The 55,038-nt window shown below is 62.8% G+C and carries 53 protein-coding genes and 2 tRNA genes (1 of these 55 running past the window's edge); 29 read left to right on the top strand and 26 right to left on the bottom strand.

Going from position 1 to position 55,038, the window contains the following annotated elements:
- From cbiE to ACIPZ5_RS12875, 15 genes are all read left to right on the top strand, one after another.
- Positions 1 to 954: the 3' portion of a precorrin-6y C5,15-methyltransferase (decarboxylating) subunit CbiE gene (gene cbiE, locus ACIPZ5_RS12945; protein ID WP_400808983.1), read on the top strand. It extends 258 nt beyond the left edge of the window; the window shows 954 of its 1,212 coding nt (coding positions 259–1,212); its start codon lies beyond the left edge, outside the window; the stop codon is at positions 952 to 954.
- The gene (locus ACIPZ5_RS12940) at positions 947 to 2,041 is read left to right on the top strand and encodes a cobalt-precorrin-5B (C(1))-methyltransferase (RefSeq protein ID WP_400808981.1); all 1,095 of its coding nucleotides are present in this window, start codon (positions 947 to 949) and stop codon (positions 2,039 to 2,041) included. The genes cbiE and ACIPZ5_RS12940 overlap by 8 nt, the downstream gene beginning before the upstream one ends.
- Positions 2,038 to 2,772 (top strand): cobalt-precorrin-6A reductase, encoded by a 735-nt coding sequence (locus ACIPZ5_RS12935; protein WP_400808979.1) that lies wholly within the window; start codon positions 2,038 to 2,040, stop codon positions 2,770 to 2,772. The genes ACIPZ5_RS12940 and ACIPZ5_RS12935 overlap by 4 nt, the downstream gene beginning before the upstream one ends.
- 136 nt (positions 2,773 to 2,908) lie before the next feature.
- Positions 2,909 to 3,298, top strand: coding sequence for a DUF2946 domain-containing protein (locus ACIPZ5_RS12930; RefSeq protein ID WP_085676806.1), 390 nt, complete (start codon positions 2,909 to 2,911; stop codon positions 3,296 to 3,298).
- Between the two features lie 45 nt (positions 3,299 to 3,343).
- Positions 3,344 to 3,829: a copper chaperone PCu(A)C gene (locus ACIPZ5_RS12925; RefSeq protein WP_261942514.1), complete on the top strand. Its 486-nt coding sequence runs from the start codon at positions 3,344 to 3,346 to the stop codon at positions 3,827 to 3,829.
- Positions 3,830 to 3,854: 25 nt separating this feature from the next.
- On the top strand, positions 3,855 to 4,292 hold the full coding sequence (locus tag ACIPZ5_RS12920) for a DUF2946 domain-containing protein (protein ID WP_400808975.1): 438 nt from the start codon (positions 3,855 to 3,857) through the stop codon (positions 4,290 to 4,292).
- A gap of 66 nt (positions 4,293 to 4,358) precedes the next feature.
- Positions 4,359 to 6,416: a TonB-dependent copper receptor gene (locus ACIPZ5_RS12915; protein ID WP_400808973.1), complete on the top strand. Its 2,058-nt coding sequence runs from the start codon at positions 4,359 to 4,361 to the stop codon at positions 6,414 to 6,416.
- 58 nt (positions 6,417 to 6,474) lie between these two features.
- Positions 6,475 to 7,842: a PepSY domain-containing protein gene (locus ACIPZ5_RS12910; protein WP_343598264.1), complete on the top strand. Its 1,368-nt coding sequence runs from the start codon at positions 6,475 to 6,477 to the stop codon at positions 7,840 to 7,842.
- Positions 7,843 to 8,057: 215 nt separating this feature from the next.
- On the top strand, positions 8,058 to 9,464 hold the full coding sequence (gene cycA, locus ACIPZ5_RS12905; RefSeq protein WP_400808971.1) for a D-serine/D-alanine/glycine transporter: 1,407 nt from the start codon (positions 8,058 to 8,060) through the stop codon (positions 9,462 to 9,464).
- Positions 9,465 to 9,735: 271 nt separating this feature from the next.
- Entirely contained in the window at positions 9,736 to 11,001 is a 1,266-nt protein-coding gene (urtA, locus tag ACIPZ5_RS12900; RefSeq protein WP_079229882.1) for an urea ABC transporter substrate-binding protein, read from the top strand.
- Positions 11,002 to 11,140: 139 nt separating this feature from the next.
- The gene (gene urtB / locus ACIPZ5_RS12895; protein ID WP_400808969.1) at positions 11,141 to 12,628 is read left to right on the top strand and encodes an urea ABC transporter permease subunit UrtB; all 1,488 of its coding nucleotides are present in this window, start codon (positions 11,141 to 11,143) and stop codon (positions 12,626 to 12,628) included.
- Positions 12,628 to 13,707: an urea ABC transporter permease subunit UrtC gene (gene urtC / locus ACIPZ5_RS12890; RefSeq protein ID WP_343598257.1), complete on the top strand. Its 1,080-nt coding sequence runs from the start codon at positions 12,628 to 12,630 to the stop codon at positions 13,705 to 13,707. The genes urtB and urtC overlap by 1 nt, the downstream gene beginning before the upstream one ends.
- The gene (urtD, locus tag ACIPZ5_RS12885; protein ID WP_261942507.1) at positions 13,704 to 14,561 is read left to right on the top strand and encodes an urea ABC transporter ATP-binding protein UrtD; all 858 of its coding nucleotides are present in this window, start codon (positions 13,704 to 13,706) and stop codon (positions 14,559 to 14,561) included. The genes urtC and urtD overlap by 4 nt, the downstream gene beginning before the upstream one ends.
- Before the next feature lie 145 nt (positions 14,562 to 14,706).
- Positions 14,707 to 15,405, top strand: coding sequence for an urea ABC transporter ATP-binding subunit UrtE (urtE, locus tag ACIPZ5_RS12880; protein WP_261942506.1), 699 nt, complete (start codon positions 14,707 to 14,709; stop codon positions 15,403 to 15,405).
- A gap of 31 nt (positions 15,406 to 15,436) precedes the next feature.
- Positions 15,437 to 15,952, top strand: coding sequence for a GNAT family N-acetyltransferase (locus ACIPZ5_RS12875; protein WP_400808965.1), 516 nt, complete (start codon positions 15,437 to 15,439; stop codon positions 15,950 to 15,952).
- Between the two features lie 157 nt (positions 15,953 to 16,109).
- Here ACIPZ5_RS12875 and ACIPZ5_RS12870 read toward each other — a convergent pair whose 3' ends face one another.
- Both ACIPZ5_RS12870 and cbpA read right to left on the bottom strand, forming a co-directional pair.
- The gene (locus tag ACIPZ5_RS12870) at positions 16,110 to 16,415 is read right to left on the bottom strand and encodes a chaperone modulator CbpM (RefSeq protein WP_343598253.1); all 306 of its coding nucleotides are present in this window, start codon (positions 16,413 to 16,415) and stop codon (positions 16,110 to 16,112) included.
- Positions 16,416 to 16,417: 2 nt separating this feature from the next.
- On the bottom strand, positions 16,418 to 17,377 hold the full coding sequence (gene cbpA, locus ACIPZ5_RS12865) for a curved DNA-binding protein (protein ID WP_313710535.1): 960 nt from the start codon (positions 17,375 to 17,377) through the stop codon (positions 16,418 to 16,420).
- A 163-nt stretch (positions 17,378 to 17,540) separates the two neighbouring features.
- On the opposite strand from cbpA, the gene ACIPZ5_RS12860 reads away from it, so the two are divergent.
- Positions 17,541 to 18,812 (top strand): Hsp70 family protein, encoded by a 1,272-nt coding sequence (locus ACIPZ5_RS12860; protein WP_400808961.1) that lies wholly within the window; start codon positions 17,541 to 17,543, stop codon positions 18,810 to 18,812.
- 122 nt (positions 18,813 to 18,934) lie between these two features.
- Here the strand turns inward: ACIPZ5_RS12860 and ACIPZ5_RS12855 are convergent, their stop codons facing one another.
- Positions 18,935 to 19,942, bottom strand: coding sequence for a hypothetical protein (locus tag ACIPZ5_RS12855; RefSeq protein ID WP_343598248.1), 1,008 nt, complete (start codon positions 19,940 to 19,942; stop codon positions 18,935 to 18,937).
- 70 nt (positions 19,943 to 20,012) lie between these two features.
- On the bottom strand, positions 20,013 to 20,300 hold the full coding sequence (locus ACIPZ5_RS12850) for a PsiF family protein (protein ID WP_343598246.1): 288 nt from the start codon (positions 20,298 to 20,300) through the stop codon (positions 20,013 to 20,015).
- Positions 20,301 to 20,440: 140 nt separating this feature from the next.
- Here ACIPZ5_RS12850 and ACIPZ5_RS12845 point away from each other — a divergent pair, with 140 nt between their 5' ends.
- The gene (locus ACIPZ5_RS12845; protein WP_343598244.1) at positions 20,441 to 21,313 is read left to right on the top strand and encodes a DMT family transporter; all 873 of its coding nucleotides are present in this window, start codon (positions 20,441 to 20,443) and stop codon (positions 21,311 to 21,313) included.
- Here the strand turns inward: ACIPZ5_RS12845 and ACIPZ5_RS12840 are convergent.
- The gene (locus tag ACIPZ5_RS12840) at positions 21,310 to 22,200 is read right to left on the bottom strand and encodes a triacylglycerol lipase (protein WP_261942498.1); all 891 of its coding nucleotides are present in this window, start codon (positions 22,198 to 22,200) and stop codon (positions 21,310 to 21,312) included. The genes ACIPZ5_RS12845 and ACIPZ5_RS12840 overlap by 4 nt on opposite strands.
- A gap of 125 nt (positions 22,201 to 22,325) precedes the next feature.
- Here ACIPZ5_RS12840 and osmE point away from each other — a divergent pair, with 125 nt between their 5' ends.
- Together osmE and ACIPZ5_RS12830 are read left to right on the top strand one after the other, a co-directional pair.
- Positions 22,326 to 22,667 carry an osmotically-inducible lipoprotein OsmE gene (gene osmE / locus ACIPZ5_RS12835; RefSeq protein ID WP_261942497.1) on the top strand — a complete coding sequence of 114 codons (342 nt, stop codon included), beginning with the start codon at positions 22,326 to 22,328 and terminating at the stop codon, positions 22,665 to 22,667.
- 48 nt (positions 22,668 to 22,715) lie between these two features.
- Positions 22,716 to 23,246 carry a bacterioferritin gene (locus tag ACIPZ5_RS12830; protein ID WP_261942496.1) on the top strand — a complete coding sequence of 177 codons (531 nt, stop codon included), beginning with the start codon at positions 22,716 to 22,718 and terminating at the stop codon, positions 23,244 to 23,246.
- 127 nt (positions 23,247 to 23,373) lie between these two features.
- Here ACIPZ5_RS12830 and ACIPZ5_RS12825 read toward each other — a convergent pair whose 3' ends face one another.
- A complete protein-coding gene (locus ACIPZ5_RS12825) occupies positions 23,374 to 25,440 on the bottom strand; it encodes an AsmA family protein (RefSeq protein ID WP_400808957.1) in 2,067 nt (688 codons plus the stop codon).
- 340 nt (positions 25,441 to 25,780) lie between these two features.
- Between ACIPZ5_RS12825 and ACIPZ5_RS12820 the strand changes: the two genes are divergently transcribed.
- From ACIPZ5_RS12820 to ACIPZ5_RS12810, 3 genes are all read left to right on the top strand, one after another.
- Positions 25,781 to 26,323: a phage infection protein gene (locus ACIPZ5_RS12820; RefSeq protein WP_400808955.1), complete on the top strand. Its 543-nt coding sequence runs from the start codon at positions 25,781 to 25,783 to the stop codon at positions 26,321 to 26,323.
- Positions 26,324 to 26,445: 122 nt separating this feature from the next.
- Positions 26,446 to 27,078, top strand: coding sequence for a TetR family transcriptional regulator (locus tag ACIPZ5_RS12815; RefSeq protein ID WP_261942493.1), 633 nt, complete (start codon positions 26,446 to 26,448; stop codon positions 27,076 to 27,078).
- A gap of 98 nt (positions 27,079 to 27,176) precedes the next feature.
- A complete protein-coding gene (locus ACIPZ5_RS12810) occupies positions 27,177 to 28,274 on the top strand; it encodes an AGE family epimerase/isomerase (protein ID WP_400808953.1) in 1,098 nt (365 codons plus the stop codon).
- A 55-nt stretch (positions 28,275 to 28,329) separates the two neighbouring features.
- Here the strand turns inward: ACIPZ5_RS12810 and ACIPZ5_RS12805 are convergent, their stop codons facing one another.
- The 7 genes from ACIPZ5_RS12805 to ACIPZ5_RS12775 all read right to left on the bottom strand — a co-directional run bounded on the left by ACIPZ5_RS12805 (position 28,330) and on the right by ACIPZ5_RS12775 (position 35,112).
- Positions 28,330 to 28,644, bottom strand: coding sequence for a hypothetical protein (locus ACIPZ5_RS12805; RefSeq protein ID WP_400808951.1), 315 nt, complete (start codon positions 28,642 to 28,644; stop codon positions 28,330 to 28,332).
- A gap of 11 nt (positions 28,645 to 28,655) precedes the next feature.
- The gene (locus ACIPZ5_RS12800) at positions 28,656 to 29,423 is read right to left on the bottom strand and encodes an SDR family oxidoreductase (RefSeq protein WP_343598235.1); all 768 of its coding nucleotides are present in this window, start codon (positions 29,421 to 29,423) and stop codon (positions 28,656 to 28,658) included.
- 594 nt (positions 29,424 to 30,017) lie between these two features.
- Positions 30,018 to 30,734: an ABC transporter ATP-binding protein gene (locus ACIPZ5_RS12795; RefSeq protein ID WP_261942489.1), complete on the bottom strand. Its 717-nt coding sequence runs from the start codon at positions 30,732 to 30,734 to the stop codon at positions 30,018 to 30,020.
- Positions 30,731 to 31,606: an ATP-binding cassette domain-containing protein gene (locus ACIPZ5_RS12790; protein WP_085676784.1), complete on the bottom strand. Its 876-nt coding sequence runs from the start codon at positions 31,604 to 31,606 to the stop codon at positions 30,731 to 30,733. Before ACIPZ5_RS12790 ends, ACIPZ5_RS12795 begins: the two co-directional genes overlap by 4 nt.
- A complete protein-coding gene (livM, locus tag ACIPZ5_RS12785) occupies positions 31,603 to 32,904 on the bottom strand; it encodes a high-affinity branched-chain amino acid ABC transporter permease LivM (RefSeq protein WP_261942488.1) in 1,302 nt (433 codons plus the stop codon). The genes ACIPZ5_RS12790 and livM overlap by 4 nt, the downstream gene beginning before the upstream one ends.
- 2 nt (positions 32,905 to 32,906) lie before the next feature.
- The gene (locus ACIPZ5_RS12780; RefSeq protein WP_261942487.1) at positions 32,907 to 33,821 is read right to left on the bottom strand and encodes an ABC transporter permease subunit; all 915 of its coding nucleotides are present in this window, start codon (positions 33,819 to 33,821) and stop codon (positions 32,907 to 32,909) included.
- Positions 33,822 to 33,975: 154 nt separating this feature from the next.
- Entirely contained in the window at positions 33,976 to 35,112 is a 1,137-nt protein-coding gene (locus ACIPZ5_RS12775) for a branched-chain amino acid ABC transporter substrate-binding protein (protein WP_343598229.1), read from the bottom strand.
- Positions 35,113 to 35,581: 469 nt separating this feature from the next.
- Here ACIPZ5_RS12775 and pncB point away from each other — a divergent pair, with 469 nt between their 5' ends.
- Together pncB and nadE are read left to right on the top strand one after the other, a co-directional pair.
- A complete protein-coding gene (pncB, locus tag ACIPZ5_RS12770; RefSeq protein ID WP_400808948.1) occupies positions 35,582 to 36,787 on the top strand; it encodes a nicotinate phosphoribosyltransferase in 1,206 nt (401 codons plus the stop codon).
- Positions 36,788 to 36,790: 3 nt separating this feature from the next.
- Positions 36,791 to 37,618 (top strand): ammonia-dependent NAD(+) synthetase, encoded by an 828-nt coding sequence (gene nadE / locus ACIPZ5_RS12765; RefSeq protein ID WP_261942485.1) that lies wholly within the window; start codon positions 36,791 to 36,793, stop codon positions 37,616 to 37,618.
- 43 nt (positions 37,619 to 37,661) lie between these two features.
- On the opposite strand, the gene azu is transcribed toward nadE, so the two are convergent.
- Entirely contained in the window at positions 37,662 to 38,108 is a 447-nt protein-coding gene (gene azu, locus ACIPZ5_RS12760) for an azurin (RefSeq protein ID WP_313710521.1), read from the bottom strand.
- Positions 38,109 to 38,456: 348 nt separating this feature from the next.
- Between azu and ACIPZ5_RS12755 the strand changes: the two genes are divergently transcribed.
- Positions 38,457 to 39,044, top strand: coding sequence for a TIGR00730 family Rossman fold protein (locus ACIPZ5_RS12755; protein WP_313710520.1), 588 nt, complete (start codon positions 38,457 to 38,459; stop codon positions 39,042 to 39,044).
- Positions 39,045 to 39,163: 119 nt separating this feature from the next.
- Here the strand turns inward: ACIPZ5_RS12755 and ACIPZ5_RS12750 are convergent, their stop codons facing one another.
- The 8 genes from ACIPZ5_RS12750 to rnr form a co-directional block, all read right to left on the bottom strand.
- Positions 39,164 to 41,467, bottom strand: a complete 2,304-nt coding sequence (locus ACIPZ5_RS12750; protein ID WP_343598223.1) for a YgiQ family radical SAM protein — start codon at positions 41,465 to 41,467, stop codon at positions 39,164 to 39,166.
- A 215-nt stretch (positions 41,468 to 41,682) separates the two neighbouring features.
- On the bottom strand, positions 41,683 to 43,080 hold the full coding sequence (gene dnaB / locus ACIPZ5_RS12745) for a replicative DNA helicase (RefSeq protein ID WP_027920759.1): 1,398 nt from the start codon (positions 43,078 to 43,080) through the stop codon (positions 41,683 to 41,685).
- Positions 43,081 to 43,191: 111 nt separating this feature from the next.
- Positions 43,192 to 43,638, bottom strand: coding sequence for a 50S ribosomal protein L9 (gene rplI, locus ACIPZ5_RS12740; RefSeq protein WP_008101037.1), 447 nt, complete (start codon positions 43,636 to 43,638; stop codon positions 43,192 to 43,194).
- Positions 43,639 to 43,658: 20 nt separating this feature from the next.
- Complete coding sequence (locus tag ACIPZ5_RS12735; protein WP_060485666.1) at positions 43,659 to 44,522, bottom strand: hypothetical protein; 864 nt, start codon at positions 44,520 to 44,522, stop codon at positions 43,659 to 43,661.
- A gap of 33 nt (positions 44,523 to 44,555) precedes the next feature.
- A complete protein-coding gene (rpsR, locus tag ACIPZ5_RS12730; protein WP_003249563.1) occupies positions 44,556 to 44,786 on the bottom strand; it encodes a 30S ribosomal protein S18 in 231 nt (76 codons plus the stop codon).
- Positions 44,787 to 44,814: 28 nt separating this feature from the next.
- Entirely contained in the window at positions 44,815 to 45,240 is a 426-nt protein-coding gene (rpsF, locus tag ACIPZ5_RS12725; RefSeq protein ID WP_013974420.1) for a 30S ribosomal protein S6, read from the bottom strand.
- Positions 45,241 to 45,545: 305 nt separating this feature from the next.
- Positions 45,546 to 46,292: a 23S rRNA (guanosine(2251)-2'-O)-methyltransferase RlmB gene (gene rlmB, locus ACIPZ5_RS12720; RefSeq protein WP_027920757.1), complete on the bottom strand. Its 747-nt coding sequence runs from the start codon at positions 46,290 to 46,292 to the stop codon at positions 45,546 to 45,548.
- Positions 46,289 to 48,865 (bottom strand): ribonuclease R, encoded by a 2,577-nt coding sequence (rnr, locus tag ACIPZ5_RS12715; protein WP_400808944.1) that lies wholly within the window; start codon positions 48,863 to 48,865, stop codon positions 46,289 to 46,291. Before rnr ends, rlmB begins: the two co-directional genes overlap by 4 nt.
- Positions 48,866 to 49,137: 272 nt before the next feature.
- Between rnr and ACIPZ5_RS12710 the strand changes: the two genes are divergently transcribed.
- From ACIPZ5_RS12710 to ACIPZ5_RS12695, 4 genes are all read left to right on the top strand, one after another.
- Positions 49,138 to 49,224, top strand: a tRNA-Leu gene (locus ACIPZ5_RS12710).
- Between the two features lie 88 nt (positions 49,225 to 49,312).
- Positions 49,313 to 49,399 (top strand) — tRNA-Leu (locus ACIPZ5_RS12705).
- 242 nt (positions 49,400 to 49,641) lie between these two features.
- On the top strand, positions 49,642 to 50,655 hold the full coding sequence (locus tag ACIPZ5_RS12700; RefSeq protein WP_261942481.1) for an extracellular solute-binding protein: 1,014 nt from the start codon (positions 49,642 to 49,644) through the stop codon (positions 50,653 to 50,655).
- Positions 50,655 to 52,220 carry an iron ABC transporter permease gene (locus ACIPZ5_RS12695; protein WP_261942480.1) on the top strand — a complete coding sequence of 522 codons (1,566 nt, stop codon included), beginning with the start codon at positions 50,655 to 50,657 and terminating at the stop codon, positions 52,218 to 52,220. The genes ACIPZ5_RS12700 and ACIPZ5_RS12695 overlap by 1 nt, the downstream gene beginning before the upstream one ends.
- Positions 52,221 to 52,272: 52 nt before the next feature.
- On the opposite strand, the gene ACIPZ5_RS12690 is transcribed toward ACIPZ5_RS12695, so the two are convergent.
- The 4 genes from ACIPZ5_RS12690 to ACIPZ5_RS12675 form a co-directional block, all read right to left on the bottom strand.
- Positions 52,273 to 52,647, bottom strand: coding sequence for a hypothetical protein (locus ACIPZ5_RS12690; protein WP_400808941.1), 375 nt, complete (start codon positions 52,645 to 52,647; stop codon positions 52,273 to 52,275).
- Between the two features lie 54 nt (positions 52,648 to 52,701).
- Positions 52,702 to 53,613 carry a hypothetical protein gene (locus ACIPZ5_RS12685; protein ID WP_400808938.1) on the bottom strand — a complete coding sequence of 304 codons (912 nt, stop codon included), beginning with the start codon at positions 53,611 to 53,613 and terminating at the stop codon, positions 52,702 to 52,704.
- Between the two features lie 9 nt (positions 53,614 to 53,622).
- Positions 53,623 to 54,111 carry a type VI secretion system tube protein Hcp gene (locus ACIPZ5_RS12680; protein ID WP_343598211.1) on the bottom strand — a complete coding sequence of 163 codons (489 nt, stop codon included), beginning with the start codon at positions 54,109 to 54,111 and terminating at the stop codon, positions 53,623 to 53,625.
- A 232-nt stretch (positions 54,112 to 54,343) separates the two neighbouring features.
- Entirely contained in the window at positions 54,344 to 54,835 is a 492-nt protein-coding gene (locus ACIPZ5_RS12675; RefSeq protein WP_400809056.1) for a DUF2867 domain-containing protein, read from the bottom strand.
- Between the last annotated feature and the right edge of the window lie 203 nt (positions 54,836 to 55,038).

Genomic DNA, 55,038 nt, shown 5'->3' with positions numbered 1-55,038 from the left:
CTGGCGCGGCAGGTGCCTGCCGCAGAAATGCAGGTGCTGTCGATGCCTTCTTCCTGCGCCCTGGCCGCCGCCCGCCTGGGCTGGCCGCTGCAGGACGTGCAGGTGCTATCGGTAGTCGCACGCCCCCTGGCGGCGCTCAATGCCCACCTGTACAGCGGTCAACGCCTGCTGGTGCTGAGCAACGATGGCGATAGCCCTGCGGCCATCGCCGAGCTGCTGAACGAGCGCGGTTTCGGGCCAAGTCGCCTGCAGGTGTTTGAACACCTCGGCGGTAGCACTGAGCGCCAACTGACAGGCACCGCCGAAGACTGGCCCGACACCGAAGTCGCCGCCCTCAACCTGGTGGCCATCGAATGCCTGGCCAGCCCGGATACCATGCGCCTGCCACGTGTGCCTGGGCTGCCGGACAGCGCCTTCCGCCATGACGGCCAGCTGACCAAGCGCGACGTGCGCGCCATTACCCTGGCGCGCCTGGCACCGCACCCCGGCGAATTGCTCTGGGACGTGGGCGCCGGTTGCGGCTCGATCGGCATCGAGTGGATGCGCGCCCACCCGGCTTGCCGCACCCTGGCCATCGAAGCCGACGAAGGCCGCCAGGGCTTTATCGAGTACAACCGCGATGCCTTGGGTGTCCCCGGCTTGCAGCTGATTCGTGGCAAGGCGCCCGAAGCCCTCGCCGAGCTGGAACGCCCGGATGCCATTTTCATTGGCGGCGGCGTCACCCGCGAAGGCGTGCTGCCCTTGTGCTGGGAACGCTTGCGCCCCGGCGGGCGGCTGGTGGCCAATGCGGTGACCCTGCAAAGCGAACTGGCCCTGGCGCATTTCCGCGAGCAGCATGGCGGCGAGCTGACCCGTATCCATGTCGCCCAGGCCCAGCCATTGGGTGCCTTCGACACCTGGCGCCAGGCGTTGCCGATCACTCTGCTCGACGTGGTGAAACCCCTCGATGCGTGAAGAAACCCGCGAACAGCCCGCGCCCCTGCGCTGCGGCCTGACCACCGGCAGCTGCGCCACCGCCACCAGCCTCGCGGCTGCCCGGCTGCTGCTGACCGGCCAGTGTGACGACGCAGTGAGCATCACCCTGCCCAAGGGCAAGGTGGTGCAGATGCGCCTGGAGTTCTGCCGCCTAGTCGGCGAGCGCGCCGAAGCGGGAACGCTCAAGGATGCCGGCGATGACCCGGACGTCACCCACGGCGCCCTGCTCTACAGCCAGATCCGCTTGCAGGAGCAACCCGGCATACGCTTCGTCGCAGGCCTTGGCGTCGGTACCGTCACCCGCCCAGGCCTGGTGCTGGCCGTAGGTGAGCCGGCCATCAATCCCGTGCCACGGCGGATGATCAGCGAGCATTTGCAGCAGTTGGCCGACGACTGCGGTTATCCAGGCGGCTTCGAGGTCACGGTCAATGTGCAAGGGGGTGAGGCGCTGGCGCTGAAAACCATGAACCCGCGCCTGGGCATTCTCGGCGGTTTGTCGATCCTCGGCACCAGCGGCATCGTCCGGCCCTTCTCTTGCGCGGCCTACATCGCCTCGATCCACCAGGGCATCGACGTCGCCCACACCAACGGCTACACCCATATCGCCGCCTGCACCGGCAACGCCAGCGAAGACACCATGCGCCGGGTCTACAACCTGCCCGAGATCGCCCTGATCGAGATGGGTGATTTCGTTGGCGCAGTGCTCAAGCACGTGCGCAAAGTGCCAGTGCCACGTCTGACCCTGTGCGGTGGCTTCGGCAAGATCAGCAAACTGGCTGCCGGGCACATGGACCTGCATAGCCGCCACTCGAGCATCGACCTGCCGCAGCTGGCCGGCTGGGCAGCAGACCTCGGCGCCGACGCCGAGCTGCAAGCGGCCATCATTGCCGCCAACACCAGCCAGCAAGCCCTGGCCCTGGCACACGCCGCCGGCATTGCCCTGGGCGACGCGGTATGCGCCCATGCCCTGGCCTTTGCCCGCAGCGTGGTGCCGGCTCAGGTGCAGGTCGAAGTGTTCGCCATCGACCGCCAGGGCGGCATCGTCGGCAAGGCGGGTGTGCAATGAGCCACCGCATCCTGCTGCTCGGTGGGGTCAGCGAAGCGTTGGCCATCGCTCGCCAGCTCGGCCCCGAGCATGTCTACAGCCTGGCCGGCATCGGCCGTGTGCCGCAGGACCTGACCTGCCAGGTGCGGGTCGGTGGCTATGGCGGCGCACACGGCCTGGCCGCTTACCTGCGCGAAGCCGGCATCACCCTGCTGATCGACGCCACCCACCCCTATGCCGCGCAGATCAGCCGCAACGCTGCCACTGCCGCGCAGGCAGCCGGCATTCCCTGCTGGGCCCTGCGTCGCCCGGCCTGGCAAGCACAGCCGGGGGACGACTGGCGCGAGGTGGAGGACTGGGCTGGGCTGATCGAAGCGCTCAAGCCGTTTCGGCGGCCATTGTTCACCCTGGGGCGCGAACCGCTGCAACACCTTGAGGAGATTCCGCCGGAGCAGTTCTGGACCTTGCGCGCACTTGAAGCCTGCGCTGGCAATGAGCGCTGTGAAGTAATCGGTGCCCGTGGGCCGTTTCAGCTCGAGGACGAAAGGGTTCTTTTCGAACGGCGACGCATCGATGTGCTGGTCAGCAAGAACAGCGGCAGCGTGGCGACCGAGCCGAAACTCGATGTGGCGCGGGAACGCGGCGTGCCGGTGCTGATATTGAAACGCCCTGGATTACCTGCGGTGGATCGGGAGTTCACATCCTCAGCTCAATTGACTTCAGCACTTTCAGACTTTTCTTGCTGCCCATGAAGTGGCCTGGGCGTGACCATGCGCCCGGTGGAGAACCAGGAGATCAACAGCCACCTGCGTCACTTCACCGCACCCCGCCATTTTTTCCTATACTCCGCCGTACAATACTACCCACGATTCCTGACCGGATCTCTCCATGCCCCCACGTCGGCACATTGCCTGGATAGCCTGCCTTGCGGTGCTGTTCAACCTGCTGGCCATGCCGCTGTCTTCTGCCGCGCCCAAGGGCCCGGCCGAGCAGCTGCTGTGGGGGGCTTTCTGTTCCAGCCTGGCCGGCAAGGCCAAGGCCGATGTCCAGGCCCTGGCCAAGATCGACCTCGGCACGCAAAGCGATCAGCACTCCAACATGCAGCACTGCTGGTGCTGTTCGGGCGCCGCACCGCTACTGGCCCTCCCGGGGTATCCGCCGCAGTTGCACAACCCGCCCACGCTGCTGGCCGGGCATGCACCGCCGTTAATCGACTACCAGCCCACGCCGCGCCAGCTATGGCCTGCGCTCAATCCCCGTGCCTCTCCCCTGGTCTGAGTTCATCACGCTGTCTGCCTGAACCTGAACCGATGGAGACTCACCATGCTCAAGCAAGCTCTTGTACTGGCTGCCCTGCTGCTGCCTGGCGCCTACGCCAATGCCCACGAATACACCGTGGGCGACCTGCACATCGCCCACCCGTGGTCGTTGCAACTACCGCCCAACGCACCCAACGTCGCCGCCTATTTCGTCGTGCATAACAACGGCAAGGCCGATGACCGTCTGCTCAGCGTCGACAGCCCGATCAGCGATGACGCGCAACTGCACGAACATGCCATGAGCGCCAGCGGTGCCATGAAGATGCAGCAAGTGCAGAGCGTGGCGGTCCCCGCCGGCAAGGACCTGATCTTTGCCCCCAGCGCCTACCACGTGATGCTGATGCAGCCCAAGGACCGCAGCCTGCTGGCCGACGGCAAGCGCTTCCCGCTGACCCTGCACTTCGAGAAGGCCGGCGACATCACCGTCGATGTGGCCGTACAGAAGCAGGCGCCGGCGGACCAGCCCCAGGCCCACGAACACGCGCACTGACGCCCGCTGACAGGCGCTCGCCAACATGAGCCTGCCGCGCAACAGCCTCAGCCGTACCTCCCGCCCTGAACGCAGGCGCGTCGGGGGCGGCTGGCTGAGCCTGTTCGCCATGTGGATGATCTTCATCGGCCCGCTGATTTCCCAGTCGATGCCGATGGACCACCACGCCGGCATGAGCATGCCGATGGACATGTCAATGTCCATGCCAGCGGCTCACGCCCATGGCAGCGATGCCCATCACGGCCACGGTAACGATGGCCAGCTGCATGTGATGTGGGAAAAGTGTGGCTACTGCAGCCTGCTGTTCAACTGCCCCGCCTTGCCGCAAACCCTCAGCCCGCTCAGCGTCGCCAGCGCAGTTCCCCCTACCGTCATCCCGGCAGCCACGCGCCAGGGCCATGCCCGGCAGGCCGTGTTCCCCGGTGCGCGCAGCCGCGCGCCACCTCTTTCGATCAGCGTCTGACAGCACCGATATCGCACGGAGCCTGGAGGCTTCGCGCACACTCATGACTGATCGACTGGAATCACTATGTCCGGCTGCACCCCTGTTTTAGCTCCGTCCCTGCGAGGGACCTTCGCCGCGCTGTGCGGCTCGCTGCTCGCCCCCATGGCCCTGGCCGCCGACCCTGGCCATGAAGGCCCGGAGGCCGAGCTGGGCCCTACGGTGATCACCGCGCTTGCGCCAAGCTCGCCGCTGACCGTGGTCACCAACCCCAAGGACCCGCGCCAGCCGGTACCGGCCAGCGATGGTGCCGACTATCTGAAAACCATCCCCGGTTTCTCGGCGATCCGCGCCGGCGGCACCAATGGCGACCCGGTGCTGCGCGGCATGTTCGGCTCGCGCCTGAACATTCTCACCAACGGCGGCGTGATGCTCGGCGCCTGCCCCAACCGCATGGACGCCCCGACCTCCTACATCGCACCGGAAACCTACGACCGCCTGACCGTGATCAAAGGCCCGCAAAGCGTGATCTGGGGGCCAGGCGGCTCGGCGGGCACCATCCTCTTCGAGCGTGAGCCGGAGCATTTCGGCACCCTTGGCAGCCGGGTCAACGCCAGCCTGCTGGCCGGCTCCAATGGTCGCTTCGACAAAGTGCTCGATGCTGCCGCTGGCAACAGCCAGGGCTATGCGCGCTTCGTCGGCAACCAGTCGCACTCGGACGATTACGACGATGGCAACGGCGACACCGTGCCTTCGCGCTGGGAGAAATGGAATGGTGACGTGGCCCTGGGCTGGACGCCCGACCAGGACACGCTGCTCGAACTCACCGCTGGCAAGGGGGACGGCGAGGCACGCTATGCCGGCCGTGGCATGGATGGCGCGCAGTTCAAGCGCGAAAGCCTGGGCCTGCGCTTTGAAAAGTCCAACCTCGGCGAAGTGCTCGACAAGGTCGAGGCGCAGGTCTACTACAACTACGCCGACCACGTGATGGACAACTACAGCCTGCGTACCCCCTCGGGCACCGGCATGATGGCCGGCCCCATGGCCGCCGCCGTCGATCGTCGCACCTTGGGAGCACGCATCAAGGCCACCTGGCGTTGGGCCGATGTACAACTGATCAGCGGCATCGACGCGCAGACCAACGAACACCGCGCACGCAGCGCCATGGGCATCGATACCTACAAGGACAAACCCTGGGAAAAGGATGCCGATTTCCACAACTACGGCGCATTCAGCGAACTGACCTGGTACGCCACCGGTGAAGATCGCCTGATCACCGGCGCCCGCCTGGACCGCGCCTCGGCCCGGGATTTTCGCGACGACAGCGCCACCAACGGCAACACCCGCGCCGACACGCTGCCCAGCGGTTTCATCCGTTACGAGCACGACCTGGCAGCACTGCCGGCTACCACCTACATCGGCCTCGGCCACGCCCAGCGTTTCCCGGACTACTGGGAGCTGTTCTCTGCGGACAAGGGGCCGGCCGGCTCGGTCAATGCCTTCGACAGCATCAAGCCCGAGAAGACCACCCAGCTCGACTTCGGCATCCAGTACCGCGACGAGCGCCTGGAAGCCTGGGCCTCGGGCTACCTCGGCCAGATTCGCGACTACATACTGTTCGACTACCGCAGCGCAATGATGGGCATGAGCACTTCCCAGGCGCAGAACATCGACGCCCGCATCATGGGCGGCGAACTGGGCGCGGCCTACAAGCTCAGCGAGCGCTGGAAGGCCGATGCCACCCTCGCCTACGCCTGGGGCAAGAACAGCAGCGATGGCAAGGCACTGCCGCAGATGCCGCCGCTGGAAAGCCGCCTGGGCCTTACCTACAGCCGCGACAGCTGGAGCGCCGGTGCCCTGTGGCGCTTGGTAGCGGCGCAGAACCGCGTCGCCGAGAACCAGGGCAACGTGGTCGGCAAGGACTTCGACAAGAGCGCCGGTTTCGGCGTGTTCTCGCTCAACGGCGCCTACAAGGTGAACCACAACCTCAAGCTCAGCGCAGGGGCCGACAACCTGTTCGACAAGACCTACGCCGAGCACCTGAACCTGGCCGGGAATGCCGGGTTCGGCTACCCGGCCACAGACCCACAGCCGGTGAACGAGCCAGGCAGGACCTTCTGGACCAAGGTCGATTTCAGCTTCTGACAACAACAACGGGCGCGGCTTCGGCCGCGCCCATCAGCTGGTCAAACAGGAGGTTCCCATGAGCGGAACGCGCATCTCTTTCTACAACCTGGCCTGGCGCTGGCACTTCTATGCGGGGCTGTTCGTGGCCCCGTTCATGATCCTGCTGGCGATCACCGGGATCATCTACCTGTTCAAGCCGCAGCTCGACCCGCTGCTGTACCGTGACCTGATGGTGGTCGAGGCCGGCCACCATCGACAGAGCGCCGACACCCTGCTGGCCGAAGTGCGCCAGGCCTACCCCAAGGGTCATGTCGGCCAGTACCTGCCGCCGATCGACGCCGAGCGCAGCGCGCAGTTCGTGGTGCACGACGGCGGCCGCGAGCTGAATGTGTTCGTCGACCCGTACAGCGGCAAGGTCCTTGGCGAGCAGGACGGCAAGCAGAACCTGCAGGCCATCGCCCGCGCCCTGCACGGCGAACTGATGGTCGGCACGGTTGGTGACCGTTTGGTGGAACTGGCCGCAGGCTGGGGCATCGTGCTGGTGGTGTCTGGCCTGTACCTGTGGTGGCCACGCGGGCGCAATGGCGCCGGTGTGTTGTGGCCGCGGCTGTCGGCACGCGGTCGGCTGTTCTGGCGCGACCTGCATGCGGTGACCGGGTTCTGGGGTTCTGCCCTGCTGTTGCTGATGCTGGTCAGTGGCATGACCTGGACCGGCATGTGGGGCAAACAGTACGCCGATCTGTGGAACCGCTTTCCGGCGGCCATGTGGAATGACGTGCCCAAGTCGGACCAGGAGGCCCGCGAGCTGAACAGCGCGCACCGCCAGACCGTACCGTGGGCGATGGAGAACACGCCAATGCCGCAGTCCGGTGCGCATGCCGAGCATGCCGGGCATCACATGATGGACAGCGCTCCGGCCGCGCCGCAGGTGAGCCTGCAGCAGGTGGAAGACATCGCCACTGCACGCCAGGTGCAAGCGGGCTACAGCATCACTGCGCCGACCACGGCAGAAGGCGTGTACACAATCGCCGTGTTCGCCGACGACCCACGCAACGACGCGACCCTGCATGTCGACCAGTACACCGGCAAGGTGCTGGCCGATGTGCGCTGGCAGGACTACAGCCCGGTGGCCCGCGCTACCGAACTGGGCGTGATGCTGCACGAGGGCAAGATGTTCGGGCCGCTGAACCAGATCATCATTCTGCTGGTGTGCCTGATGATCCTGCTGGGCTCGGTCAGCGGCCTGGTGATGTGGTGGAAACGCCGGCCCGAGGGTGGCCTTGGCGTGCCGCCGCTGCGCCATGACCTGCCGCGCTGGAAGGCGGCGGTGGGGGTGATGCTGGTGCTGGGCGCGATGTTCCCGCTGGTGGGTGTGTCGATGGTGGTGATGTGGGTGGTCGATAGCCTGGTGGTGCGGCGGCGCCGGGTGCTGGCCAGCGCCTGAGTGTCAGCCTGTACCGGCCACTTCGCGGGTAAACCCGCTCCCACAGGGATAGCACAGTACCTGTAGGAGCGGCTTTAGCCGCGAAGAGGCCGGCACAGGAGAATGCTGCACCCCAAAAGTCGAGTCGATCTGTCGCGCCCCGATCTGGCACGAGCGTGTTAGCCTAACCGGCTACCTCTGACAAGAAGACTGACCTTTCAACGGAATGCAGCTTGATGACGCAAACTTCTCCCAACGCGCCAGATGAACAACATCTGCAGCGCAACCTGACCAACCGCCACATCCAGCTGATCGCCATCGGCGGCGCCATCGGCACCGGCCTGTTCATGGGCTCGGGCAAGACCATCAGCCTGGCGGGGCCATCGATCATCTTCGTCTACATGATCATCGGCTTCATGCTGTTCTTCGTCATGCGCGCCATGGGCGAACTGCTGCTGTCGAACCTCAACTACAAGTCGTTCATCGACTTCTCCGCCGACCTGCTCGGCCCCTGGGCCGGCTATTTCACCGGCTGGACCTACTGGTTCTGCTGGGTGGTGACCGGCATCGCCGACGTGGTAGCCATTGCCGCCTACACGCAGTTCTGGTTCCCGGACCTGCCGCAGTGGATACCGGCACTGGCCTGTGTGGCCGTGCTGCTGTCGCTGAACCTGGTGACGGTGAAGATGTTCGGTGAACTGGAGTTCTGGTTCGCCCTGATCAAGATCGTCGCCATCCTCGGCCTGGTCGCCACTGGCCTGTACATGGTCATCACCGGCTTCACCTCGCCCAGCGGGCGCACCGCGCAACTGGCCAACCTGTGGAACGACGGCGGCATGTTCCCCAATGGCCTGATGGGCTTCTTCGCCGGCTTCCAGATCGCCGTGTTCGCCTTCGTCGGCATCGAGCTGGTGGGCACTACCGCTGCTGAAGCGAAGAACCCCGAGCGCACCCTGCCGCGGGCGATCAACTCTATCCCGGTGCGGATCATCGTGTTCTACGTGCTGGCCCTGATCGCGATCATGGCAGTAACCCCTTGGCGCGACGTGGTACCGGGCAAGAGCCCGTTCGTGGAACTGTTCGTGCTGGCCGGCCTGCCGGCGGCGGCGAGCATCATCAACTTCGTGGTGCTGACCTCGGCGGCATCGTCGGCCAACAGCGGCGTGTTCTCCACCAGCCGCATGCTCTACGGCCTGTCCCAGGAAGGTGACGCGCCACGCGCATTCGAGAAACTGTCGAGCCGTTCGGTGCCGGCCAACGGCCTGTTCTTCTCTTGTACCTGCCTGCTGCTGGGGGCGGTGCTGATCTACCTGGTGCCGAACGTGATTGAAGCGTTCACCCTGGTGACCACGGTGTCGGCGGTGCTGTTCATGTTCGTCTGGACACTGATCCTGCTGTCGTACCTGAAGTACCGCAAGCACCGCGCCGCGCTGCACCAGGCGTCGAACTACAAGATGCCGGGCGGGCGCTTCATGTGCTACGTGTGCCTGGCCTTCTTTGCCTTCATCCTGGTGTTGCTGAGCCTGGAAGCGGATACACGCTCGGCGCTGGTGGTGACGCCGATCTGGTTCCTGCTGCTGGCGGTGACCTATCAGGGCGTGCGTAGCCGTCGTCATCCTCGTTCGGCTGTGCGTGACGGCTGATTCTGCTGGGGCTGCTTTGCAGCCCATCGCCGGCAAGCGCGGCTCCCACCGGGGAACGCAATTTCCTGTGGGAGCCGCGCTTGCCGGCGATGGGCCGCACAGCGGCCCCAATCCTGTGCACACCAATCTCCCAGGCACCAAGCTGGACCTGCAAAACGCCCCAACACCTCGCACACCCCGTCTATTACGCACCTTCTGCCGTTAGGCACACCCCTTGCAATGCCCCTCCCCGCTTGGCCAACACCATAAAAGTACTCAGCGGAGAGAGCACATGAAGCGACGCAGTCTGATCAAGGCCTTTACCCTTAGCGCATCGATTGCCGCAATGGGCCTGAGCTGGAGCATCCAGGCCGCCGAGACCATCAAGGTCGGCATCCTGCATTCGCTGTCCGGGACCATGGCCATTTCCGAGACCTCGCTCAAGGACATGGCGCTGATGACCATCGACGAGATCAACGCCAAGGGCGGTGTGAACGGCAAGCTGCTCGAACCGGTGGTGGTCGACCCGGCCTCCAACTGGCCGCTGTTCGCCGAAAAGAGCCGCCAGCTGCTGACCCAGGACAAGGTCGCGGTGGTGTTCGGCTGCTGGACATCGGTATCGCGCAAATCGGTGCTGCCGGTGTTCGAGGAACTCAACGGCCTGCTGTTCTACCCGGTGCAGTATGAGGGTGAAGAGATGTCGCCGAACGTGTTCTACACCGGCGCCGCGCCCAACCAGCAGGCCATCCCGGCCGTGGAATACCTGATGAGCGAAGATGGCGGCAGCGCCAAGCGCTTCTTCCTGCTGGGCACCGACTACGTCTACCCACGCACCACCAACAAGATCCTGCGCGCCTTCCTGCACAGCAAGGGCGTGGCCGACAAGGACATCGAAGAGGTCTACACACCGTTCGGTCACGCCGATTACCAGACCATCGTCGCCAACATCAAGAAGTTCTCCGCCGGCGGCAAGACTGCCGTCATCTCCACCGTCAACGGCGACTCCAACGTGCCGTTCTACAAGGAACTGGCCAACCAGGGCCTGAAGGCCACGGACGTGCCGGTGGTAGCGTTCTCGGTAGGCGAAGAAGAACTGCGCGGCATCGACACCAAGCCGCTGGTGGGCCACCTGGCGGCGTGGAACTACTTCGAGTCGGTGGATAACCCGGTCAACCAGAAGTTCGTCGCCGACTGGAAGGCATACGCCAAGGCCAAGGGTCTGCCGGGTGCCGACAAGGCGGTGACCAACGACCCGATGGAAGCCACCTACGTCGGTATCCACATGTGGGCCCAGGCCGCCGAGAAGGCCAAGTCCACCGATGTCGACAAGGTCCGCGAAGCCTTGGCCGGGCAGACCTTCAAGGCACCGTCGGGCTTTACCCTGACCATGGACAAGACCAACCACCACCTGCACAAGCCGGTGATGATCGGCGAGATCCAGGATGACGGGCAGTTCAGCGTCGTGTGGGAAACCGAGCAACCGCTGCGGGCACAGCCGTGGAGCCCGTTCATTCCGGGCAATGACAAGCGCCCTGATTACGCAGTGAAAGGTAACTGAGTGCATTGGGGCCGCCTTGCGGCCCATTCGCGGGCAAGCCCGCTCCCACAGGGACCGCGCATGCTTCAAACCTTTCCCCGTACCTGTGGGAGCGGGCTTGCCCGCGAAGAATCCACCACTGTATTCCAGGACTGCCCGAATGCTCAGACTCCTGCTCACCCTGCTGCTGCTCCTACCCCTGGCCAGCCAGGCCAGCGAGGGCGAATTCTTCCTCAGCGCCAAGCCCGCCGAGCAGGCCCAACTGCTCGAAAGCTGGGCGGCGCAACCCGATGCCGCGCGCCTGCCACTGCTGGACAACCTGCGCCAGGGCCGCATCGCCGCCGATGACTCGCGCAAGGTGCGCCTGAACAACCGCCTGCGTGGCCTGATCGACAACGCCCTGGCCAGCCACCAGTTGCTCAGCGACAACAGCGCGACCCGCCTGGCCGCGGCCCAACAGCTGCAAAAGAGCGCGCAACCGGCACAGATGGCCTTCCTCGACCGGTGCTTCACCCGCGAACCGGACGCCGCCGTGCACGCCGCCCTTGGCCTGGCCCTGGCCAACCTGCAACTGGGCGCCAGCGAGCCGGCTGTGCGCCTGGCCGCTGTGCGCCTGCTCGGTGAAACCGGTGACCCGCTGGCCCGCACCCGCCTCGAAACCCTGCTGCAACCAGGCGCCGAGAGCGACCCGGGCGTGCGCACCGCCGCCGAAACCAGCCTGGCCCAGGTCAAGCGCAAGCTGCTGGTCGGCGAGCTGCTCGGCCAGGCCTTCAGCGGCCTGTCGCTGGGCTCGATCCTGCTGCTGGCCGCGCTCGGCCTGGCGATCACCTTCGGCCTGCTCGGGGTGATCAACATGGCTCATGGCGAGATGCTCATGCTCGGCGCCTATAGCACCTACATGGTCCAGGTGCTGATGCAGCGTTACGCCCCCGGCGCCATCGAGTTCTACCCGCTGATCGCGCTGCCAGTGGCCTTCATGGTCAGCGCCGGGGTCGGCATGGCGTTGGAGCGCACGGTGATCCGCCACCTCTACGGGCGCCCGCTGGAAACCCTGCTGGCAACCTGGGGCATCAGCCTGATCCTGATCCAGGCCATCCGCCTGCTGTTCGGCGCGCAGAACGTCGAAGTCAGCAACCCGGCCTGGCTGTCCGGCGGCATCCAGCTGCTGCCGAACCTGGTGCTGCCGTACAACCGCCTGGTGATCATCGGCTTCGCCCTGGCGGTGGTGCTGCTCACCTGGTTGCTGCTCAACCGCACACGGCTGGGCCTGAACGTGCGCGCCGTCACCCAGAACCGCAACATGGCCGCCTGCTGCGGCGTCTCCACCGGGCGTGTCGACATGCTCGCCTTCGGCCTCGGCTCGGGCATCGCCGGCCTTGGCGGCGTGGCCCTGAGCCAGGTCGGCAACGTCGGCCCGGACCTGGGCCAGAGCTACATCATCGACTCGTTCCTGGTGGTGGTGCTCGGCGGTGTCGGGCAACTGGCCGGCAGCCTCTGGGCAGCATTCGGCCTCGGCATCGCCAACAAGTTGCTGGAGCCACAGATCGGTGCGGTACTCGGCAAGATCCTCATCCTTGCGTTGATCATTCTGTTCATCCAGAAGCGCCCGCAAGGCCTGTTCGCCCTCAAGGGACGGGTAATCGACTGATGAACCAGCCACTGCTTGTCACCGCTACGCAAAAGGCCGGGCCACGGCTGTCGCTGGCCATTGGCGCGGTCGTCGTACTGCTGCTGGTGGCCCTGCCGCTGTTGTCGCTGCTGCCGGCGGATCACGCGCTGCACGTTTCGGCCTACATCCTGACCTTGGTCGGCAAGATCCTCTGCTACGCCATCGTCGCCCTGGCGCTGGACCTGGTCTGGGGCTATGCCGGCTTGCTGTCGCTGGGCCACGGCCTGTTCTTCGCCCTCGGCGGCTACGCCATGGGCATGTACCTGATGCGCCAGGCGGCCGGTGATGGCCTGCCGGGCTTCATGACCTTCCTGTCGTGGAGCGAACTGCCCTGGTACTGGGCCGGTACCCAGCACTTCGCCTGGGCCCTGTGCCTGGTAGTGCTGGCGCCTGGGTTGCTGGCGCTGGTGTTCGGCTGGTTCGCCTTCCGCTCGCGGATCAAGGGCGTGTACTTCTCGATCATGACCCAGGCCCTGACCTTCGCCGGCATGCTGCTGTTCTTCCGTAACGAAACGGGCTTCGGCGGCAACAACGGTTTCACCAGCTTCCGCACCATCCTCGGCTTCGACATCGCCGCGCAGGGCACCCGCGCGGTGTTGTTCCTGCTCACCGTCGGCCTGCTGCTGGCCAGCCTGTACCTGTGCTGGCGCCTGACCCAGAGCAAGTTCGGGCGCCTGCTCACCGCCGTGCGCGACGCCGAGAACCGCCTGATGTTCTGCGGCTACGACCCCCGCGGTTTCAAGCTGCTGGTGTGGGTGCTCAGCGCCGTGCTGTGCGGCCTGGCCGGCGCGCTGTACGTGCCGCAGGTGGGCATCATCAACCCCAGCGAAATGTCGCCGACCAACTCCATCGAAGCCGCCGTGTGGGTGGCCCTGGGCGGGCGCGGCACGCTGATCGGCCCGCTGCTCGGTGCCGGCCTGGTCAATGGCATGAAGAGCTGGTTCACCGTGGCCTTCCCGGAGTTCTGGCTGTTCTTCCTCGGTGCGCTGTTCATCCTCGTCACCCTGTACCTGCCCAAGGGCGTGGTCGGCCTGTTGAAGAAAAGGAGCCAGTCATGAGAGGCGTGCCCCCGGTACACCCGGAGTTCATGCTCGAACCGGTGTTCGACACCCTCGGCGCCGGCCGCGACGCCATTGGCCTGGGCCAGAGCCGCAAGGCCGGCCTCGACACCCGCCACGGTACGGTGCTGAGCCTTGAGGACATCAGCGTCAGCTTCGATGGCTTCAAGGCCCTCAACGCGCTGAACCTGTACATCGGCGTCGGCGAACTGCGCTGCATCATCGGCCCCAACGGCGCCGGCAAGACCACCATGATGGACGTGATCACCGGCAAGACTCGCCCCGACACGGGCAGCGCCTTCTTCGGCGACACCCTCGACCTGACCCGCATGAGCGAATACCAGATCGCCCAGGCCGGCATCGGTCGCAAGTTCCAGAAGCCCACGGTGTTCGAGGCGTTGACGGTGTTCGAGAACCTGGAGCTGGCGCTGAAGACCGACAAGTCGGTGTGGGCCAGCCTGGCCGCGCGCCTGAGCGGCGAGCAGCGCCAGCGCATCGAGGAAGTACTGAGCACCCTGCGCCTGCTGCCACTGGCCCAGCGCCAGGCCGGCCTGCTGTCGCACGGGCAGAAGCAGTTCCTCGAGATCGGCATGCTGCTGGTGCAGGAGCCACAACTGCTGTTGCTCGACGAGCCGGTGGCGGGCATGACCGATGCCGAGACCGAGTTCACCGCCGAGCTGTTCAAGGGCCTGGCCGGCAAGCACTCGCTGATGGTGGTGGAGCATGACATGGGTTTCGTCGGCAGCATTGCCGACCATGTGACCGTGCTGCACCAGGGCAGCGTGCTGGCGGAAGGTTCGCTGGAACAGGTGCAGGCGGATGAGCGGGTGGTCGAGGTGTATCTGGGCCGTTAGATATGGATACCTGTGCCGGCCTCTTCGCGGGTAAACCCGCTCCCACAGGTTTGGTGCAGGTCTCGAGAACTGCGCGGTCCCTGTGGGAGCGGGTTCACCCGCGAAAGGGCCGGCACAGGCAATGAAGAACCCCCAGGAACTCAACATGCTCAAGATCGACACCCTGCACCAGTACTACGGCGGCAGCCACATCCTCCGGGGCCTGTCCTTCGAAGCCAAGGTCGGCGAAGTCACCTGCCTGTTGGGCCGCAACGGGGTGGGCAAGACCACCCTGCTGCGCTGCCTGATGGGCCTGGTGCCATCTCGCGAGGGCACTATCGAGTGGGAAGGCAAGCCGATCACCGCACTCAAGCCCCAGCAGCGAGTCCACGCCGGCATTGCCTACGTGCCTCAAGGTCGCGAGATTTTCCCGCGCCTGACCGTCGAGGAAAACCTGCTGATGGGCCTGTCGCGCTTCCCGGCCCGCGAGGCACGTGAAGTACCCGCGTTCATCTACGAACTGTTCCCTGTGCTGGAGCAGATGAAACAGCGCCGTGGCGGCGACTTGTCCGGCGGCCAGCAGCAACAGCTGGCCATCGGCCGAGCCCTGGCCAGCCGCCCGCGGTTGCTGATCCTCGACGAGCCGACCGAAGGCATCCAGCCCTCGGTGATCAAGGAAATCGGTGCGGTGATCCGGCGCCTGGCCGAGCGGGGCGACATGGCAATCCTGCTGGTGGAACAGTTCTACGACTTCGCCGAAGAGCTGGCCGATCAGTACCTGGTGATGGCCCGTGGCGAAATCATCCAGCGTGGCCGCGGCGAAAACATGCAAGCCGAAGGTGTGCGCGGGCTGGTAACCATTTAACCTGCAAGCAATCACCCTGCGAGACGTTGTCATGAGTTACCAAATCCGCGATGCGCTGCCTACCGACGTGCCGGGCATCCTCGACATCTACAACGACGCCGTGCGCAATACCACGGCGATCTGGAATGAAACCCCGGTGGACCTGGGCAACCGCCAGGCCTGGTTCGAAGCACGGGCGCAGCAGGGCTATCCGGTCCTGGTGGCCATGGATGACACCGGCGTACTGGGCTATGCGTCGTTTGGCGACTGGCGGCCGTTCGAAGGTTTTCGCCTGACCGTGGAACATTCTGTGTATGTGCGTGGTGACCAGCGTGGCAAGGGCCTGGGCCCGGTGCTGATGGCGGCACTGATCGAGCGGGCGCGCGGGTGCGGCAAGCATGTGATGGTCGCGGCCATCGAGAGCGGCAATGCCGCGTCGGTGCGCCTGCATGAGCGACTGGGCTTCGTGGTGACCGGGCAGATGCCGCAAGTGGGGGTGAAGTTTGGCCGCTGGCTGGACCTGACCTTCATGCAGCTGGTGCTGAACCCAGGTGCCGAACCGAACTGAAATTGATGTTGGCTGTACTGGCCTCTTCGCGGCGGTTCGACGCCTCGATAAACCCGCGCCCACAGTGATCGCACAGTACTTGCGTGCCTGTGCAATACCTGTTGGAGCGGGTTTATCGAGGCGTCGAACCGCCGCGAAGAGGCCGGGCCTGTAACCCTCACATCTGGGTAAACCTGCCCAGCCGCTGCCTGAGCATGCTGTTCTCACTGCGCAGCTGCTGCACCTCCTGCAGCAGCTCAAGCGCCAGTGCCACGCCTTCCCACTCCAGTTCCAGATCCTGATGCAGCTTTGCCGCGCGCTTGGCCAGCAGCGGCGCCTGATCGTCGAACAACCAGTCCTCCGGCGTTCGCCCCGAAGGTTCGACAATGCCGTGTTCGACGATTTCGATCACGCAGTCAGCCGTGATATCGGCTTCCTGACACAGGGTACGCATGTCCAGTTGAACGATCAGGGTGCTGCTCATGATCACTTACTCCATTGTGTCCTCGGGTCGAACGCCGCTTTCTCGGAAAGCTGGGTCCACAGTTCACGGGTAGCAGCGTCGGAGGCCGGCGGCATCACCACTTTCAGCTGCGCGTAGAGGTTGCCGCGCTCGCCGCTCTTGTTGGCCAGGCCCATGCCCGGCACACGCAGGCGCTGGCCGCTCTGGCTGTCGGGGCGGATGGTCAGGTTGATCTTGCCGGTCAGGGTCGGCACCGCCACCTTGGTGCCCAGGGCTGCCTCCCACGGCGCCAGCGGCACTGTGATGATCAGGTCATGACCTTCGACATCGAACAGCGGGTGCGGTGCCATGCGCACGGTCAGGAACAGGTCGCCATTGGCACCACCGCCAACGCCTGGGGCGCCCTGGCCCTTGAGGCGGATGCGCTCGCCGTCGGTGACCCCGGCGGGGATCTTCACGTTCAGGGTCTTGGTGGTGAACCCGGTACGCTGGCCAGCCGCGTTGGTCTGCGGCACCTGGAAGCTGATCTGCTTGGATTCCTTGCTCAGGGTTTCTTCCAGGAAGATCGCCAGTTCCAGTTCCACGTCCTGCCCTCGTCTGCCGGCGCTGCGTTGTTGTTGCCGGGCACCACCACCGAACGGGTTGCCGCCGCGGGCACCGAAGATCGAGCTGAAGAAGTCGGAGAAGTCGCCGCCCTCGAAGCCACCGCCCGCGCCGCCGCGGCTCTGCCAGCCCGGTGGTGCCTGGAACGGCCGGCCGTGCTGGCCGCCGTACTTGCGGATTTCGTCGAACTCGGCGCGCTTCTGCGCGTCACCCAGCACCTCGTAGGCCTCGTTGGCCTCCTTGAATTTGTCCTCGGCGTCGCGCTCCTTGCTGACGTCAGGGTGATACTTGCGCGCCAGCTTGCGGTACGCGGCCTTGATCGCCTTCTCGTCCGCCGTGGGCTCTACGCCGAGTATCTTGTAATAGTCTTTGAAGTCCATCTATGGATCACCAGTGTGAATTTACGTGTTGCAACTGAAGATAGGGGTCAAGCATAGCCTTTCAAGGCGAGCTTGGGGTTGCCTCAAGGCAGACGATCGGTCTTGATTCTGTAGCCAACTGGCATAAACTGCGCGGCCGTTTTGCCTCCGGAAGCCTTTTCCCATGTCTGACGTATCGCCGGCCCGCGCCCTGGGCATCGACTTCGGCACCTCGAACTCCACGGTCGGCTGGCACCGCCCGGGCGTCGAATCGCTGATCGCCCTGGAAGACGGCAAGATCACCCTGCCGTCGGTGGTGTTCTTCAACATCGAGGAGCGTCGCCCGGTGTATGGCCGTCTGGCGCTGCACGAGTACCTGGAAGGCTACGAAGGCCGCCTGATGCGCTCGCTCAAGAGCCTGCTGGGTTCCAAGCTGATCAAGCATGACACCAGCGTGCTGGGCAGCGCCCTGCCGTTCAAGGACCTGCTGGGCATGTTCATCGGCGAGCTGAAAAAGCGCGCCGAGGCTGCCGCCGGTCGTGAATTCGAGCAAGTGGTGCTGGGCCGCCCGGTGTTCTTCGTCGACGAAGACCCGGCAGCCGACCAGGAGGCCGAGGACACCCTGGCCGAGGTGGCGCGCAAGATCGGTTTCAAGGACGTGTCGTTCCAGTACGAGCCGATTGCCGCGGCGTTCGACTACGAGTCGAGCATCAGCCGTGAAGAGCTGGTGCTCATCGTCGATATTGGCGGTGGTACTTCGGACTTTACCCTGATCCGCCTGTCGCCCGAGCGCCACCAGGTGGCCGAACGCCAGGAAGACATCCTCGCCACCGGCGGCGTGCACATCGGCGGTACCGACTTCGACAAGCAGCTGAGCCTGCAGGGCGTGATGCCGCTGTTCGGCTACGGCAGCCGGATGAAGAGCGGCGCGCTGATGCCCACCAGCTACCACCTGAACCTGGCGACCTGGCACACCATCAACGCCCTGTACTCGCAGAAGTCGCAGCTGGCCCTGGGCAGCATGCGCTACGACATCGAGGACACGCTGGGCATCGATCGCCTGTTCAAGCTGATCGAAGAGCGCGCCGGGCACTGGCTGGCGATGGAAGTGGAGGCCAGCAAGATCGAGCTGACCGAGCAGGTCAGCCGCCGCGTCGACCTCAGCCGCGTCGAGCGCGAGCTGGGTGTGGACCTGACCCGGGTACTGTTCGAGGAAGCCATCGAAGGGCTGCTGGAGCGGGTGCGCGGCAGCGTGACCGAGTTGCTGGCCAAGGCTGGGGTGAGCGCGGGCCAGGTCGACACGGTGTTCTTCACCGGCGGTTCGAGCGGGATTCCGGCATTGCGCAACAGTGTTTCGGCAATGCTGCCGAATGCGCGGCATGTGGAAGGCAACATCTTTGGCAGCATCGGCAGCGGCCTGGCCATTGAGGCGCGCAAGCGCTACGGCGCAGCCTGATCGTTTTCCGATTACCTGAACCGGCCTCTTCGCGGGTAAACCCGCTCCCACAGGGACCTCACAGTTTTGCAGAGCTGTGAGCTTCCTGTGGAAGCGGGTTTACCCGCGAAAGGGCCGGCAAGTCAGACCAGCTCGGCCCGCTTCAGCTCACTCTTCAGGTAGGCGTAATAGATCGGCCCGGCCACCACACCCGGCAAGCCGAACGCCGCCTCGAACACCAGCATCGCCAACAACAGCTCCCAGGCCTTGGCACTGATCTGCCCGCCGACGATCTTCGCGTTGAGGAAGTACTCGACCTTGTGGATCACGATCAGGTAACCCAGCGCCGCCGCCGCCACCCAGATCGACAACGACATGCCGACGATGGTGATCAGGGTGTTGGACATCAGGTTGCCGATCACCGGCAGCAGGCCGAGCAGGAAGGTCAGCACGATCAGTGTCTTGGTCAGCGGCAGGTGCACACCGAACGACGGCAGCACCACGGCGAGGAAAATGCCGGTGAACGTCGTGTTCAGCAGTGAAATCTTGATCTGCGCGAAGACGATGTTGCGAAACGCCTGCACCAGCAGGTTCAGCCGTTCGAACAGGGCTGCTGCCAGCGGCTTGCGCCGGGAAACGTCCGGGATGCGCTGCAAGGCGATGATCGCGCCGAGGATCATGCCGATCAACAGCGTCACGAACATGTGCGCCATGCCCTTGCCCACCAGTTGCAGGTCGCTCAGGTGGCTCTTGATCCAGTCGCCGATGGCTACCTTGAATTCCGCCGCGCTGGCCGGCAGGTAGGCCTCGATGAACGGTGGCAACTGGCTGCGGGCGCGTTCGACCAGGCCCATGAACTTGTCCAGCGAAGCGCCGGGGTTCTCGGCCTCGTGCAGCAGGAAGCTGAAGGCACCGGCTATCAACAGGGTCAGAACACTGACCACCAGCGTGCCGAGCAGCGCCACCGCCAGCCAGCGCGCACGCTGCCCGGCAATCAGCGGTTGCAGGCGCGGGGTGAGCATGTTCACCAGCTCGAATACCAGCAAACCGGCCAACAGGCTGGGCAGCAATTTCAGCGGCAAGGCCAGCAGCAGACCGGCCATGACGATGATCAGGCTGGCCAGGGTGATCTGACGGGGGGTGAAAGTCATACAGCCTCGACGGCAGACGGCGGGAATGCCCGCAGTCTGCCAGCCTTCAGGACACAGGCATAGGCGCAGGTCACTTCTTCTTCAGGCAGTCGCTCATGAACGCCTTGCGTTCGTCGCCCTTGAGCGCCTTGGTGCTGGCGTCGGCGTTGCAGGTCTTCATCTTGTCCTGCTGCGACTGGGGCACATCTTTCTTCAGGCAGGTGCTCATGAACGCCTTGCGCTCATCGCCCTTGAGGGCCTTGGCCGTGGCGTCGGCGTTGCAGGTCTTCATCTTTTCCTGTTGCGCCGTGTTGGCGGCAAACCCTTGCGCGCTGAACAACACGGCCAACACCAGCAGGGGGATGTGCAGCATTTTCATGGAGTGGTCTCCTTGACTCCGCGCCCGATGCACGGACATGCGCCTGAGTGTAGACAAGATTTTTTACATTTTGCCCGGGCATGGGCCTTCATAATGGCCAGCCAAGGCGTCACCGCCAAAACGAAAGAGTCTGTTGCTGCATGAATTACGCGTTTCCCCTTTTCGCCATCCTCATCTGGGCCGGCAACACCGTGGTCACCAAGATGTCGGCCGGCGCCATCTACCCTGCCGAAATCGGCTTCTACCGCTGGCTGCTGGCCGGCGCACTGTTCACCCCGTTCCTGCTGCCCGCCGTGTGGCGCAATCGCGCGGCCATCCGCCCACACCTGGGCAAGGTGGCCATTCTCGGCGTGCTGGGCATGGCCGTGTACCAGAGCCTGGCGTACTTCGCCGCCGGCATCACCAGTGCCACCAACATGGGCATCATCCTCTCGCTGATGCCGCTGATGTCGCTGGCCCTGTCCATCGCCTGGCTGGGCCAGCGCCTGAGCTACGGGGCCCTGGCGGGCGCGGTGGTGTCGTTCGTTGGTGTGCTCGAAGTGGTGTCCGCCGGGCAGCCAGGCATCTTGCTGGAACACGGTTTGAACAGCGGCGACCTGCTGATGCTGGTGGCGACCCTGGCCTACGCGCTGTACAGCTTCCTGCTGAAGAAGTGGCAGCTGCGCCTGCCGCCGTTGCAGCTGCTGTACCTGCAAGTACTGGTGGCCATCCTGGTGCTGCTGCCGTTGTTCCTGCTCTCGGACAAGACCGGCCTGAACGGCCACAACATCGGCCTGGTGCTTTATGCCTGTGTGCTTGCCTCGATGATCGCCCCGCTGGTGTGGATGCAGGCCGTGCATCGCCTGGGGCCAAGCCGCACCACGCTGTTTTTCAACCTGCTGCCGGTGGTGACCGCGCTGATCGCCGCCCTGGTCCTCGATGAACAGCTGGCCGGCTATCACCTGATCGGTGGCGTGCTGACCTTGGCCGGGGTGATTCTGGCCGAGCGCTGGACCACACCCGTACGCCGCTAGAGCCCGGCTGCCTTGAGCCGCGCCGCATGTTCGGTGAACAGCCGCAGCGGCTCGGCGCCCTTGCCCACGGCGCCCAGCGACTGGTTGACGATATCCAGGTGATCAAGCGGGAAGTCATCGCCAATCACCTGCCCCAGATGCGAGCTGAACCGCCCGACCATGCCGTCGCAATGGCCCTTTTCCCTGACGAAACTACGCGCAAACAGCCGGCAGAAGCGGCTGCTGCCGTCGAAGCGGTTGCGCCCCTGATCGGTCAACCCGGGCTGCAAGGTGCCGGACCAGGAGTAGTAGCGCACGCCTTTCACCTCATACGCACCCTCCCCGCCCCAGGTTTCCGGTAACCCTTGTGGATAAGCCTGGTTGAACAGCGCCACGCCAGCGCTGGTCAGGGCATGGTGCGAAGCGTGCACGTCGACCGGCAGCGGGTCGCGGCGCCAGCCGGTTTCCAGCCACACCAGCAGCACCGCCAGGCCATGCAGGATGGCTCTGAGCATACGCCCCTGAGGTGAGTCCCCTGGCGCCGTGCGCGCCAGGTGATCGGCCAGTTCCGACCCATGGTTGGGCCCCGCCACCGAAGTGACCGAGGCGACCCGATCCGGCCGTTTTGCCGCCGCATAGCGTGCGTTCAGCGCCCCTTGGCTGTGGCCGATGAGGTTGACCTTTGCCGCGCCTGTGCGCTGGCAGATGTCTTCGATGATCGCCAGTAGCTGCTCACCGCGCACCTCGTTGGAATGCAGGGGCGAGACCTGTACCGGGAATACCTGCGCGCCGCCCTTGCGCAACGCCGGCACGATGCCGAACCAGTACGGATAGAGCAGCACACGCACGAAGCCAAGCATGCCTGGCACCAGCACCAACGGGTATCGCGTGGTCAACGCCTGCTGCATGGCTTGAGCCCCTTTTCCGTGGAGGATTGGCCAACACTAGCGCCGCTTCGATGACTATCGCAATCGAACTCCCGACGTGCCACGCGGTTCCAATCCAGAACAGACCCTTTGCAAGGAGCGGGACCATGTACAAGCAGACCCTGGCAATCCTTCTGGCAAGCGCGGCCCTGGCCGGCTGCAGCAACCGCCCGGAAAACCCGGCGGACTACGTCACCTACCGTGACGAGCCGCTGGTCAAGCAGGTGGAAAACGGCATGACCATGCAGAAAGTCATCGCCATCGGCGGCAGCCCGTCGAACGTGATCGACCTGCCGCACGGCGGCACCTGCAACGACTACATCCTCAACCGCGACGGCCACCAGCAGCCGTACTACGTGCGCTTCGATGCCACCGGCCATGTCGATGCCAAGGGCTTCAAGACCTGCAAGCAACGCGAAGCGGACAGCAAAGCCGCCCTCGGCGCGTGAGCTTCCCGCCAACCTTGACCACCCGTGCTGATCCATCTGGAGACAATCATGAGCAACGTTGAACTGACCGATGTGCAAACCCTGCGCGCGCGTGCCCGTCAGCATGTCGAGCAAGGCGCGGTGACCGAGGGCTACCATGCCGACCGCAAGGAAATCCTGCGCCTGCTCAACGAGTCGCTGGCCACCGAGCTGGTCTGCGTGCTGCGCTACAAGCGCCATTACTTCATGGCCAGCGGAATCAAGGCCAGCGTGGCAGCCAGCGAATTCCTCGAACATGCGAACCAGGAAGCCGAGCACGCCGACAAACTGGCAGAGCGCATCGTGCAGCTGGGCGGTGAGCCGGACTTCAACCCGGACAACCTCACCAAGAATTCCCATGCGCAGTATGTGGCGGGCAGTTCGCTGAAGGAGATGGTGCTGGAGGACCTGGTGGCTGAGCGGATCGCCATCGACAGCTATCGCGAGATCATTCAGTACATTGGCGATAAAGACCCGACTACCCGGCGGATCTTCGAAGACATCCTCGCCCAGGAAGAAGAGCACGCGGACGACATGTCCGATCTGCTTCAGGGGCTTTAATCGCAGGGGCCGCTTTGCGGCCCATCGCCGGCAAGCGCGGCTCCCACAGGGACTGCACAACCCTCAGGTCTGTGGAAATCTTGTGGCAGCCGCGCTTGCCGGCGATGGGCTGCAAAGCAGCCCCCTGCTATTTCTGCTTTTTCACCGCAGCCGGCGCCTTGCCGGCTTTCATCTGCTGCAGCAACGGCGTGCACTGGTTGGGCTCATCACCACTGCTGGGCGCCACCAGCGCCAGCAACCCGGCAGCCGGCCCGGCCACCACCCCCAATGCCACCATCCCCGCCCCACGCAACGCCAGCGGCACCGCCTGCACCCCGGCACTGGGTTTGGCAAACGGCCCCCGTACGTACAGTGGTGAACGCAACGAGAACAACCGCAGGCCTTTGGATTCCGGGTTGATCTTGAGGTCCAGCTGCTCACTGGCAAAGTTGGCCGTGCCGTTGATGTAGATGATCGCGTTCTCGGTGTCGAAGATGAACAGCCGCGTGGTCGCCAGCCCGTCCTTGATCCCCACGTCCGCCGCCGCGCAGTTGATTTTCACGTCCTCGTCGCCGAACAGCTTGCCAACCACATAATTACCCACGTTAAGCCCCGCGATCTCCATCAGGCTGCGGCTGATGGCGCCATCATTGATCAGGAGCCGCAGGTTGCCATTGGCTGTGCCCAGCAACGCCGCCACCGAGTTGCCACGGCCACTGATGTCGGCATCGCCGTTGAGTTCGCCGAAACTGGTCTGCATCGGCGCAAAACCTGGGAACAGCTGCTTGAGCTTGAAGCCACGCGCGGTCAGCTGGGCGCTGCCCTGCAGCGGCACGTTGCGGCCATCGAGGCGGATGTTGGACGCCAGGCTGCCACCGGCCACGCCAAATCGCAGCGGCTCAAGACGCAACAGGCCGTCATCGAGGATCACGTGGGCGGACAGGTCGTTGAATGGCAGCTTTTCGCTGTGCACGATGCGCTTGCCGGCAAAGCTGACGTCGGCATCCATCGCGCGCCAGCGTTCGGTGCGAAACTCCTCCACCGGCAGCACCTTGTCGGCCGGCTGCTTGCTGGCACCGCCGCGGGCTTTCTGCTCGGCATTGGAGTCGGCGCCGATCAGCGGCGCCAGGTCCTTGAACAGCAGCTGGTTGGACACCAGGTTGCCGGACAGCTTGGGGCGTGGCTGGCTGGCGACGAAGGCCAGGTCACCATGGATGTCGCTGTCGCCGATCTTGCCGTTGAAGCCCTGGTAATTGAAGGTGGCGCCTTCGGCTGCATGCAGGTTGGCGCTGAGCCGGCCATCGGTGGAATAGGCCGGGGTGTCTGGCAGCGTCACACCGGTCAGCGGGTAGAGGTTGCCCAGACTGGCACCGGACAGGCGCAAGCGCAGGTCCAGCGCGCCGAGGTTGCGCGGGTCGGTCAGGGTCCCGGCGAGCCGCACATGGGTATCGGCGATGCGTACGTCTGCCTGCAACGGGAACGGCTGGCTGGCGTCCTGCAACGCCAGCAGGCCGCCGATCTTGCCAGTGCCGGATACCGGCTGGCCTTTGTAACGACCCTGAGCCTTGAGCCCGAACGCATAATCCTGGGCACCTCCAGCCTTTTCGGCACTGGCCTTGCCGACGATTTCGCTGAACGGGATCGGTTTGCCGAGCGGGTCGATCTGCACCTTCATGCTGGTTTTCAGCGTCTGGTCGTCGAAGCTGACATTGCCCTGGTCGAAACCGATGGCACCGATGTCCAGCTGCCACTTGGACGGTTGCTCGTTCTCGTCCTTAGGCCCGAAGTCGAAAGTCCAGTTGGCACGGCCATCGGCCAGCCGCGTCAGGCTGGCGGTGGGCCTGGTCAGGTCGATGCGCGGGATGCTGATCTGCTGGAATACCAGTGGCAGTGGAGCCAGGCGGAACTCCACCCGCTCAAGGCCGACCATCTGCGGCTCCTTCAGCCAGTCGGGGTTGCCCAGGGTCAGGTCTTCGGCAATGAAGTGCGGCCACGGCACCCAGGCGCGCCAGCCGCCTTCTTCCGGCTCGGTGCGCCAGTGCACGGCGAGGTTGCCATTGATCGCGAACGGCCGGTGCAAGGCCTCGGACACTTTCTCGTTGAGCAACGGCTTGACGCGGTTCCAGTCGAAAGTGGCGATTATCACGACCAGGATCGCCAGGAGGGTCAACAAGGTGGTTAAGGTCCAGACGAGGATTCTGGCGGGACGCGTCATTGCGTGGTTCTCCTGGCGGTATGGCATGAAGCGGGCGTAACGATGGCACTCAATATCTCGGACTGACGAAAACCCGCTGGGTTTTATCGGAGAGCGCCATGATAGCGAGTTTTGTCTGCCTTCTTGCTCAGGTTGGGCACTTGCGTCGCTGCCGGTGTTACCGGGACCGATTACCGGCAAAAAGCCATATATCGCGACAAAACACTTGAAATAGAGCCTTCGCATGGCGCTATCAATACCGTCGATTGTTACCATTACCCGTATGAACTTCTCTCTGGCGTCACCGGGCGTAGCATTGGCTTCGTACCCACTTTCCAGCCCCCGAGAGGAGCACCGAACCATGAAACGCACTCTGCTGTCCCTGACCCTGTCCATTCTTGCTGCCAATGCCTTCGCCCTGCCAGCGGCCGACCAGCACCTGACTGCCGAATCGCGCTCCAGCGCAGCTGAAGTCGCCCAACCCCTGAAAACTGTTGCCGAAGGTGGTTCGGACCGCTTGATCGAACGCAGTGGCCGTGTCGCAGAAGGTGGCTCTGATCGCCTGATCGAACGCAGTGGCCGTGTTGCCGAAGGTGTCTCCGACCGCCTGATCGAACGCAGTGGCCGTGTTGCCGAAGGTGGCTCCGACCGCCTGATCGAACGCAGTGGCCGTGTCGCCGAAGGTGGCTCCGACCGCCTGATCGAACGCAGTGGCCGTGTCGCAGAAGGTGGCTCCGACCGCCTGATCGAACGCAGTGGCCGTGTTGCCGAAGGTGGCTCCGACCGCCTGATCGAACGCAGTGGCCGTGTTGCCGAAGGTGGCTCCGACCGCCTGATCGAACGCAGTGGCCGCGTAGCCGAAGGTGGCTCTGATCGCCTGGTTGCAATCAGTCATGTGAGCTGATCGCCATGGCCGAAAAGAACAACCTCTGTCACACGGCTTGCTCCCCTCCCAGCCCGGTCCATTGACCGGGCTTTGTTTTTTTATCTAGAGTGCCCAGCCTCACCGTCACAGAAGCCAGCCCCATGCTGCCGCGCGCCGAACAGAAGCTACAGACCCGCCAAGCCCTGCTGGACGCCGCCTGCCAGCTCATGGAGAGTGGCCGTGGCTTTGGCAGCATCAGCCTGCGCGAAGTGGCCAAGGCAGCAGGCATCGTACCGACCGGCTTCTATCGCCACTTTTCCGACATGGATGCCCTGGGCCTGGCGCTGGTGGCCGAAGTCGACGCCACGTTCCGCCAGACCATCCGCCTGGTGCGGCATAACGAATTCGAGCTCGGTGGCATCACCGATGCTTCCGTGCGCATCTTCCTCGACGTGGTCGCCGCCAACCGCGCCCAGTTCCTGTTCCTCGCCCGCGAGCAGTACGGCGGCTCTCAAGCCGTGCGCCAGGCCATCGCCCGCCTGCGCCAGGACATCAGCGACGACCTGGCCACCGACCTTGCGCGGATGAAGCGTTGGCAGCACCTGGACGGTGCGGCACTGGCGGTAATGGCCGACCTGGTGGTGAAGACCGTGTTCGCCACCCTGCCGGAACTGATCGACAGCCCGGAGCCGGGTTATCCACAGGTGCTGAGCGCCCGGGAAAAGATCACCCAGCAGCTGCGCTTCATCTTCGTCGGCGCGCGGCACTGGCAGGGGCTGGGTAACCCGAGCTGAACGCTCTCCTGCTCTTGCCCGCGAAGAGGCCGACACAGCCAACCCGCAACCCTAGTTCTGCTACCATGGCGCCCTGCCCGAAAGCGACGAGCGCCCACATGCCCAACCCCCGCCCCGCACTGCCCGAACTGGCCCGCTTCAACCAGCACTTCGCCGATTGCATCGTGCCGCTGTGGCAAGGCCCGGGCTGGAACGCCGACATGGCCCTGCCCTACGAGGCCCTGGACGCCCAGCACCGCCCATTGCCGGTGCAGCGCTACCGGGCCATGGCCTGTGCTCGCCAGCTTTACCTGTTCAGCAGCCGCATCGAACAGCCGGGTGCGGCCGAACGGGCGGCGGCGCTGTTCCGCTCGTTGCAGAAGCACTTCCACGATGCCGAGCATGGCGGCTGGTTCTACAGCATCGACGCCGACGGCAAGCCGCTGGACCGTCGCAAGGACCTCTACACCCACGCCTTCATCGTGTTCGCTTGCGCTCATTACTGGGGCAAGGTCGGCGAAGGGTTGGTGGAAGCCACCCTCAATGCCGCCCTGAAAGTGGTCGACGAGCAGTTCGCCCGCAATGACGGCCTGTATGAAGCCAGCCTCGGCGAAGACTGGGCAGACCTCGGCAGCGGCCCGCTGCAGAACCCGCAAATGCACCTGGCCGAGGCCTTCCTGCACGTGCTGGCGGTACGCAAGGACGAGCACGTGCAGCAATCGCTGCTCAAGCTTTGCGAATCGTTGCAGGCACACTTCATTGAACCGCAGCATGGGCTGATGCTGGAAAAGCCACGGGGCGCTGTGGATAACTGGTTCGAGCCGGGTCACCAGTTCGAATGGTTCTACCTGCTGGAAACCTCGCCGCTGCTGCGGGGGACCGCGCTGCATGCATCCATCGACCGGGCCTTCGGCTATGCCGAGCTGTGTGGGGTAAACAATGCGGCAGTGCTGGCCATGCTCGATGTGGATGGCAAGGTGCTCGATGCGACCCAGCGGATCTGGGCACAGGCGGAATACCTGCGGGCACTGGTTTTGCGCCCGGGGAATGAGGCGAAGCTACTGGTGCAGCTGAAGGCAATGGAACAGCAGTTCCTGCATGCAGGTGGCTGGTATGAATGCCGCGATGGCGAAGGGGCGGTAAGCCGGCACGACATGCCCTCTACAACCCCTTATCATTTGGCTACTTGCCTCGAAGCGATGGCGCGTTGCGACTAATGGTGTGATTTCCTGCTGCAGCTGAAATGCACTGCCTTTTACCCTCCACATTCCTTCATGTAACGGGTTCAAGCCAGTGAACAAGCAGACATTTGCAGACTATCTCCAGCAGGAAATCAACAAAGCAGCGCAAGACATCGTCAACCGGTCCGACAATGTCGACTACTTCGCTCATGGCAAGCTGAGCTATCTGCTCAGCCTCCGCCGTATCACCAGTGGCAACGCAGTGCGTGAGGATTTCGGTCGGCATGACGGAATCAATGATGTCTTGCAGCTGCTCGAGATCATCCCGCAAGACCGTACCTACCTTTCTTACATCCCGAAGTGATCCAAGCACCATGGGCGAACCGGTAATCATCGGTTCGCCCATGTCAGCTCCAGTTATTGCTTGGCGGACCGATCAATCGAGAAGCCTGCCCAGTCCTGGCTCACCGGCATCAGCTCAAGGCTGTTGATGTTGATGTGTGCTGGCTGGTTGAGAATCCAGAAAATGGTCTCGGCGATGTCCTGCGGCTGGATCGGCTCAGCGCCAGCATAGGTGGCGTCGTACTTGGCCTGGTCACCGCCGAAGCGCACCAGCGAAAACTCGCTCTCGCACAGGCCCGGTTCGATGTTGCTCACCCGCACGCCGGTACCACGCAGGTCGCAGCGCAGGCTCAGCGAAAACTGGCCGACGAAGGCCTTGGTGCCGCCATACACGTTGCTGCCGGGGTACGGGTAATTGCCCGCCACCGAACCTACGTTGAGGATCGACGCACCGCGGCCATGGGCGATCAGGCGCGGCAGCAGCAGGCGGGTGGTGTACATCAGGCCTTTGATGTTGGTATCGACCATGGTTTCCCAATCGTCCAGGCTGCAGTTCTGCGCCGCATCCACACCCAACGCCAGGCCCGCGTTGTTCACCAGGCCACGCAACTTGTCGAAGCCGGCCGGCAGACTGGCGATGGCCTGCTCCATGGCCTTGCGGTCACGCACATCGAGCACCAGGCCGTGAACTTCGGTCTTGGCCGACAATTCGGCACACAGAGCATCCAGGCGCTCCTTGCGACGACCAGTGAGCACCAGCTTCCAGCCAGCTTCGGCGAAGCGGCGGGCAGTGGCCTCGCCAAAACCGGAAGTCGCGCCAGTGATGAATACGGTGGACGTCATGCTCTGTTCCTCACGGTAGGTTGTAATCGGCAGCTTTGCAGCATGCCCGCGACGGGCGCTGGCAGCAAGCCGTTCAGGCCACTGTTCATTTTTTGATCACATACTTCAAACCCTTGTGGCAGAGGGCTCGACGCCAGCTATGCGCATGTTATCCACAAGGCTTTCCCCACGGATTGGGGGCAACTTGTCCACTGCGCGGAACCCTTTCAGCATATCGTGGTCGGTGGATATCTTTTCGGTGATGGCGCAACGCTTTCAAGCATGCCGCCTGCAGCGGTCTGTCCAAGGCTTTCCCACAGACTTATCCACAGGATTTGAAACCCCTTCGCAGGGCTTGGCCTGTGCAGAAAATGCCTGTGAAATCATCCACAAAGGGCAACTGATCAAAATATGACCGCCACCTTGCAGGCCTTGAAAACAAAGGGATAGAGCGAGGTGCCACCATGTTTTCCACAGGCGGTTCCACATTAATCGTGGAAAACATTCAACCTGTGGAAACAAGGGCTTGCGAGGGGATCGTAGCGTGGCTCGAGAAAGATATGCGACAAGTTGTCCACATTGAGACCGGGGCTGCTTTGCAGCCCCAGATTCGACTTAGTGCCCGCCCAAGTACGCGTTCCTCACCTCTTCGTTGACCAGCAGCTCCTGCCCCGTCCCGCTCATGCGGATCTGCCCGTTGACCATCACATAAGCCCGGTCCGACAACTTCAGCGCATGGTTGGCGTTCTGCTCCACCAGGAAGATGGTCATGCCGGTCTTGGCCAGTTCGCGCAGGGTCGCAAAGATCTGCTTGACCACGATCGGCGCCAGCCCAAGCGAGGGCTCGTCCAGCAGCAACAGTTTTGGCCGGCTCATCAGCGCACGGGCAATGGCCAGCATCTGCTGCTCGCCACCGGACATGGTCATGGCCCGCTGGTTGCGCCGCTCCTTCAGGCGCGGGAACAACTCGAACATACGCTGCATGTCTTCAGCGGCATATTTGTCGCCGATGGGGATGGTCCCCATCATCAGATTCTCCTCGACGGTCATGTCGGGGAACACCCGACGCCCCTCCGGCGACTGGGCGATGCCGTTGGAGGCGATATAGTGCGACGACTTGCGAGTGATGTCGGTGCCACGGTAGACGATATGCCCGGACGCCGCCCGCGGCTGGCCGAAGATCGACATCAGCAGGGTCGACTTGCCGGCACCGTTGGCACCGATCAGGCTCACCGTCTCGCCTTCGTTGATGTGCATCGAAACCTTTTTCAGCGCCTGGATCGGCCCGTAGAAGACGTCCAGTTCCTTCAGTTCGAGAATGGGTGCAGTCATACCAGTTCCTCTTCGTCGGCACCCAGGTAGGCGGCGATCACCGTCGGGTTGTGGCGAATTTCCTGTGGCGCGCCTTCGGCGATCACGTTGCCGTGGTCGAGCACGACGATATGGTCGGAAATGCTCATGACCATGCCCATGTCGTGTTCGATCAGCACCACGGTGATGTCGTGCTCGTCACGCAGCACACGGATCATGCGGCTCAGGGCCTCGGTTTCCTGCGGGTTGAGGCCGGCGGCCGGCTCGTCCAGGCAGATGATCTTCGGCCGTGTGCACATGGCCCGGGCGATTTCCAGGCGCCGCTGCTGGCCGTACGACAGCTCACCGGCCAGGCGGTTGGCGCAGTCGACCAGGTCGACCACTTCCAGCCAGTAGAACGCGTGGTCCAGGGCATCACTCTCAGCCTTGCGGTAGGCCTTGGTGTTGAGCACCCCGGCCAGCAGGTTGCGGTTGACCCACATGTGCTGGGCCACCAGCAGGTTTTCCACCACCGACATTTCCTTGAACAGGCGAATGTTCTGGAAGGTCCGCGCCAGGCCAGCGCGGTTGACCAGGTGGGTACCGCCGAACATCTTGTAGTACAGACGGTTGGCAAAGCGCGCAGGCGATACGAAATCCGCCGCCTGGAAGCGCTCGCCCAGCAGCTGGATGACATTGGTGTGGCTGCCGCGCACGTTCAGCTCGATGCGCCCGCCACTGGCCTTGTAGAAGCCGGTCAGGCAGTTGAACACGGTGGTCTTGCCAGCACCGTTGGGGCCGATCAGGGCAAAGATCTGGTTGCGTTTGACCTTCAGGCTGACGTCGCTGAGCGCCTTGATGCCACCGAACTGCATCATCAGGTTGTCGACCGAGAGAATGATTTCGTCGCTCATGGCGCCACTCCTTTACGCGGGGTCACACCGGTACGGCTGATGCGGATCAGCCCACGCGGTCGCCAGATCATCATCAGCACCATCAGCACGCCGAACAGCAACACGCGGTATTCCGAGAAGCTGCGCAGCAGCTCCGGTGCCACGGTCAGGACGAACGCCGCGATCACCACGCCAACAGTGGAGCCCATGCCGCCGAGCACGACGATGGCGAGGATGAGCGCCGACTCGAAGAAGGTGAACGACGACGGGTTGACAAAGCCCTGGTAGGTGGCGAAGAACACCCCGGCCAGGCCTGCGGTGGAAGCACCGAGGGTGAAGGCAGAAAGCTTGACCAGCACATGGTTCAGGCCCATCGAGCGGCAGGCGATCTCGTCTTCGCGCAGCGCCTCCCAGGCGCGGCCGACGGGCATGCGGGTCAGGCGGTGCTTGATGTACAGCACCGCCAGCACGACGATGAACAGCACGACGTAGATGAACACGAACTTGAGGTTGGCGTTGTAGTCGATGCCGAGGAACTCGTGGATCGGTACCCCGCCGTCCTTGGCCCTGCGGCCGAACTCCAGGCCGAAGAAGGTCGGCGACGGCGCTGGCATGCCGTTCGGGCCGCCGGTGAAGGACAGCCAGTTGTTCAGCACCAGGCGGATGATCTCGCCGAACCCCAGGGTCACGATCGCCAGGTAGTCACCGTGCATCCGTAGTACCGGGAAGCCGAGGATGCACCCCGCCAGCGCCGCAGCGATGGCCGCCAGCGGCAGTACGCTCCAGAAGCCAAGGCCCAGGTACTGGTAACCCAGCGCCAGGCCGTAGGCACCAATGGCGTAGAACGCCACATAACCCAGGTCGAGCAGCCCGGCGAGGCCGACCACGATGTTCAGGCCCAGGCCCAGCAACACGTAGATGAGGCCGAGGATGACCACCGTCAGCAGGTACTTGTTGGCGAACACCGGGAAGATGATGGCGATCACCACCAGCGCCGGGATGATGTAGCGCAACCGCGACTTGTAGTCCGGCGAGTTGACATGCACGCCCGACCCGCCGCTGTCGAAGCCTTCGAGCATGCGCCGCCCGGCGGCGGTCTGCACGTACAGGCTGAGCAGGAAGCGCCCGAGCATCACCCCACCGACCAGCCACGCCACCCGACGAGGTTCGGCGTTGAAGGTGTAGCCGTCGAGTACCACGCCGACGATCGGGCCGAACACGATGAGCGCCAGCAGGCCGGCGACGATGGTCTCGAGCAAGCTGCGCTTGAGATCGAAACCTTTGGTTTCAGAGGCAGAAGCAATCTTGGCAATCGACATGTTCACACCTTAGCCACGAGCGGGCGACCCAGCAGGCCTTGTGGGCGGAAGATAAGGATCATCACCAGCAGCGAGAAGCTGAACACGTCCTTGTAGTCGGAGTTGATCAGGCCAGAGAACAGCGACTCGGAAATACCCAGGATGATCCCGCCGAGCATGGCGCCTGGCAGCGAACCGATGCCGCCCAGTACCGCGGCGGTGAACGCCTTGATACCGATGATGAAGCCGGCGTAGAAGTCGAAGGTGCCGTAGTTCAGGGTGATCAGCACGCCGGCCAGCGCGGCCATCACCGCACCGATGACGAACACGTAGGAAATCACCCGGTCGGTGTTGATCCCGAGGATCGAGGCCATCTTGCGGTCTTGCTGGGTAGCGCGGCACATGCGGCCGAGCTTGGTGTACTTGATCACGTAGGTGAGCAGGGCCATGCCGACGAACGCCGCCACCAGGATGAAGATCTTGGTGTAGGTCAGTTGCACGAAGCCGGTGCCGACTTCGATGCGCATGGCGCCTTCCAGCAGGGTCGGCACGCCTTGCTGGCGGGCGCCCTGGCTGATCTGTGCGTAGTTCTGCAGGATCAGCGAGATGCCGATGGCACTGATCAGCGGTGCCAGGCGAGTGGAGTTGCGCAGGGGTTTATAGGCGATGCGCTCGATGGTGAAGCCATACACGCCCGTGACGACGATGGTGAACAACAGCGTGCCCAGCATCAGCAGGGGGAACGACTCGATACCGAAGTAAGCCAGCAATGCCAGGCTGATCGCCGCGAGGTACGCGGAGATCATGTACACCTCGCCGTGCGCGAAGTTGATCATGCCGATGATGCCATAGACCATTGTGTAGCCGATGGCGATCAGGCCATAGACCGACCCGAGGGTCAGGCCGTTGACCAGTTGCTGCAGGAAAATACCATCCATAACGCAATCTCACCTGAGCGAGACTGCACGAGCGCTGACCACGACAAGCCACGCATGAAGCGGCCCTAGCAGCGCAGAACCGTGCACGTCTCCGAATAAGGACAGGTACCGCAGGGGCAATGGCCCGGACGGGCGTCCGGGCCAGGTGCCGTTATTATTTTTGTTTTTCCAGCTGGTGGTACTTGCCGTCCTTGTCCCACTGGTAGACCACGTAGTCGGAGACGGTCAGGTCGCCCTTGCTGTCCCACTTCTTCTCGCCCATGACGGTCTTGACCGGGTTGGCCTTGAGCCATTTGGCGGCGTCTTCGCCCTTGTTCGACTTGGAGCCGTTGAACGCGGCAGCCAGTGCCTGAAGCGACGCGTAGGCGTACAAGGTGTAGCCTTCCGGCTCGGTACCGGCCTTGCGGAATTCTTCCACCACGGCTTTGCTGTCTGGCAGCAGGCGTGGGTCGGCACCGAAGGTCATGTACACGCCATCGACGTATTGCGCACCACCTGCGGTGGACACCAGTTCGTCGGTGACGATGCCGTCATCAGACATGAACTTGACGTCTTTCAGGCCCTGCTCGCGCAACTGACGTACCAGCGGGCCGGCTTCCGGGTGCAGGCCACCGAAGTAGACCACGTCGGCACCGGCGGCGCGGATCTTGGTGACCACGGCGCTGAAGTCTTTCTCGCCGCGGGTCAGGCCTTCGTACAGCACCGGCTTGACACCACGCTTCTCCAGCTGCGCCTTGGTCGCATCGGCCAGGCCCTGGCCGTAGGTGTCCTTGTCGTGCAGCACCGCAACCTTCTTGCCCTTGAGCACGTCGACGATGTAGTCGCCGGCGACGATGCCTTGCTGGTCGTCACGACCGCACATGCGGAACATCGCGGAAAGGCCACGCTCGGTAACCTGCGGGTTGGTGGAGCCTGGGGTAATGGCGATCACGCCAGCCTCGTCATACACCTCGGAAGCCGGAATGGTGTTGGAGGAGCAGAAGTGCCCGACCACGCCGATCACCTTGTCCTGATCGACCAGGCGGTTGGCCACGGCCACGGCCTGCTTCGGCTCGCAGGCGTCATCGCCTTTCACCAGGACGATCTTCTCGCCATTCACGCCACCGGCGGCGTTGATCTTGTCGGCCGCTGCCTGCGCACCTTTCATGTACTGCTCGCCAAACGCTGCGTTAGCCCCGGTCATGGGGCCCGCGACGCCGATCTTGACGTCGGCCTGAACATACGAAGAAACACCCAGTGCCGTAGCTACGGCCAGAGCCAGGAAACCTTTCTTGTAAAACGTCTGCGACATGAGGTGGTGCTCCTAGAGTTTTTTTTTGGTTGGCACTACAACTTCTCAGCCCTGTGCTCAGAGCAAGGGCCGTGCCATCGGTTTTGTCTTCCGGGAAAACACACTGTAAAGGTCACCCCCAGGCGACCGACGGCCTTTTCTTTATTGAGCGTGCAACCGTCTGCCCCGCGGCAGGCGCCACCACACGTACAGACAAGGAGCAACCGTCGAGTGCCATCATTGCAACCCTGGCAAGTGTTTACGTGCAACCGCCCTGTAACAGTGGACGTCACCGAAGTGCACACCGCTGGTGCGCGACTGCTACAGGCAGCACTGTTTCAAGGCTAGCTGGTGCACGGAAAAACACCTGATTTGGCCATTACGCGGCCTGCGGGGCAGCCGCCTTGCCGGCGAAGAGGCCGGCCCAGACACAACAACGGCAAAAAGACTGGCACAATGTCCACCATTCGCCGTTTCCGGAGCCCCCTTGATGAGCGAGAGCGCATTCGCCGAGCGCATCGTGCACAACCTGCTCGACACCGACTTCTACAAGCTCACCATGATGCAGGGCGTGCTACACAACTACCCAGACGCCGACGTCGAATGGGAATTTCGCTGCCGCAACGGCGAGGACCTGCGCCCCTACCTTGGCGAGATCCGCCATCAACTCGAACTGCTCAGCGACCTGACCCTCGATGATGGCCAGCCAGCCTTCCTCGAACGCATCAGCTTCCTCAAGCCCGACTTCCTGCGCTTTCTGCGCCTGTTCCGCTTCAACTTGCGCTATGTGCGCATCGGCATCGAGAACGACCAGCTGTTCCTGCGCCTGAAAGGCCCATGGCTGCACGTGATCCTGTTCGAAGTGCCGTTGCTGGCCATCATCAGCGAAGTGCGCAACCGCCACCTGCACCCGCGCATGCGACTGGCCGAGGCCCGTGATCAGCTGTACCGCAAGTTCGATTGGCTGTGCGCCCACGCCAGCGACGACGAACTGGCCGACCTGCAGGTTGCCGATTTCGGCACCCGCCGGCGTTTTTCAAGCCGTGTGCAGGAAGACGTGGTGCGCGTGCTGCGCGACGACTTCCCGGGCCGCTTCGTCGGCACCAGCAACGTCGACCTGGCATGGAAACTGGATATCAAACCACTGGGCACCATGGCCCACGAGTGGATCATGGCCCACCAGCAGCTCGGCCCGCGGCTGATCGACAGCCAGATCGCCGCGCTGGACTGCTGGGTCCGCGAGTACCGCGGCCTGCTCGGTATCGCCCTGACCGACTGCATCACCATGGATGCTTTCCTCAACGATTTCGACTTGTACTTCGCCAAGCTGTTCGACGGCCTGCGCCATGACTCGGGCGAGCCGGTGGCCTGGGCGGAAAAGGCCATCGCCCATTACCAGAAGCTGGGTATCGACCCGATGACCAAGACCCTGGTGTTCTCCGACGGCCTCAACCTGACCCGCTCGCTGGACATCTTCCGTGCCTTGCGCGGGCGCATCAACGTCAGTTTCGGCATCGGCACCAACCTCACCTGCGACATCCCCGGTGTGGCGCCGATGAACATCGTGCTTAAAATGACCGACTGCAACGGCTCGCCGGTGGCGAAGATCTCGGACGAAGCCGCCAAGACCCAGTGCCGCGACGAGAACTTCGTCGCCTACATGCGTCACGTTTTCAAAGTCCCCAGCAAGGAGTAACCCATGCAAGCGGTTCAGCAAGAGATTGCCCAGGCGCTGAAGGTACAGCCGCCGTTCGCCGACGCCGCTGCGCTCGAGGCCGAAGTCGCCCGGCGCGTGGCGTTCATCAAGGACTGCCTGGCCAATGCCCGGCTCAAGACCCTGGTGCTGGGCATCAGCGGCGGCGTCGATTCGCTGACCGCCGCCCTGCTCGCCCAGCGCGCCATCAACGAGCTGCGCGCCGAAACCGGCGACAAGGCCTACACCTTCATCGCCGTGCGCCTGCCCTATCACGTGCAGCATGACGAACATGACGCCCAGGCGTGCCTGGAGGTGATCAAGGCCGATGAAGTGCACACCGTCGACATCGCTCCGGCGGTCAAGGCGCTGGCAGCAGAAGTGGTGGAGTTGAAGAATGGTTCACCGACCCTGGTGGACTTCGTCGTCGGCAACGTCAAGGCACGTACCCGCATGGTTGCCCAGTACACCATCGCCGGTGCCCGCGCGGGCCTGGTGATCGGCACCGACCATGCCGCCGAGGCGGTGATGGGTTTCTTTACCAAGTTCGGTGATGGTGCCTGCGACCTGGCGCCGCTGAGCGGGCTGGTGAAAAACCAGGTGCGAGCGATCGCGCGCAGCTTTGGCGCGCCGGAGTCGCTGGTGGAAAAGGTGCCGACTGCGGACCTTGAAGACCTGGAGCCTGGCAAGCCAGACGAGGCATCCCATGGCGTGACCTATCAGCAGATCGATGCTTTCCTGCACGGGCTGCCGGTGGATCAGCAGGCGTTCGACATCATCGTCGCCACCTACCGCAAGACCCAGCACAAGCGCGAACTGCCGTTTGCACCGTGAAAACAACCGGGGCCGCCAAGCGGCCCCGGTTTTCACTGCATGCTTACTTGAGCGTGACAGTGCCTTTCATCATCGAGATGTGGCCAGGGAACGAGCAGAAGAAGCCGTACTTCTGATCAGCCGCCAGCTTGGACACATCAAAGGTCAGCTTGTCAGTCTCGCCAGCACCAATGATCTTGGTATGCGCGATTACGCGCTCATCGCCGGCCTTCAGGTAATTCTTCTCAATCCCTGCGGCCAAGCCGTCGGTAGCGATCGGCTGCATGTCAGCTTCCTTGCTGATGACCACGTTGTGGCCCATGACGTTCTTCGGCAGATTGCCGGAGTGGGTCAGGTTGACGGTGAATTCCTTGCAGCTCTTGTCGACAACGATTTCCTTGGTGTTGAAGGACATCTGATCGGTCGAGTCGACGGTCACCGAGCATTCGGCTGCGAAGACAGAGGCGCTGGCGAGGGTCAGCAGGGATACCGCTACAGCTTTCGCAAACATCATGAATCTCCTTGGCAGGGTTTTATCAATTGCGAGACTGCCTGAAACCGTTCAGCCCCCTGCTGATATGGGTCAAGGGGGTGTCAAGTGGCCAGCCAGTAGAATTGTTCAATCGATTGTATACAACCAATCTAAGGGCACATCATGCCCTTTTAATAGACGATGGGACAACCTCTCATTTAGGAGCAATCGTAATGTCCCTTTCAAGTTTCATGAACAGCCTGCTCGCCGCCTACGCCCACGGGGCCACTGGCGCCAGCTGCGAATTCGCCCGCCCGGAGTGAAACCGGCATTGGAGACGCCAGATAATTAGCTTTACCCTGTCAGCGATATGACTGGAGAAGCACGATGTCTGTACGTTCCGTTTGTGTGTTCTGTGGCGCCAGCATCGGCGCCAACCCTGCCTACCGTGAAGCGGCCATTGCGCTTGGTCAGGCCATTGCCCGTCGCGGCCTGACCCTGGTCTACGGCGGAGGCGCGGTGGGCCTGATGGGCACTGTCGCCGATGCGGCAATGGCCGCAGGTGGCGAAGTGATCGGGATCATCCCGCAAAGCCTGATGAATGCCGAGATCGGCCACAAGGGCCTGAGCCGCCTGGAGGTGGTCGACGGCATGCATGCGCGCAAGGCGCGCATGGCTGAGCTGAGCGACGCCTTCATCGCCCTGCCGGGTGGCCTGGGTACGCTGGAGGAGCTGTTCGAGGTGTGGACCTGGGGCCAACTGGGTTATCACGCCAAGCCGCTGGGGCTGCTCGATGTGAATGGCTTCTATGAAAGGCTCGGCGGGTTCCTCGACCATATTGTCGAGGAAGGCTTCGTGCGGCCACAGCATCGGGCCATGTTGCTGCTGGCGCAGCAGGCGGATGAGCTGCTGGATGGGATGGAGCGCTTCGAGTCGCCGGTGTTGCCGAAGTGGGTCGACAAGCAGCCTGACTGATATTTGAGACTTATGCAGGAACCTGTGGGAGCGGGCTTGCCCGCGAATGAATGGGTGGATCCACCATCGCATTCGCGGGCAAGCCCGCTACCACAGGGTTCTCTATTGCGACTGCATGCTCAGCGCGGGATTACCGGCTGGCGCGGCTTCTTGCCCTTGCCGCCGCCGCCCTTGGCCGCTTCCTTGCGCTCCTTGGCCGCCTGCTGGTTGCGGGCAAACGCCTCGGCCTTGGCCTTCTCGCGCTTGTCCCACGGCTTGCTGCCATCGCTGCCACGCGGTGGCAGGCCAGTGTGCTGGGTGAGGATCTTCTGATCCTTGCCCACCTTGTGGCTGCCAGCCGGGGTCGAGTTCTTGCGGCGCGCGCTCTGGTAGGTGTCGGTCTGCGGTTGGTGCAGCGGGATCAGCTGGTGCTTGCCCGGCCCGATCAGGTCGGCACGACCCATACGCTGCAGCGCTTCACGCAGCATCGGCCAGCCCTTCGGATCGTGATAGCGCAGGAACGCCTTGTGCAACCGGCGCTGCTCCTCGCTCTTGACGATCTCAACCCCTTCGCTCTTGTACGTGACCTTGCGCAGCGGGTTCTTGCCCGAGTGGTACATGGCCGTGGCCGAAGCCATCGGCGACGGGTAGAACGCCTGCACCTGGTCGGCGCGGAAGCCGTTGCCCTTGAGCCACAGGGCCAGGTTCATCATGTCTTCGTCGGTGGTGCCCGGGTGCGCGGCGATGAAGTACGGGATCAGGTACTGCTCCTTGCCCGCCTCTTTCGAGAACTTCTCGAACATGCGCTTGAAGCGGTCGTAGGTGCCGATACCCGGCTTCATCATCTTGTCCAGCGGGCCACGCTCGGTGTGCTCCGGGGCAATCTTCAGGTAGCCGCCAACGTGGTGGGTGACCAGCTCCTTGACGTACTCCGGCGATTCCACTGCCAGGTCGTAGCGCAGGCCCGAGGCGATCAGGATCTTCTTCACCCCCGGCAAGGCACGGGCCTTGCGGTACAACTCGATCAGCGAGCTGTGGTCGGTGTTGAGATTCTCGCAGATGCCCGGGAACACGCACGACGGCTTGCGGCAGTGCTTCTCGATGTCGTGGCTCTTGCAGGCAATGCGGTACATGTTGGCGGTGGGCCCGCCAAGGTCGGAGACCACGCCGGTGAAGCCCGGCACCTTGTCACGCATCTCCTCGATTTCGTTGAGGATCGACTCGTGGGAGCGGTTCTGGATGATGCGGCCTTCGTGTTCGGTGATCGAGCAGAAGGTGCAGCCGCCGAAGCAGCCACGCATGATGTTCACCGAGAAACGAATCATCTCGTAGGCCGGTATGCGCTCCTTGCCATAGGCCGGGTGCGGCACACGGGCGTAGGGCATGCCGAACACGTAGTCCATTTCCTCGGTGCTCATCGGAATGGGTGGCGGGTTGAACCACACATCCACTTCACCGTGCTTCTGCACCAGCGCGCGGGCGTTGCCCGGGTTGGTCTCCAGGTGCAGCACGCGGTTGGCATGGGCATAGAGCACCGGGTCGTTACGCACTTTCTCGAACGAGGGCAGGCGGATCACCGACTTCTCCCGGGTCACGCTCGGGCTGTCGAGGATCTGCACCACCTTGGCTTCGTTCGGGTCTTCCTGGTCGCCCTTGGCCTGCTCGATGGCGCAGGCCTGGGTGTCCTGGGTGTTCACGTACGGGTTGATGATCTTGTCGACGCGGCCCGGGCGGTCGATGCGGGTAGAGTCGATCTCGTACCAGCCTTGCGGCGTGTCACGGCGCACGAACGCGGTGCCGCGCACGTCGGTGATGGTTTCGATCTTCTCGCCGTTGGACAGGCGCTGGGCGACCTCGACGACCGCGCGTTCGGCGTTGCCAAACAGCAGGATGTCGGCGCTGGCATCGATCAGGATCGAATGGCGGACCTTGTCCTGCCAGTAATCGTAGTGGGCGATGCGGCGCAGCGAAGCCTCGATGCCGCCGAGCACGATCGGCACGTGCTTGTAGGCTTCCTTGCAGCGTTGGCTGTATACCAGGCTGGCGCGGTCAGGGCGGCTGCCGGCCAGGCCACCAGGAGTGTAGGCGTCGTCGGAACGGATCTTCTTGTCCGCGGTGTAGCGGTTGATCATCGAGTCCATGTTGCCGGCGGCCACGCCGAAGAACAGGTTCGGCTCGCCAAGCTTCATGAAGTCGTCTTTCGACTGCCAGTTCGGCTGGGCGATGATGCCCACGCGGAAGCCCTGGGCCTCCAGCAGGCGGCCGATGATGGCCATGCCGAACGAGGGGTGGTCGACGTAGGCATCACCGGTCACGATGATGATGTCGCAGGAATCCCAGCCGAGCAGATCCATCTCCTCCCTGCTCATCGGCAGGAAAGGTGCTGGCCCGAAGCATTCGGCCCAGTACTTGGGATAGTCGTAGAGTGGTTTGGCTGCTTGCATGTCAGTGACCGGTTCTGGTGTGCAGGGAAATCGCGGGCGCGGAATATAGCACAAATTTTGACCAAATCCGACGGTGGTTGTCGGATTCATGAGGATCGACGAAAGAAAACATCGCCCCCTGTGGAAGCGGGTTTACCTGCGAATGCGACGGTACAGCTGACATCGCATTCGCGGGTAAACCCGCTCCCATAGGGAACCGATAACTGTCTCAGTGCTTATTCGTCGTCGTCGAAGTTGTACATGCCCGGCGCGAGGTTCTCGAAGCGGGTGTATTTGCCGATGAACGCCAGGCGCACGAAGCCGATGGGGCCGTTACGCTGTTTACCGATGATGATTTCCGCCACGCCCTTGTGCTCGGTCTCGGGGTGGTACACCTCGTCGCGGTACACGAACATGATCACGTCGGCGTCCTGCTCGATCGCACCGGATTCACGCAAGTCGGAGTTCACCGGGCGTTTGTTCGGGCGCTGTTCCAGGGAGCGGTTCAGCTGCGACAGCGCGATCACCGGGCAGTTGAATTCCTTGGCCAGGGCCTTGAGGGAACGGGAGATCTCGGAAATCTCGTTGGTCCGGTTGTCACCGGCCGAACCCGGGATCTGCATCAGCTGCAGGTAGTCGACCATGATCATGGCGATGTCGCCGTGCTCACGGGCCAGGCGGCGGGTACGCGCACGCATTTCCGAGGGGCTGATGCCGGCGGTATCGTCGATGAACAGCTTGCGATCGTTAAGCAGGTTCACCGCCGAGGTCAGGCGCGGCCAGTCATCATCATCGAGCTGACCGGAACGCACCTTGGTCTGGTCAATGCGGCCCAGCGACGAGAGCATACGCATGATCAGCGATTCACCTGGCATCTCGAGGGAGAACACCAGCACTGCCTTGTCGGTACGCAATACGGCGTTTTCCACCAGGTTCATGGCGAAGGTGGTCTTACCCATCGACGGACGGCCGGCGACGATGATCAGGTCGGCCGGCTGCAGGCCGCTGGTCTTCTCATCCAGGTCGGTGAAGCCGGTGGACACGCCGGTGATGTCGCTGTCGGAGTTGAACAGCGTATCAATGCGGTCGATGGCCATGGTCAACAGTTCGTTGACACCCACCGGGCCACCGGTTTTCGGCCGCGCTTCGGCGATCTGGAAGATCTGCCGTTCGGCATCGTCGAGGATTTCCTCGGCATTGCGCCCTTGCGGGTTGAAGGCGTTGTCGGCGATGTCGGTACTGATGCTGATCAGTTGGCGCAACGTCGCCCGCTCGCGAATGATCGCGGCGTAGGCCTTGATGTTGGCCACCGACGGAGTGTTCTTGGCCAGTTCGGCCAGGTACGCCAGGCCGCCAACCTGAGACGACAGGCCTTCCTTGTCCAGCTGCTCGTGCAGGGTCACCACGTCGAATGGCTGGTTGGCGTCGGCCAACTTGTGCACGGCACGGAAGATCAGGCGGTGGTCATGCCGGTAGAAATCGCCATCCGACACCTGGTCCAGCACCCGCTCCCAGGCGTTGTTGTCCAGCATCAGGCCACCGAGCACGGCCTGTTCGGCCTCGATGGAATGCGGCGGCACCTTCAGGGCTGCGGTTTGCAGGTCGAGCTGTTCGGAGTTGGTGATCTCGTTCATGGCCACGAAAGAATTCTGGAGGATGAAAAAGACAAAGGGCACGGCCTGAATGAACAGGACCGTGCCCGATGTTAACCGGCTATCCCGCGAGGGACCACCGGTCAGCGCAGCTTAGGCAGCTACGACGACCACACGTACGGTGGCTTCAACGTCGCTGTGCAGGTGCACGGCTACGTCGTATTCGCCAACTTGACGGATGGTGCCGTTCGGCAGACGAACTTCAGCTTTGGCCACTTCAACGCCGGAGGCGGTCAGGGCGTCAGCGATGTCGTGGGTGCCGATCGAACCGAACAGCTTGCCTTCGTCGCCAGCGGTGGCAGTGATGGTCACTTCCAGCTCGGCCAGTTGGGCAGCACGGCTTTCAGCCGAAGCTTTACGGTCAGCAGCTGCTTTTTCCAGCTCGGCGCGACGCTCTTCGAACGCAGCCAGGTTGGCGGCGTTGGCAACGGTGGCCTTGCCGAATGGCAGCAGGAAGTTACGGCCGTAACCAGCCTTAACTTTAACTTTGTCGCCCAGGTTGCCCAGGTTAGCGACTTTTTCCAGCAGGATCAGTTCCATTTGGTAAAACCTCTTAACTTTTAACCTTCACCGTTCGCGGAGTCTTTCCCCGGAGGGGACTTGCGACCGCGAAAATCAATCAGGCTGTCGACAATGGCCAGGACCATCAGCAACGGGTAGATCAGCTGCATGATCAGCGGCAACGTCACGTACATGCCCACCAGCCAGAACCCGGCCAGTCGCCCCTGTGCCACCAGCCCGTGCATCAAGGCGATGCCAGCCAGCACCAGAACCAGGCTCGACGCCGATGCCAGGATGATGAACTGCGACCCGATAAACGGAGCCACCACCATCACTGCCACCAAGACCGCCATGGTCTGTTTCGGCAACTTCAGTTCGCGAAACTCGCGACCGAAGCCTCCAGGGTTGTACAACGCTGCCTGCCAATAACGCGCCAGCACCAGGGCCAACACGCTGAACAATTGCACCGTCACTGCTGTGGAGGCGACCAGCACAGGGCGGATCAGCTCACCGGAGAGCACCGGCTCACCTTCGATTTTCGGCATGGCTTCGGCAAACGCCTTGGCCAGCACATCGAAGGTCTGCGCCAGCGCCATGTCGAGCACGAGGCTGAAAACCACGGCGAACACGGCACTGGCGACCAGCACACGGCTCCAGGGATGCTCGGCGCGCAACAGCGCGGCCAGGCCCAGGGCACCGGCAATCACCAGGAAGGTGATCGGATCGCCCATGAACCACACGGCCAGCCCGGCCAGCAGGCCGCCGGCGATGACCGTTGAAGCATCCTTGAACCCACGCCGCAGCAGCACAAGGCTGCCGGCAGCGGCACTCAACCAGAACAGCAGCGGCAGTACCGCGCTGATGACCACCACCAGGGTGGCCTGCACACGACCGCGCATGATGAAACTTGCTAACGCTCGCATGCCAATCCCTTACTGCTTGTCGACGACCCGGTCTCAGCGGCCGTGGCTGTCGGTGTAGGGCAGCAGGGCCAGGAAGCGGGCGCGCTTGATAGCGGTAGCCAGCTGACGCTGATAACGAGCTTTGGTACCGGTGATACGGCTTGGAACGATCTTGCCGGTTTCGGATACGTAAGCTTTCAGGGTGTTGAGATCTTTGAAGTCGATCTCTTTCACGTCTTCAGCAGTGAAGCGGCAGAATTTACGACGACGGAAGAAACGTGCCATTTAATAGGCTCCTCTAAAGGTCCGTGGATTACTCGTCAGCGTTATCGCTGGAGTCGCTGTCATTGCTGTCGTCGCCGTCGGCGGATTCAGCATGCTCAGGACGCTCACGACGCTCACGGCGCTCGCTGCGGTTTTCTTCAGCCTTCAGCATCTCGGACTGACCGGTTACGGCTTCGTCGCGACGGATGACGAGGTTACGGATAACGGCATCGTTGTAGCGGAAGTTGTCTTCCAGCTCAGCCAGGGCCTTGCCGGTGCACTCAACGTTCAGCATCACGTAGTGAGCCTTGTGAACATTGTTGATTGCGTAGGCCAGTTGACGACGGCCCCAGTCTTCCAGGCGGTGGATCTTGCCGCCATCTTCTTCGATCAGCTTGGTGTAACGCTCAACCATGCCGCCGACTTGCTCGCTCTGGTCCGGGTGAACCAGGAAGATGATTTCGTAATGACGCATGAATGCTCCTTACGGGTTAGTAGTCTGCCAGCGAATCTGGTCAGACAAGGAGTGAATGACACTGTATGTCTTGCACGGAGGGGAGGCACCTGTGCGCCTGCCAGCTCGGCAAGGGGCGCAATTGTAGAGAAGGCGGGGCGCACAAGCAAGGTGATTGGTGATTATTTGAACAGCCTGAAACACATTCACAGGCTACCGGCCCTTTCGCGGGTGAACCCGCTCCCACAGGGATCGTACAAGGCCTAAGCCTGTGGGGTACCTGTGGGAGCGGGTTCACCCGCGAAGAGTCATGGACGGGCTGCAGATCAGCGCTTGGCCTGGCGCTGGCGCACGGCCTCGAACAGACAGACGCCCGTCGCAACCGACACGTTCAGGCTGCTCACGCTACCGCTCATCGGCAACTTCACCAGGAAATCGCAATGCTCGCGGGTCAGCCGGCGCATGCCCTTGCCTTCCGCGCCCATGATCATCACCAGCGGGCCAGTCAGGTCCTGCTGGTAGATCTCCTGCTCGGCCTCGCCAGCGGTACCGACCACCCACAGGCCCCGCTGCTGCAGCTTCTCCAGCGTGCGCGCCAGGTTGGTCACGGCGACCAGCGGAATCACTTCCGCCGCGCCGCAAGCCACCTTGCGCACCACCGGCGTCAGGGTTGCCGACTTATCCTTGGGCACGATCACTGCGGTGGCGCCCGCCGCATCGGCAGTACGCAAGCAGGCACCGAGGTTGTGCGGGTCGGTCACGCCGTCCAGCACCAGGATCAGTGGCGGCGTTTCGCTGCGCTCGAGCAGTTCCTCGAGCATCAGCTCGCCCCACACCTGGCTCGGGCTGACCTCGGCGACCACGCCCTGGTGCACGCCCTCGACCCAGGCATCCAGCTCACGGCGCTCGGCCTGGCCGACCGGCACGCGGTTTTCTGCGGCCAGTTCCAGCAGCGCCTGGATGCGCGGCTCGCTGCGCCCTTCCGACAGCCAGATCTGCTTGACCCGCTTCGGATGGTGCTGCAGCAACGCCTGCACGGCGTGCACGCCGTAGATCTTTTCCAGCTGACTCATGACTTGCTCTTGCTCTTGCGTGGCGCACCGGACTTCGGCGGGCCTTTACGGTGCTTGGTCGGCTTGCCGGACGGCTTGCCGCCTTTGTCCGACTTGCTGCTGGCGTGGCCGCCGGTGCGCGCCTCGCTCATCAGCGCCTTCTTCATTTCACGGCTCTTGCGCACTTCGGCGTTGCGCTGCACGGCGTCTTTCGGGAAGTACGCTTCGGCAGTTTCGCTCTTGCGGCTGCGCGGTTTTGGCGTGGCCTTGGCTTCGACCGCTGGTTCGGCCTTCTCGGCGACCGGCGTGGCAGCACCCCGCCCCTTGCGACCGATCGGCGCACTGAGCTGCTGCTCGGAGACTTCGAAGTCGATCTTGCGCTCGTCGAGGTCGACGCGCATGACCTTGACCTCGATGGTGTCGCCCAGGCGGAAGCTGCGCCCGGTACGCTCGCCCGACAGGCGGTGGTGCACCGGGTCGAAGTGGTAGTAGTCACCCGGCAGCGCACTGACGTGCACCAGGCCTTCCACATAGATGTCGGTCAGTTCGACGAACAGGCCGAAGCCGGTAACCGCAGTGATCACACCCGGGAAGGTCTCGCCCACGCGGTCCTTCATGAACTCGCACTTGAGCCAGTTGACCACGTCACGGGTCGCTTCATCGGCGCGGCGCTCGGTCATCGAGCACTGCTCGCCGAGCTGGTCGAGGGCATTCACGTCGTACGGGTAGATACGCGCCTTGGGAATGCTCATGGCGCCAGCACGCTTGACGTGCGGGGTATCGACCTTGGAACGGATGATGCTGCGAATGGCGCGGTGCACCAGCAGGTCCGGGTAACGGCGGATCGGCGAGGTGAAGTGGGTGTACGCCTCGTAGTTCAAGCCGAAGTGGCCGTTGTTGTCGGTGCTGTACACCGCCTGGCTCAGCGAGCGAAGCATCACGGTCTGGATCAGGTGGAAGTCCGGGCGCCCGGCGATGCTTGCCAGCAAGGCCTGGTAGTCCTTCGGCGACGGGTCCTTGCCCTTGTGCAGGGTCAGGCCCAGCTCTCCGAGGAAGGCGCGCAGTTTTTCCAGGCGCTCCGGCGGCGGGCCATCGTGCACGCGATAAAGGGCTGGCACTTCGTGCTTCTGCAGGAACGCGGCGGTGGCGACGTTGGCCGCCAGCATGCATTCCTCGATCAGCTTGTGGGCATCGTTGCGCACGGTCGGGCGGATTTCCGCGATCTTGCGCTGGTCACCGAAGATGATGCGGGTTTCCTGGGTCTCGAAATCGATGGCACCCCGGGTGTGACGGGCATCCACCAGCACCTTGTACAGGTTGTACAGGTTCTTCAGGTCCGGCAGGACCTCCTTGTACTCCTCGCGCAGCGCCTTGCCCTCACGGGTACGGGAATGCTCGAGCATGCTGCTGACCTTGTTGTAGGTCAGGCGGGCATGGGAGTGGATCACGCCTTCGTAGAACTGGTAGTCGACCATCTGGCCGGCTTTGTTAATGGTCATTTCGCAGACCATGGCCAGGCGATCGACGTGCGGGTTCAGCGAGCACAGGCCGTTGGACAGCTCTTCGGGGAGCATCGGCACCACGCGCTCGGGGAAGTACACCGAGTTGCCGCGCTGCTGGGCTTCGTTGTCCAGGGCCGAGCCCAGGCGCACGTAGCTGGAGACGTCGGCGATCGCCACATACAGGCGCCAGCCGCCAGAGAACATGCGCAGCTTGCCCAGCGGTTCGCAGTAGACGGCGTCGTCGAAGTCGCGGGCATCCTCGCCGTCGATGGTGACGAACGGCAGGTGGCGCAGGTCGATGCGCTTCTCCTTGTCCTTCTCTTCGACTTCGGAACGGAACTTGCGCGCCTCCTTGACCACCTCGTTGGGCCAGACGTGTGGAATGTCGTAGCTGCGCAGGGCAACGTCGATTTCCATGCCCGGCGCCATGTAGTTGCCGATCACCTCGACCACATCACCCTGGGGCTGGAAGCGCGGCGTGGGCCAGTGGGTGATCTTGATCTCGACGAACTGGCCGATCTTGGCGCCACCGTTACGCCCGGCGGTCACCAGCACTTCCTGCTGGATCTTCGGGTTGTCCGGGGTTACGTAGCCAATGCCACCTTCTTCGAAGTAGCGGCCGACCACGCTTTCGTGGGCACGGGAGATGACCTCGACCAGCACGCCTTCACGGCGGCCACGGCGGTCGACGCCCGAGACGCGGGCCAGGCCGCGGTCGCCATCGAATACCAGGCGCATCTGCGACGGGCTGAGGAACAGGTCTTCGCTGCCGTCATCCGGGATAAGGAAGCCGAAGCCATCACGGTGACCGGAGACACGGCCGCAGATCAGGTCCAGCTTGTCTACCGGGGCATAAGTGCCGCGCCGGGTATAGATAAGCTGGCCGTCACGCTCCATGGCGCGCAGGCGACGGCGCAGGGCTTCGATCTGGTCTTCTTCATGAAGACCGAACTCTGCCGCCAGCTCCTCGCGCGCGGCCGGTTCGCCACGGTCGGCAAGGCGCTGCAGGATCAGCTCACGGCTGGGAATGGGGTTGTCGTATTTTTCCGCTTCGCGAGCGGCCTCGGGATCGAGGGATTGCCAATCGGCCATCAGAAGGGGTTCACCTTGGGGTATATAGATAGGAATTCTGGCATGTGTGTATTGAAACCGGAAATGTCAGCCTTGGACAGCCCCCGCTGCAGTGTATAGAGAGGGGCAATAGGCCTTCGGAATCAACAAGTTGAATTTTTTGAAATTTTTTTCGCTTGGGGGGTTTACAGCCCCCCGGACCGTCCGTATAGTGCGCACCACAACGACGGACAAGCCCGAAGTTGTAGTAGAGATGAACGGCGCTGTAAAGCATCTTTTAATCTCAAATGTGTGCCCAGGTGGCGGAATTGGTAGACGCGCTGGTTTCAGGTATCAGTGACCGCAAGGTCGTGGAAGTTCGAGTCTTCTCCTGGGCACCAAGTATTTCCAAGTAACAGATGACCAAGGATCTGTTACTACTGTGTGAAAGCGAACGATAGTCGCCTTCTACAGATGATGTAAAGCTTTGCCCAGGTGGCGGAATTGGTAGACGCGCTGGTTTCAGGTATCAGTGACTTAACGGTCGTGGAAGTTCGAGTCTTCTCCTGGGCACCATACAAAAACCCACTAGCTTGCTAGTGGGTTTTTTCTTGCCTGCGATTTTTAAATCCCCTCCCCCAATGGCCACCACAACCCCTGTGGTAGCTGGCTTGCCCGCGAAGAGGCCAGCACCGTAGGCAAACCCTCACACGTTACACCTTCGTCTGCCGATGAATTTCTCGTCACCCGGCCACTTGAGAAACGATTTCGTTTACCATTGTTTCCGAATATGTAGCCGTAAGCGAGGAAGTACCCGCATGACGATCCGACCGCAACCGCTGATGCGCACCCTGGCTGCCGCAGTTCTGAGCCTGGTGATCGGCGCTCCGGCCGCCCTGGCAGACGAACCGGTCACGCTGACCATGTACAACGGCCAGCACAAGGAAATCGGCGAAGCCATCGCCAAGGCCTACGAGGCCAAGACCGGCATCCACATCAATATCCGCAAGGGCAGCAGCAACCAGCTGGCCAGCCAGGTCATCGAGGAAGGCGACCGCTCGCCGGCCGACATCATCTACACCGAAGAGTCCCCGCCGCTGAACAACCTGGGCGAGCTTGGCCTGCTGGCCAAGATTGATGACGCCACCGCAAACATGATGCCCAAGGAGTACGTAGGCGCCAACGGCACCTGGATGGGCATCACCGCCCGTACCCGCATCGTGGTGTTCAACCCGAAGAAGATCGACGAGAAAGACCTGCCGACCACGGTCATGGACTTCGCCAACCCGGAGTGGGAAGGACGCGTCGGCTATGTACCAACCAGCGGCGCCTTCCAGGAACAGGCCGTGGCCATCCTGAAAATGCACGGGCGTGAAGCCACCGAAGAATGGCTGACCGGCCTGAAAGCCTTCGGCAAGGCCTATACCAACAACATGGTCGCCCTCAAGGCCGTGGAGAAAGGTGAGGTCGCCGCCGTACTGGTCAACAACTACTACTGGTATGCACTGGAGCGTGAACGCGGCAAGCTGGATTCCAAGCTCTACTACCTGGCCGATGGCGATGCCGGCAACCTGGTTACCATTTCCGGCGCCGCCGTGGTCAAGGCCAGCAAGCACCCGAAAGAAGCCCAGGCCTTGCTCAACTGGATGGCCAGCGAAGAAGGCCAGCGCGTGATCACCCAGACCACCGCCGAATACCCGCTGCACAAGGGCATGGTCTCCGACCGTGGCCTGAAGCCGTTCGAAGACCTGCGCCCGCCGAAGATCTCGCCAGCTGACCTAGGCAATGCCGAGGAAGCGATCGAGCTTGAACGCGAGGTCGGCCTGCTCTGATGACTGCCGCCCTGTCCGAGCCGGTGCCGGTACGTTTCGTACCGCGCCGCAAGCGCCCCTCGATCTGGGTGGTGCTGCCTGTGCTGTTCCTGGTGGCGATGAGCGTGCTGCCGTTGCTGTACGTTGCCATGAAAGCCTGGGAAGCCGGCTGGCGCGAAGCCCTGCACCTGCTCTGGCGCCCGTTCGTGTGGGGGCTGATGCGCAACACTCTGATGCTGATGGCCGGGGTGACGCTGGCATGCATGGTGGTGGGCCTGGCCCTGGCATGGCTGCTCGAGCGCAGCAACCTGCCCGGCCGCCGGCTGTGGGGCGTGGTGCTGTGCCTGCCGTTCGCCGTGCCGTCGTTCGTCAGCAGCTTCACCTGGGTGTCGCTGAGCTCGGACTTCGAAGGCCTGGGCGGGGCGATCCTGGTCATGGCGCTGTCCAAGTACCCGCTGGTGTTCCTGCCGGTGGCTGCGACCTTGCGCAACCTCGACACGTCGCTTGAAGAGTCGGCGCGCACCCTGGGCTACAGCCGCTGGGGCGTGTTCCGCAAGATCACCCTGCCGCTGCTGTGGCCGTCGATGCTCGGCGGCGCACTGCTGATCGCCCTGCACATGCTGGTCGAGTTCGGCGCGCTGTCGATCCTTGGCCTGCAGACCTTCACCACGGCGATCTACCAGCAGTTCGAACTGGAGTTCAGCAACGCCAATGCCGCGATGCTCTCGGCCGTACTGCTGGCGCTGTGCCTACTGATGCTGTGGCTGGAGCTGCGCGTACGCGGCAAGGCCCGCCACGTGCGCATCGGCCAGGGCGTGGCGCGCCGCGGGCAGCCGGTGCGACTGCGTGGCTGGATGCCGTTGGCGCAACTGTTCTGCCTGGGCCTGGCGATTCTCGGCAGCGGTATTCCGCTGGCGATGCTGGGTTATTGGCTGAGCGTGGGGTCATCGGCAGCCTTCCCGGTCGCAGCAATCAGCAAAGCACTATTCACCTCGCTGTCGGTGTCGCTGGGCGGTGCGGGCTTCTGCGTATTGCTGGCATTGCCGGTCAGTTTCCTGGTGGTGCGCTACAAAGGCCGCCTGGCACTGTGGGCCGAACGCCTGCCGTACCTGCTGCACGCCCTGCCCGGCCTGGTCATCGCCCTGTCGCTGGTGGTGTTCTCGCTGCACTATGTGCCAGCGCTGTACCAGACCACCGCGCTGTTGCTGCTGGCTTATGCGCTGCTGTTCCTGCCCCTGGCCCAGGCTCCGGTTCGCACTGCGCTGAACAAGGCTTCGCCGACCCTCGAAGAAGCGGCCCGCACCCTCGGTGCCAGCAGCTTCGCAGCGTTCTGCCGGGTGACCCTGCCGATCATCTTCCCGGCCATGGCGGCGGCCTTTGCCTTGGTGTTCCTTGATGCCATGAAGGAGCTTACAGCTACCCTGCTGCTCAGCCCGACTGGCATGACCACCCTGGCCACTGAAGTCTGGGCACATACCGCCAATGTCGAGTTTGCGGCGGCGGCGCCGTATGCGGCGTTGTTGATTGTGGTTTCGGGGTTGCCGGTGTATTTGCTGACTACGCGGATGTACTTGAATAAGGCTTGAGAATGAATCCAGGCTGGCGAGCAGCCTGGATTTTCAAGCGACACACACCAGCTTATCTCCAGTACTCTATCCAAACAAAAAACAGCAAAATCAGTGCAATCAGAAAAATTTGTACAATCCACAAGCGCACTAATAGCCTCTGCAGGTCGGCGGGGGCCATACTAACGTCATCGCTATCCAATAGACCCTTTCGAACGCTAAAATTTTTCATAGACAGCATTGCAGAAATTGACCCTAGCCGCATGACTTTCCCGAGCAACCCAGCATGAGAATATATTTCTCTATTCACAGCCACCATTCGGCTATTTGACAAAATTGATTCGATACGATTCAGATAGCGGTACGCAGCGAGCACCCACACAACAAACATCAAAAACGGCGAAACAATTACAAACACACCAAGCACTGCCAGGTGCAAGTTACTCATCGCACTGCCTCGTACAAAATCTCCCCCACTCTTTCTCCCAGAGCTTCGCCAAGCTCACCGCCAGCAATACCTCCAGTAGCCCCCCCAATACCACGCATGCGAAAGTTGCCGTTCTCCGGTGGGAATACCTATAGCAACACATGCCATTGGCCCCAATACGCCCCCGACATGTCCACCGATCCCTCCCAGCCCCAAGCCCCCAACTAGTGAACTCCTCTCGACATACTTAACCTTTCTACACGCCTCTTCCCGCCCCAGCACGCAAGCGTTACGAATTGACAGTTCGGTTGACGCCACATCAAGCGCCATCCCTAAATACCCACCTCTTTTTACCCACTTAGCCGCCCTCGCCACGCCAGATATTTTTTCTGCATACCCTCTAATCTCACCTCCGTGAAGAAATCTTTTGGTAGATATATCCAGCGCATGCTTGATTTTACCCCGATTGTGCAACCCTGCCCCATACGCAGCCAAACTATCCAGCTGCGCCTCCAACTTCAAAAACAACGCCGTACGTTTTGAGTAGAATTCATCACGAGCTTTCAACGTGCCTTGATGCAAATAATCTCGGTATAGCTGTTCTATCTCCCCTAACGTTTTCTTGATAGCTTCAAGATGCTTACTCCAAGCATCACTAGCTGTACCAGCGCCGATGGAAGCACGGGTCAGCAAGCTCTGCAGTAGCTCAAAATTTTCCAGAAGGAACCCGTCAAATCCACCGCCGTTCAACTCGATGTCAAGGTGTATACCGGCCGCCTTGCCCATGAGAAAAGCCTCGTGACTGGTACAAGACGGGGTGCTCGGGTCGCCAACAATCACCAGTTCGCCAGGGAAAACCACACTATTGACGATATGCGCATTCAACACATCAAACTTGGCCCGCTGATTCGCGTTCATAGGTGTATCGGCCTTCAGCGACTCATAGGACTGCGCGTGTGGATTAATGTAGCTACGTGCCTCGGACATGGTCGCTCCTCACGCATATTTCTTGTTACTGATGCGATCCCAGCCACCGGTCACATTGCCACCGGCGCTGCCATCGAGACGTTTCTGCCGCGTGTAGGTGGTCTTGATGCGTCCGTAGTTCAGCTGCACCACTTCCATCGGCACGCCGGCACTGGCGCTCTGGGCGTAGTCGGCGATGATCACTTCTTCGAGGACCACTTCGTAGTACTTGAGCTTGTCGCCACCCGCACGGCACAGCACCAACTTCACTTCTTTCAGGTGCTGGCCGGCACAACTGGCCTCCAGCAGCTTGCAGCTGGCGCTGTCCAGGTACTTGGTGAAAGAGAAGTTGGTGAGTGTGGTACGGCCTGATGATGCGCCGCCTGCGGAGCTGGCGGTGGCAGAGGTGCTCTGGTTGGCGCCAAACTTGTAGCCTGCAATCTCGATCCAGTTGGTGAACTGCTCGTCCAGTGCTTCGCCAGCAATTTCGGTGATTTGAATATAAGCATCGAAAGCCATGCTTACCTCTCCTTGGCAATATTTGGGCTGAATAACGACAGCGCTCTCACACTGTCGTCTTGCGGTTGTGCCTGAAAAGCAGACGGCGGATTAGCACTGCCGCCTCGAGGCCCGGTTGACACTAGTTCCCTGTGCCAAGCCACGCAATAGCACGCACCCATCCAAGCAAACTTTGGGAAATTGCCTACAACATCGGGTAAAAATTCTGATTTATTAAGTAAGAATGTGTTGCTTATCGACGTTTGAAACGATGTCCCTGCAGGTTGGCCAGCATCCGCCGCACGATCACGCCATGAACCCTTCCAACCGGCACCATGTACAAACGCCCGAAGGTGTTGAAGCACTTCACCGAGGTCGTCACGCTCAACTGCAGGAGGCCGCACTCTCCTGCCGACACGCCCATGCAGACCATGACGGCCAAGTGCGTATCGCGCGAGGTCAGCACCAGTTGCTGGTCGCTTATGGCCTCGACAGCGAAGAAATCGAGGCGCTCGCCGACGGCTGGCACCTGCCCTAGATCGCGGCGAGTGAAGCCGTGGATATCGGCGACATTGAAACGGCGCGAGATGAAGTCACGAATGCGGAAGGCCCTGGCCAACCAGCCGGGGATGTCCGAGGTCATGGCGCAGTACGCTTGCAGGGGGGTCATCAGGGCAGTGAGCTGTACGCTGTCACTGTGCAGGAAATCCAGGTCGTCCTGGGCGGCGACCAGCTGGGTGGACATGAGCAACTCCCTTTGCCATGTATCGCCGACAGCATAGCAACATGACTCGATGCGGGAGATTCTGTCTTGCTTAATGTGTTCAAGCTGGTGCGATCCTTGTGGGAGCCGCGCTTGCCGGCGATGGGCCGCGAAGCGGCCCCATAATTTCAAGGTTGTTGCATAAATTGCCGGGGCCGCTTCGCGGCCCATCGCCGGCAAGCGCG

It is taken from the genome of Pseudomonas sp. NPDC089428 (assembly GCF_044749325.1).
Lineage (GTDB): Bacteria > Pseudomonadota > Gammaproteobacteria > Pseudomonadales > Pseudomonadaceae > Aquipseudomonas.
Note: the sequence above shows the minus strand (reverse complement) of the source record. Positions and strands in the feature narration are given on the sequence as shown.

Excerpts from the sequence above, each read along its gene's own strand:
- rpsR (WP_003249563.1), bottom strand. The coding sequence starts at position 44,786 with ATGGCACGTTTCTTCCGTCGTCGTAAATTCTGCCGCTTCACTGCTGAA.
- urtB (WP_400808969.1), top strand. The coding sequence starts at position 11,141 with ATGCTCAGACTCCTGCTCACCCTGCTGCTGCTCCTACCCCTGGCCAGC.
- rlmB (WP_027920757.1), bottom strand. The coding sequence starts at position 46,292 with ATGAGTCAGCTGGAAAAGATCTACGGCGTGCACGCCGTGCAGGCGTTG.
- azu (WP_313710521.1), bottom strand. The coding sequence starts at position 38,108 with ATGTTTGCGAAAGCTGTAGCGGTATCCCTGCTGACCCTCGCCAGCGCC.
- ACIPZ5_RS12680 (WP_343598211.1), bottom strand. The coding sequence starts at position 54,111 with ATGGCTTTCGATGCTTATATTCAAATCACCGAAATTGCTGGCGAAGCA.
- rplI (WP_008101037.1), bottom strand. The coding sequence starts at position 43,638 with ATGGAACTGATCCTGCTGGAAAAAGTCGCTAACCTGGGCAACCTGGGC.
- rpsF (WP_013974420.1), bottom strand. The coding sequence starts at position 45,240 with ATGCGTCATTACGAAATCATCTTCCTGGTTCACCCGGACCAGAGCGAG.
- ACIPZ5_RS12940 (WP_400808981.1), top strand. The coding sequence starts at position 947 with ATGCGTGAAGAAACCCGCGAACAGCCCGCGCCCCTGCGCTGCGGCCTG.
- ACIPZ5_RS12910 (WP_343598264.1), top strand. The coding sequence starts at position 6,475 with ATGAGCGGAACGCGCATCTCTTTCTACAACCTGGCCTGGCGCTGGCAC.
- ACIPZ5_RS12775 (WP_343598229.1), bottom strand. The coding sequence starts at position 35,112 with ATGTCGCAGACGTTTTACAAGAAAGGTTTCCTGGCTCTGGCCGTAGCT.
- ACIPZ5_RS12795 (WP_261942489.1), bottom strand. The coding sequence starts at position 30,734 with ATGACTGCACCCATTCTCGAACTGAAGGAACTGGACGTCTTCTACGGG.
- urtD (WP_261942507.1), top strand. The coding sequence starts at position 13,704 with ATGAGAGGCGTGCCCCCGGTACACCCGGAGTTCATGCTCGAACCGGTG.
- ACIPZ5_RS12685 (WP_400808938.1), bottom strand. The coding sequence starts at position 53,613 with ATGTCCGAGGCACGTAGCTACATTAATCCACACGCGCAGTCCTATGAG.
- ACIPZ5_RS12935 (WP_400808979.1), top strand. The coding sequence starts at position 2,038 with ATGAGCCACCGCATCCTGCTGCTCGGTGGGGTCAGCGAAGCGTTGGCC.
- ACIPZ5_RS12860 (WP_400808961.1), top strand. The coding sequence starts at position 17,541 with ATGTCTGACGTATCGCCGGCCCGCGCCCTGGGCATCGACTTCGGCACC.
- ACIPZ5_RS12750 (WP_343598223.1), bottom strand. The coding sequence starts at position 41,467 with ATGCAAGCAGCCAAACCACTCTACGACTATCCCAAGTACTGGGCCGAA.
- pncB (WP_400808948.1), top strand. The coding sequence starts at position 35,582 with ATGAGCGAGAGCGCATTCGCCGAGCGCATCGTGCACAACCTGCTCGAC.
- ACIPZ5_RS12840 (WP_261942498.1), bottom strand. The coding sequence starts at position 22,200 with ATGCAGCAGGCGTTGACCACGCGATACCCGTTGGTGCTGGTGCCAGGC.
- ACIPZ5_RS12810 (WP_400808953.1), top strand. The coding sequence starts at position 27,177 with ATGCCCAACCCCCGCCCCGCACTGCCCGAACTGGCCCGCTTCAACCAG.
- ACIPZ5_RS12830 (WP_261942496.1), top strand. The coding sequence starts at position 22,716 with ATGAGCAACGTTGAACTGACCGATGTGCAAACCCTGCGCGCGCGTGCC.
- nadE (WP_261942485.1), top strand. The coding sequence starts at position 36,791 with ATGCAAGCGGTTCAGCAAGAGATTGCCCAGGCGCTGAAGGTACAGCCG.
- ACIPZ5_RS12755 (WP_313710520.1), top strand. The coding sequence starts at position 38,457 with ATGTCTGTACGTTCCGTTTGTGTGTTCTGTGGCGCCAGCATCGGCGCC.
- ACIPZ5_RS12690 (WP_400808941.1), bottom strand. The coding sequence starts at position 52,647 with ATGAGTAACTTGCACCTGGCAGTGCTTGGTGTGTTTGTAATTGTTTCG.
- ACIPZ5_RS12870 (WP_343598253.1), bottom strand. The coding sequence starts at position 16,415 with ATGAGCAGCACCCTGATCGTTCAACTGGACATGCGTACCCTGTGTCAG.
- ACIPZ5_RS12845 (WP_343598244.1), top strand. The coding sequence starts at position 20,441 with ATGAATTACGCGTTTCCCCTTTTCGCCATCCTCATCTGGGCCGGCAAC.
- urtE (WP_261942506.1), top strand. The coding sequence starts at position 14,707 with ATGCTCAAGATCGACACCCTGCACCAGTACTACGGCGGCAGCCACATC.
- ACIPZ5_RS12920 (WP_400808975.1), top strand. The coding sequence starts at position 3,855 with ATGAGCCTGCCGCGCAACAGCCTCAGCCGTACCTCCCGCCCTGAACGC.
- ACIPZ5_RS12915 (WP_400808973.1), top strand. The coding sequence starts at position 4,359 with ATGTCCGGCTGCACCCCTGTTTTAGCTCCGTCCCTGCGAGGGACCTTC.
- ACIPZ5_RS12780 (WP_261942487.1), bottom strand. The coding sequence starts at position 33,821 with ATGGATGGTATTTTCCTGCAGCAACTGGTCAACGGCCTGACCCTCGGG.
- ACIPZ5_RS12800 (WP_343598235.1), bottom strand. The coding sequence starts at position 29,423 with ATGACGTCCACCGTATTCATCACTGGCGCGACTTCCGGTTTTGGCGAG.
- ACIPZ5_RS12925 (WP_261942514.1), top strand. The coding sequence starts at position 3,344 with ATGCTCAAGCAAGCTCTTGTACTGGCTGCCCTGCTGCTGCCTGGCGCC.
- cycA (WP_400808971.1), top strand. The coding sequence starts at position 8,058 with ATGACGCAAACTTCTCCCAACGCGCCAGATGAACAACATCTGCAGCGC.
- ACIPZ5_RS12820 (WP_400808955.1), top strand. The coding sequence starts at position 25,781 with ATGAAACGCACTCTGCTGTCCCTGACCCTGTCCATTCTTGCTGCCAAT.
- ACIPZ5_RS12875 (WP_400808965.1), top strand. The coding sequence starts at position 15,437 with ATGAGTTACCAAATCCGCGATGCGCTGCCTACCGACGTGCCGGGCATC.
- ACIPZ5_RS12930 (WP_085676806.1), top strand. The coding sequence starts at position 2,909 with ATGCCCCCACGTCGGCACATTGCCTGGATAGCCTGCCTTGCGGTGCTG.
- ACIPZ5_RS12695 (WP_261942480.1), top strand. The coding sequence starts at position 50,655 with ATGACTGCCGCCCTGTCCGAGCCGGTGCCGGTACGTTTCGTACCGCGC.
- rnr (WP_400808944.1), bottom strand. The coding sequence starts at position 48,865 with ATGGCCGATTGGCAATCCCTCGATCCCGAGGCCGCTCGCGAAGCGGAA.
- ACIPZ5_RS12855 (WP_343598248.1), bottom strand. The coding sequence starts at position 19,942 with ATGACTTTCACCCCCCGTCAGATCACCCTGGCCAGCCTGATCATCGTC.
- cbpA (WP_313710535.1), bottom strand. The coding sequence starts at position 17,377 with ATGGACTTCAAAGACTATTACAAGATACTCGGCGTAGAGCCCACGGCG.
- urtA (WP_079229882.1), top strand. The coding sequence starts at position 9,736 with ATGAAGCGACGCAGTCTGATCAAGGCCTTTACCCTTAGCGCATCGATT.
- ACIPZ5_RS12735 (WP_060485666.1), bottom strand. The coding sequence starts at position 44,522 with ATGCGAGCGTTAGCAAGTTTCATCATGCGCGGTCGTGTGCAGGCCACC.
- ACIPZ5_RS12675 (WP_400809056.1), bottom strand. The coding sequence starts at position 54,835 with ATGTCCACCCAGCTGGTCGCCGCCCAGGACGACCTGGATTTCCTGCAC.
- ACIPZ5_RS12850 (WP_343598246.1), bottom strand. The coding sequence starts at position 20,300 with ATGAAAATGCTGCACATCCCCCTGCTGGTGTTGGCCGTGTTGTTCAGC.
- ACIPZ5_RS12825 (WP_400808957.1), bottom strand. The coding sequence starts at position 25,440 with ATGACGCGTCCCGCCAGAATCCTCGTCTGGACCTTAACCACCTTGTTG.
- livM (WP_261942488.1), bottom strand. The coding sequence starts at position 32,904 with ATGTCGATTGCCAAGATTGCTTCTGCCTCTGAAACCAAAGGTTTCGAT.
- ACIPZ5_RS12815 (WP_261942493.1), top strand. The coding sequence starts at position 26,446 with ATGCTGCCGCGCGCCGAACAGAAGCTACAGACCCGCCAAGCCCTGCTG.
- ACIPZ5_RS12790 (WP_085676784.1), bottom strand. The coding sequence starts at position 31,606 with ATGAGCGACGAAATCATTCTCTCGGTCGACAACCTGATGATGCAGTTC.
- ACIPZ5_RS12700 (WP_261942481.1), top strand. The coding sequence starts at position 49,642 with ATGACGATCCGACCGCAACCGCTGATGCGCACCCTGGCTGCCGCAGTT.
- urtC (WP_343598257.1), top strand. The coding sequence starts at position 12,628 with ATGAACCAGCCACTGCTTGTCACCGCTACGCAAAAGGCCGGGCCACGG.
- osmE (WP_261942497.1), top strand. The coding sequence starts at position 22,326 with ATGTACAAGCAGACCCTGGCAATCCTTCTGGCAAGCGCGGCCCTGGCC.
- ACIPZ5_RS12805 (WP_400808951.1), bottom strand. The coding sequence starts at position 28,644 with ATGGGCGAACCGATGATTACCGGTTCGCCCATGGTGCTTGGATCACTT.
- dnaB (WP_027920759.1), bottom strand. The coding sequence starts at position 43,080 with ATGAACGAGATCACCAACTCCGAACAGCTCGACCTGCAAACCGCAGCC.